Below are 57671 nucleotides of genomic sequence, written 5' to 3'. Positions count from 1 at the left end.
TTGCGGGCCACCCGCGGCGGTCACCATCTCTTCGTTGACAATACAGTCGCCGGAGAAGAATTTCGCCTGCACGCCCTGTTCACGCATCTGGCGAACCAGCGGACCGGCTTCCGGGTGACAGCCACCGAAGAACACGACGTCCGGTTTTTGCGCGCCGATCTTCGTCACCAGCGCGTTAAAGTCTTTTTCACCGCGGGATAACCCCTCATACATCACATCCTGAACCCCGCGTTTCGCCAGCGCCGCTTTGGTGGCGTCAGCCAGACCCTGACCATAGGTGTCTTTATCGTGAATAATCACCACGCGTTTGGCTTTCAGCTTGTCGATGATGAAGTCGCTGGCAACCTGACCCTGTTGATCGTCGCGACCGCACATGCGGAACATATCGCTCATGCCACGTTCGGTGATAAGCGGGTTAGTCGAGCCGGGGGTAATCGCAATGATGCCTGCGTCGCTATACACCTCGGAGGCGGGCATTGTGGAAGAGGAGCAGAAATGGCCGACCACGGCGTTGACTTTATCCTGGTCAACTAAACGGTTGGCGACGGCCACGGCCTGCTTAGGTTCGCAGGCATCATCCCCCTGAACCAGTTTGATCTTCTCGCCGTTAATGCCGCCTGCGGCATTGATGTCTTCAGCGGCCTGCGTTGCGCCGTGCCAGTACTGATCGCCATAGGTGGCATTCGGACCCGTAAACGGCCCGGCCACGCCAATCACAATATCCGCCCGGGCGGAAAACGCCGTCACCAGGCAACCGGCCAACACAAGAGAAAGAGGAGTTCTGATAAATTTCAGCGACATTATTATGTTCCTTAGCAAAGAGGTTTTTGCACCACGGCGTAAACCCGAACGCCCGACGGCGCAGCCAATCCGAAACACGAGCAAGAACAAAATGCACTAAACGAACAAGATACAGACGGCATCCTGCATATTACGGCGAGATTTCCCTGCGCAGGGGCGCACGAAGAACATTAAGCAAAAACGTTGCCAGAATGGTTAACCCATTGACCAGCATGCGACATGTTTGAGTATAGAGCGCCGCGTTATGCCGCCTTGCGGGAGGAGAAGAAATTACAGCGGAGATCACATATCGTTAACAATAAAGCCCATAAGTTGTGCAAAGGTCACGATTTGCACGTTTTTGCAGCAATAAAGACCTAAACTTCAGCCCGGAGAGGGGTGAGATATGTGTTAGGATCGTTTCCTTTTTTGCAGGAGTATCAGCGATGACTGAAGGCCCATTGAATGAAAGCGAAATGGCGTGGCTTGAAGAGACATTAATGTCTTACGGTCATGATGACGCGTCCGTGATTGACGTGTCCGAACTGGACGGCATGCTTACCGCAGTGCTTTCCGGTCCTGTTGTCGTTGAGCCAGATGCCTGGCTGGTTGCGGTGTGGGGTGGCGAGAAGTACATTCCGCGCTGGAAAAACGATCGTGAGATGAACCGTTTTATCGATCTCTGCTTTAAGCATATGAACGATATTGCCGAGCGCCTGAGCGAGTACCCGGATCAGTTTGAACCGATGTTCGGTTATAACGACGTTGACGGTGAGAGCTATACCGTGGTGGAAGAGTGGTGCTATGGCTATATGCGCGGTGTGGCGCTGACGGACTGGTCAGCATTGCCGGAAGCCCTGAAGGCCGATCTTGAGGTGATTGCCCTGCACGGGACGGAAGAGAACAGCGAAAAGCTGGATGAACTGTCTGAAGATGAGTACATCGCCAGCATCGAGAGCATCCAGGCAGCGGCACTGCGTTTATATCAATACTGGGTAAACAACCCGCAGCAGCCGGAAGCGAAGAAGCCGATTGTGAACGGCACGAAGGTCGGGCGTAACGATCCGTGTCCTTGCGGCAGCGGGAAGAAGTTTAAGAGCTGCTGTTTGCACTGATCAATTTTTTATTAACTTGGGTGGATTTGTTTCGTTCACCTCCAGTCAGTAGAAAATAATACGATCTTTACCTGTGAACGAGATAAGGGGGCCACCGCGGCCCCCTTATCGATCCCCGCGGCCCCGCGGAAAATCGGTGCTTCGCACTGCGCTCACCTCCTGACCGTCTGCCTACGGTCGGCTCAACTCGACATCCTGTCTCGCTTCGCCTCTGGCGAGATGTACATTTCAACCCACTTCCGGCAGCATCCCGGCTGCAATCAACACCTGCACCAGAATAATCACCACCCCACAGCCAAACACAACGCACAGCAGCGGTTTTCCGCCCGCTACGCGATACCCTTGCTGCGGATGCTGCTGGCGGCTCTTCCACGCCAGCAGGGAAGGGAGCAACAGCGCCAGGATAGAGAGCGCCACTCCCGCGTAGCCCAGCGCCATCACAAATCCGCGCGGATAAAACAGCGCAAAGGCCAGCGGCGGCAGGAAGGTAATCGCCCCCGTCTGTAACCGTCCTGCGGCGGTATTGCGACGCTGGAACAGGTCGGCCAGATAATCAAACAGGCCGAGCGCCACGCCCAGGAACGAGGTTGCCAGCGCCAGGTCAGCAAACAGGTGCACCGCCAGCTCCACGTGCGGGGAGGTGACGACCTCGCGCAGTGCCAGCAGAAAACCGTTCAGGCCAGCGTGTTGCGCCATTAGCCCAATAAAGGTTGAAGAGTCAATGCTGCCCAGCGTCACCAGCTGCCAGAAAATATAGGCGATCAGCGGGATCGCGCTGCCGATAACAAAGACGCGGCGCAGCTTGCGGATATCGCCGTTCATATAGCTGACGATGCTCGGCACGCTGCCGTGGAAGCCAAACGAGGTGAAAATGACCGGGATCGCGGAGAGCGCCAGCCCTTTTTCCAGCGGCAGCGTCAGCAGGTTAACCTTATGCACGTGCGGCGCCAGCAGAACCAGCATGACAATCAGGAAGAGAATTTTGGCGCTGAACAGAAAACGGTTAAACAGATCGACCAGCGATGTGCCCACGCAGACCACGCCGCCGCCAATAAGCGCAAAGAAGATAGCCCCCGTCCCAGGGGTAATGTCAGAGCCAAACCAGTCGTTGACGCTAGAGGCGATAAGCTCCCCGGCGCCGCTGATATAGGCGGCGGTCAGGGCGTACATCAGGAACATCATGCTGAAGCCGGTTATCCACTGGCCGTAGCGCCCCAGATAGCGCGCCGCAAGTGAACCCAGACCGGTATCGGCGGGCACGTGCTGGTAAACCTCAAGCAGCAACAGTGCGGTGTAACACATCAGCGCCCAGAGCGTGCCCAGCAGCAGCAGGGTCATGCCAAATCCCACGCCCGCGGCTGCCAGGGGCATTGCCAGCATTCCTGCGCCAATTGTCGTTCCGGCGACGATAAAAATACTTCCCAGGGTTCTGTTTCTCACGCTTTCCTCTACACCGATGCTTAACCGCGACAAAATCTGCGGCGCAGAGTAAGGGAAAAGCCGTAATTCGTCAAATCACCGTTACAAGTAGTGTAATGAATACTTTACGAATTACTGACCCTCTGATCCTTTATAGGCTTATGCCTACTTCATAAGGGCAATATTGCTGCGCGACATTCCGGCGTAACGTAAACAATAAATATAAATTATCAAATTAAGTGAGGGTTTTATGGCGGGGGAGAATCCCTTTACCGCGGCATGGAGCCGGGGAGGTAACCTGTTGTGCCATGGTCACTGGATAATCAGCTGGCAGAACCAGCCCCTGATACTTCCCGAGTCCCGCCGCGAAAAGGATATGGGCACCTGGGCAATCTATTCGGTTATTGATCCTGAAGACGAAACCTTTGCACAAGGCTTACAGGAAGATGAGTGGATCATCGAGAATGTCGAGTGGTTAACGGATATGTTCTTCGAGGTGGGTATTCCGCTGGAGACGTCCAGCTACCGCTATTTTTACCAGGCCGTGAATCCCCATGACTGGCGCTGCACCAGCTGTGCGGGGTGTATGTAAATTAACGCGGTGCCGCACACCGGCACCGCGCTGCAATTAATTCTGCGTATCAAGAGTGGAAAGTTCTTTATCAATAAAGTAAAGACCTTCGCCGGATTTCCCGACCAGAGATAATTTATCCAGCACGGATTTAAACAGCTTCTCTTCTTCGTGTTGCTCAGCGACGTACCACTGCAGGAAATTAAAGGTTGGATAATCCTGGCTGGTCATTGCCGCATGAACCAGTTCGTTAATTTTCTGCGTGATCAGCTGCTCGTGCTCGTAGGTAGCGCGGAACAGTTCGTCGAGAGAATTATACTCAGCAAAGGGTGATGTTACGGTTTCAATGCATGGCAGGCTGCCCGTATCTGTCAGATAATCAAACAGACGCTGCATGTGGGTCATCTCTTCCTGAGCGTGACGACGCAGAAACGCGGCCGCACCTTCGAAACTGTGGTAGCTGCACCAGGCGCTCATCTGCTGGTAGAGCAGGGATGAAAAAAGCTCAAGGTTCATTTGCGCGTTGAGCTTGTCGATCATTTCAGTTTTCAGCATGGTGACGCTCCGGATTATTATTTCTGGTTCACAATGAGCGACACTATAATTTGTTATTTAATTATTTGCAAAACGTAAAATTTTTATTTTATTTATTTAAAATACGAATGGGAATAAAACGCATTGGCGATTTTTATAACTTATTAATGAGAATTGTTTTTGTTCGTAATGAAATAAACCGCCAGCACACGCTGGCAGCTTCGATTAATACCACGGATTATTTGACTTAGGATTAACGGCGTAACCCATACATTTATACTGGATAGTCACGCTCTCGTTCAGGCACAAAGAGCCGCTCGTCAGGGTGCAGGTTTTAATGGGCTGACCATAGGCTGAGGCAGTGGCATACCCCATGCTCTGACACGCTTTTGCCGCCGTGCCGTTATTTACATACTCATCGGAATACGCATTTTGCAGCGCTGCCTGGCCGTAGTCGAGGCGGACGATGCCGTTCGGCGCGTCGAGGCTGCTGACTTCAGCCTGGCGATTAATGCTACATCCCGCGAGCAGCAGGATTGTGCCGGCTACAATGACTCTTTTCATGGTTCGCTCTGAGTGGATGGAAATACGTTATCGTACCCGCAGATGCCCGCTGCAATGCCTGGAATAGCCGGACAATCTGCCCTCACTCTTCGCAACGGGTCAGAGGCGAGCGCTTTCAGGCAATACCCTGACGAAAATGTGATATGTGTCACAAAAGTGTTGATTTTTGTGATGGTGGTCATATTATAGGCACGTTGACGATAAAGTTGTATAACAAGTTAATGGAGCATCATCGTGAAACTGCGCAAAATCCTGAAAAGTATGTGGGCCAATTACTGCCGCACGTTCAAAGACGTGCCGCCGGGCGCCATGTTCTGATAAAAAAAACCTGCTTCGGCGGGTTTTTTTGTACCTGCTGACGATGAAGGGAAGATGTCAGGGGGCGTGTTTTGATACTATGGCGGCCTTTAAATAAGGAGAAAGCCCCCATGTCACAAAACCTGAGCGCCGATCAGGAACTGGTCTCTGACGTTGTCGCCTGTCAGCTGGTTATCAAACAAATCCTTGATGTTCTGGACGTGATTGCGCCGGTTGAAGTGCGCGAGAAGATGTCTACGCAGCTGAAAAACATCGATTTCGCCAGCCATCCAGCTGCCGCTGACCCGGTTACGCTTCGTGCGATCCAGAAAGCCATCGCGCTGATTGAGCTGCGATTCACGCCGCAGGGTGAGTCCCACTAAAGCAGGGAAATGGGCGACGGCAGGCGTCGCCCTTTGATGCGGTCAGAAGAACGTCTGGACCAGCAGATAGCTCGCCGCACACGCGCAGCTTACCCCAATCAGCCCTGGCAGAATAAAGCTGTGGTTGATGATAAATTTGCCGATGCGGGTCGTGCCTGAACGGTCAAAGCCGATGCAGGCCAAATCACTTGGATAGGTCGGCAGGACAAAATAGCCGTATGACGCCGGGAAAAATGCGATCAGCATTTTCGGGTCGATGCCGAGCATGAGGCCCATTGGCGCAACGGCCGTCAGCGCAGCCGCCTGGCTGTTCACCAGTTTTGACACCAGAAACAGCACAATGGCATACGTCCAGGGGTGGCTTTTCACCACGCCTTCCAGCGCCAGCTTTAACTCGTCGAGATGCGCCTGGAAAAAGGTATCGCTCATCCACGCCACGCCGAACACCGAGAAGATCGCCACCATACCAGCCTTGAACACTGCGCCGTTGGAAATCGCCGACGCATTGACTTTACAGGCCATCAGCATCACGGCGCCCGCAATTAACATCATCATCTGAATGACAAGGTTCATCGACAGCGCCGTCATTTTGCCTTTCAGCTCAAAGGCGGGGCGCAGGTCAGGGAACGCCCCCAGCAAAACGACCACGGCAATACCGGCAAAGAAAATCCACGTGGACCAGTAGGCCTGTTTTGGGAAACGCTGATTCATTAACGTATCCGTTCCACCGTAGATAAACTCGCGCTGCTTAGGATCTTTCAGCTTTTCCTGAAACTCCATGTCGTCAGCCAAATCTTTTCCACGGCGTAAACTCCACAGGGCCGCAATGGCCACGCCGAAAAGCGAAGCGGGAACCGACACGGCGAGAATTTCCAGGATCCCCCACGCGTGGCCGATCCCATGCTGGGCTGCCAGGATGGACACCAGCGACACCACGGCAACGGAAACGGGGGAGGCAGTAATCGCCATCTGTGACGCGACCGATGCCACGGCCATGGGGCGCTCCGGGCGGATCCCTTTTTTCAGGGCGATATCCGCAATGATGGGGAACATGGTGTAGACCACATGCCCGGTGCCGCACAGAAAGGTCAGCATCCAGGTGGTGAAAGGGGCGAGCAGGGTGATGTGCTGTGGGTGTTTGCGCAGCAGACGTTCGGCAAACTGCATCATGACATTGAGGCCGCCCGCAGTCTGTAGCGTAGCTGCACAACCAATCACCGCGAGGATGGTCAGCATAACGTCTACCGGCGGCTTACCCGGTTGCAGACCAAAGACAAAACATAAAATAAAAAGACCAATACCGCTGATTAACCCAAGCCCCATACCGCCGAAACGCGTACCCGTCAGCAGGCAGAGGAGAATGACAACAAACTCAATGGTGATCATGATGCTCCCTCGTCAATGATTATGTAACTAAATAAATCATCACACGTTGTGTGGTTAATCATTGGGAGCCAGATCTGATTTGTTAAATTTCAGCAAAAGCAGAAGGTTGGAGATGGGAAGGGGACCTGCTCCCCGGGACAGAAGCAGGCCAAAAACTCAGTGGTGCTGCACCGCTACAATGTCGAGCAGATGACGGTCGGTCTGCTCAGGACATAAACCCGCCTGCTGCGCATTATGGATCTCATCCGCCAGCGTCTTCAGCAGCATGCCATCCTGCTGCTGCTCTTTGTCCATATCACGTAAGAATTTAAGCGTCGTAATGTCCTGCTGCGCTTTGGCTTCATCGGCCAGTTTGCTGAGCGTGCTGCAGCGTTGTTCATACTCTTCAAGCGTTTTCTGAAACAGTTCTTCCAGGCAAGAGTAGTTTTCGTTGATTCCATCAAGGGCTTTAACGACAGGATTTGCCCCTGCAGCTTTCAGGAAGTTAAAGACACGCATCATATGGGTGACGTTACTTTGCGCCTGAGAGCGAAAGAATGTGGCAGATCCCGTGAGGCTATTCTCGGCACACCACGCGCTTAAGTGAAGGTGCAGATTCGAGGCGTAGAACTCAAGGTTCATCTGCGCGTTAAGTTTTTGCATCATCGTTTGGGTAGCCATACTCATATCCTTATTGACTGTGGGACGTGATGTCCGTTGCTTAACCTGAGCGTCAGGCAAATACGAAGAAAAGAGCAGAAATACACATACTGCCGTGACCGAAGTCGACCGAAATTCACTTCCTGTGTTCGATATAAATAAGCATACCCTTGTCTTTGGTCTAAGAAAACTCTTAATTGGGCTGTATTTACCATACATTACAAAGTTTAATATAGTACAGAAATGCAATTAGCTCGCCATGAATTGCGCATTGCTTAATGGACTAATAATTAACGATTTTTATTGTAGTGATACACTGTTACTCTTTCGAAAATATTAAGTTGGAATAATGCTCCGCGAAAAGTAGAAATACGGATTAATCGTTTCGAATATATGATGTGTCAATAAAATTGCGCTAAATCAAATTGTACGGAATAACGGTTTTTCGGTGTGTAGTCCATTTGTGATGAAAAACATGTTGAACCCCTTTAACGGCAGGTGCCGTTTTGCCCGCTAAGGGGGATCAGGGATATCTTAGCTAATCTTATGGATAATTCTGCTTAACCTACTTTCATTTGTCTGACAAATCCTGCCTTTTTTATGTCATTTTTCGCTGAATTTATGTACGCAATTACTGTAATTCTGCGGTGTGATGGGGCTCTCTTATGGATGATTAATTTCCCGCTAAAACTATCACCAGCAATAACGCTTATGACGAGGTAAGCGCTAATGCCTTGTTTTAAGTCCGATTAAATAAGAAGCACTCCCATATTCCCTACAGAAAAGAATGCTAAAGCTGGAGTTTACCATGCACAAATTTACTAAAGCGCTGGCGGCCATCGGTCTGGCTGCCGTTATGTCACAATCCGCTATCGCTGAGAATTTAAAACTCGGTTTTTTGGTAAAACAGCCCGAAGAGCCCTGGTTCCAGACTGAGTGGAAATTCGCCGATAAAGCCGGGAAAGATTTCGGTTTTGAAGTGATTAAAATCGCCGTGCCTGACGGTGAGAAAACCCTGAACGCCATCGACAGCCTGGCGGCCAGCGGCGCAAAAGGTTTCGTTATCTGTACCCCGGATCCAAAGCTGGGATCGGCAATAGCGGCGAAAGCGCGCGGTTACGACATGAAGGTCATCGCGGTTGACGATCAGTTCGTGAATGCGAAAGGCAAGCCGATGGACAGCGTTCCGCTGGTCATGATGGCGGCGACCAAAATCGGCGAACGTCAGGGGCAGGAACTCTATAAAGAGATGCAAAAGCGCGGCTGGGATGTCAAAGAGACCGCGGTGATGGCCATCACGGCTGACGAGCTGGACACCGCGCGTCGCCGTACTTCGGGTTCAATGGACGCGCTGAAAGCGGCCGGCTTCCCGGAAAAACAGATTTACAAAGTCCCAACCAAATCCAACGATATCCCGGGTGCTTTCGACGCCGCGAACTCTATGCTGGTTCAGCATCCGGAGGTGAAACACTGGCTGGTGGTCGGCATGAACGACAACACCGTGCTGGGTGGGGTACGCGCGACGGAAGGCCAGGGCTTCAAAGCGCCTGACGTGATCGGGATTGGCATCAACGGCGTTGACGCCGTCAGCGAGCTGTCCAAAGCGCAGGCTACCGGCTTCTACGGTTCTCTGCTGCCAAGCCCGGACGTTCACGGCTACAAATCCAGTGAGATGCTCTACAACTGGGTAACCAAAGGGGCTGAACCGCCGAAATTTACCGAAGTGACTGACGTGGTGCTGATTACCCGCGACAACTTCAAAGAGGAGCTGGCGAAAAAAGGACTGGGCGGTAAGTAATACGCTGTGATTGTGCCCCTCGCGCATCGTGAGGGGCCAGACGTACACACTACAGGAATCACGGAGACGTTATGCGACAGTCTGATCCGTATCTCTCTTTTCGCGGCATCGGGAAAACCTTCCCCGGTGTTAACGCGCTGACCGATATCAGCTTCGACTGCTATGCCGGCCAGGTTCACGCCCTGATGGGGGAAAACGGTGCGGGAAAATCCACACTGTTGAAGATCCTCAGCGGCAACTACGCGCCTACTACCGGCACGCTGGCCATTCGCGGCGAAGAGGTGGCGTTTGCCGATACCACGGCGGCCCTCAATGCCGGGGTGGCCATCATCTACCAGGAGCTGCACCTCATTCCTGAGATGACCGTGGCGGAAAACATCTATTTAGGACAGCTCCCGCACAAAGGCGGCGTAGTAAATCGTTCGCTACTTAATTATGAAGCAGGGCTGCAGCTTAAACACCTGGGTCTGGACGTCGATCCCCAGACGCCGCTGAAATATCTCTCCATCGGCCAGTGGCAGATGGTGGAAATTGCCAAAGCGCTGGCGCGTAACGCCAGAATTATTGCCTTCGATGAGCCCACCAGTTCGCTCTCCGCGCGTGAAATTGACAATCTGTTCCGCGTGATCCGCGAACTGCGTCAGGAAGGCCGTACGATTTTGTATGTCTCGCACCGCATGGAGGAGATATTTGCCCTGAGCGACGCCATCACTGTCTTTAAAGATGGGCGCTATGTGCGCACCTTTACCGACATGACGCAGGTTAACCATGACCAGCTTGTTCAGGCGATGGTTGGACGCGAGCTGGGTGATATTTATCACTGGCAGCCGCGCCAGTACGGCCCTGAACGCCTGCGCCTGGACAACGTCAAAGCGCCGGGCGTGCGCACGCCCGTTTCGTTATCCGTACGCAGCGGCGAAATAGTTGGCCTGTTTGGCCTGGTGGGGGCGGGGCGCAGTGAACTGATGAAAGGCCTGTTCGGCGGTACCCGCATTACCGATGGGCAGGTCTCCATTGACGGCGAACGGGTAGATATCCAGAAACCGGCCCACGCTATCAGGGCGGGAATGATGCTCTGTCCGGAAGACCGTAAAGCCGAGGGGATTATTCCGGTGCATTCGGTACGCGACAACATCAATATTTCCGCCCGCCGCAAGTTTATTCGCGCTGGCTGCCTGATAAACGACAGCTGGGAGTCGAGCAACGCCGATCACCATATTCGTTCGCTTAACATCAAAACGCCGGGTCCGGAACAGCTGATCATGAATCTGTCAGGCGGAAACCAGCAGAAGGCGATTTTAGGCCGCTGGCTGTCAGAAGATATGAAGGTCATTTTGCTGGATGAACCGACGCGCGGTATCGATGTGGGGGCAAAACACGAGATTTATAACGTGATCTATGAGCTGGCAAAACGCGGCGTGGCGGTGCTCTTCGCCTCCAGCGATCTGCCGGAGGTGCTTGGCGTGGCCGACCGCATTGTGGTGATGCGAGAAGGCGAAATTGCCGGCGAATTACTTCATGAACAGGCGAATGAACAACAGGCGTTGAACCTCGCCATGCCTAAAGTCAGCCAGGCTGTCGCCTGAGTAAGGAGTTAATGATGTCCTCTGTTACTACATCCGGAGTGCCGAAGTCGAAGTCGGCGCTGAGTTTTGGGCGTATCTGGGATCAGTACGGCATGCTGGTGGTCTTTGCCGCACTGTTCCTCGCCTGCGCGATCTTTGTTCCTAATTTTGCCACCTTCATTAATATGAAGGGGCTGGGGCTGGCCATTTCCATGTCCGGGATGGTGGCCTGCGGGATGTTGTTCTGTCTGGCCTCCGGCGATTTTGACCTGTCGGTAGCATCGGTGATTGCCTGTGCGGGCGTCACGACGGCAGTGGTGATCAACATGACCGAGAGCCTGTGGATTGGCGTCCTGGCCGGTCTGCTACTCGGCGTCATCAGCGGCCTGGTAAACGGTTTTGTTATCGCCCGCCTGAAGATTAACGCCCTGATCACCACGCTCGCCACGATGCAAATTGTCCGCGGGCTGGCCTATATTATCTCCGACGGTAAAGCGGTGGGGATTGAAGACGAGCGCTTCTTTACGCTGGGTTACGCCAACTGGCTGGGTCTGCCTGCGCCTATCTGGCTGACCGTGGCTTGCCTGATCCTGTTCGGCTTCCTGCTTAACAGGACCACCTTTGGGCGTAACACACTGGCGATTGGCGGTAATGAAGAGGCTGCCCGTCTGGCCGGGGTACCGGTGGTGCGAACCAAGATTATTATCTTTGTGCTCTCAGGGCTGGTTTCTGCCGCTGCAGGGATTATTCTGGCTTCACGTATGACCAGCGGCCAGCCAATGACCTCTATTGGTTATGAGCTGATCGTCATTTCGGCCTGCGTTTTAGGGGGCGTTTCCCTCAAAGGCGGCATCGGAAAAATCTCATATGTGGTGGCCGGTATCCTGATTTTGGGCACCGTAGAGAACGCCATGAACCTGCTGAATATTTCGCCGTTCTCGCAGTACGTCGTGCGTGGTCTGATCCTTCTCGCAGCCGTGATTTTCGACCGTTACAAGCAAAAAGCGAAGCGTACCCTGTAACCCCAGCGCTGCGTTTTTATTGCACAACTAATAACCTTAGTTGACCCCTGAACCGCCTCGCCAGTTTTGCTGGCGGGGCGGTTGTCAAATGGCGAGCCCCGTCACACTGTCTATACTTACATGGCTATGAAAGAGGTAAAGGCGTTTACCTCTCGTAAACCGTAAGGAGGATTAGGGTGGCTGACTCGTTAACCGCACCGCCTGTATTGCCCGGAAAATATGCTTTCTTTTTTGACCTCGACGGGACTCTCGCCGGGATCCAGCCGCATCCTGACGACGTGGTCGTACCGGATACGGTGCTAGAGAATTTGCAGCAGCTCTCAAGACTGAACGAGGGGGCATTGGCATTGATTTCAGGGCGCTCAATGGCCGAGCTGGACGTGCTCGCCAGTCCTTACCACTTTCCGCTAGCCGGTGTACACGGAGCGGAGCGCCGCGATATCCATGATCAACTGCACGTTGTATCACTTCCTGAGACCTTAATTCAGGCGTTACACACTCAACTCTCCTCGGCGCTGGCGTCGCTTCCAGGCACTGAACTGGAAGCGAAGGGCATGGCTTTCGCCTTGCACTATCGACAGGCACCTCATCACGAGGCGGCGGTCTTTGCGATTGCCCGCAGCGTGGCCGATGCACACCCGCAGCTCGCGCTGCAGCCGGGGAAGTGCGTCGTTGAGATAAAACCGGAAGGGATTAATAAAGGTGCTGCTATTGCGGCGTTTATGGCGGAACCGCCATTTAAGGGACGTACACCCGTATTTTTGGGCGATGACCTGACCGACGAGGCCGGGTTTCGCGTGGTGAATCAGGCCGGAGGGATCGCCGTCAAGGTGGGGCCTGGTGACACCGTTGCCGAATGGCGACTGGCGGATGTCGCCAGCGTCTGGCAGTGGATATCTGACATCGCTAACCAGCAACAACAACAAATAGCGCAAAGCAAAGGGGGAAACCATTATGGGTCGCTTAGTCGTCGTCTCTAACCGAATCGCACCGCCTGATGATAAAAAAGCCAGTGCAGGTGGCCTCGCGGTAGGGGTGTTAGGTGCCTTAAAAGCCGCTGGCGGGCTGTGGTTTGGCTGGAGTGGAGAAATCAGTGAAGAAGAGAAACCGCTCAAAAAAGTGACGCGTGGAAACATTACGTGGGCTTCATTTGCATTGAAAGAGAAAGACTACGACGAGTATTACTCGCAGTTCTCGAATGCCGTCCTGTGGCCCGCGTTTCACTATCGTCTTGACCTGGTAAAATTCCAGCGTGAATCCTTCGAAGGCTACTCGCGCGTGAATGCGCTGCTGGCAGATAAACTGCTGCCATTAATCGAGGAAGACGATATTTTATGGATCCACGATTATCACCTGTTGCCCTTCGCGCGCGAGTTGCGAAAAAGAGGGGTAAATAACCGGATTGGATTCTTCCTGCACATCCCGTTCCCGACGCCGGAGATTTTTACCGCGCTGCCGCCGCATGAAGCGCTGCTGGAGGCGCTGTGTGATTATGATTTACTGGGCTTCCAGACCGAAAATGACCGCCTCGCGTTCCTTGACTCCGTGTCAGGTAAAGCGCGGCTGGTGACCAAAGGCGGGAAAACCCATACGGCGTGGGGGAAAACCTTCCACACCGAAGTGTATCCAATAGGGATTGAACCTGACGAAATCGCGGAGCAGGCTTCCGGCCCGCTGCCGCCGAAGCTGGCGCAGCTTAAGAATGAACTCAAGCACGTGAAAAATATCTTCTCAGTCGAGCGTCTTGATTATTCCAAAGGGCTGCCGGAACGCTTCCTGGCGTATGAAACGCTGCTGGATAAATATCCGCAGCATCACGGTAAAATCCGCTATACCCAGATCGCGCCGACGTCGCGCGGTGAGGTTCAGGCCTATCAGGATATTCGTCATCAGCTCGAGACAGAAGCAGGGCGGATTAATGGCCGCTACGGGCAGCTGGGCTGGACGCCGCTCTTTTACCTGAATCAGCACTTTGACCGCAAAATCCTGATGAAGGTCTTCCGCTATGCGGACGTAGGCCTGGTCACGCCGCTGCGCGACGGGATGAACCTCGTTGCGAAAGAGTATGTGGCGGCCCAGGATCCTGCCGACCCGGGTGTTCTGGTGCTCTCCCAGTTTGCCGGTGCCGCAAATGAGCTCACGTCGGCGCTTATCGTTAACCCTTATGACAGGGACGACGTGGCAAATGCGCTGAATCGTGCCCTGACAATGCCGCTCACGGAACGTCTTTCCCGCCATGCCGACATGATGGAGACGATCCGTAAGAACGACATTAACCACTGGCAGGCACGTTTTATTCAGGATCTCCGGGATATCGCCCCGCAAAGTCATGAAGGCGATCTGCAAAAAAAGATCGCGACCTTCCCTAAACTCGCCTGATTTTCCGCTGGGGGGTTAATTCCCCCCAAGCGGCACTAACAGCACATCGACCTGGCTCGACGCGACAATGGATTTCGCCGCGCAGGCTGCGCGCGATATAAAGCTGTGGTTATGATTCCCGCAAATCACTAAATCAATATCTTGTTTACGACACATGTCGAGAATATGGGCGTTAAGTTCCCCGGTCGCAATAATTGTCTCATAAACCGGATATTGCGCCTTTTCCACTAATTCACGCAGAAATTGCTGTGTTTCTTCCTGAAGGACCTCTCGAATATCCTCCAGCATGGGGGCGGCCAGCTGATTATACATCTCTGGCTCTGCGGCGAGCGTGATGAGGCTGATACGGGCATTGTGGGGTCTGGCAATGGAAACCGCCCGGGCGACAAGCTGATGACTTTCTGGAGAAACTGCAACGGAAACAAGAAGATGGGAGTAACTCATGGCGCACTCCTTAGGTGTCTGAAAGACAGCGTTTGATCACCTTTACCGCGAATTCCCTGGATCTGCAAGAGCTGATTACGACATTAGTGTGAAGCTTATCATAATTATTCATTAATTATTCTTATAAGAAGAATAACTGAAAAATGCGCCTAAATGAAAAAAATTAACAACTTAACGTAAATCACACAAATTCACGGTTTCACAGTTAAATCGTTTTGGTGCGTTACAAAATCATTTCGAATGATCACGTTCTGAAACATCTTTTTTGTGCTACATGCATAACTATATGTTTTTTCACGGTAAGAAAAATGTTTCCCGGAGAGGGGTTTGTTGTAAATGTTTCAGCGTAGCGCTTACGACGGGAAAAGCACGTTGCATGCCAGTTCGGATCACCCGTCTGCATGAGTATTCGTCAATTAAGAATACAAAACAGTACTGATTGGTTAAAAGGTAAACAAATTACAAGTCATACTGATGGATTTATGGGTCATATTCACTTAAATTGTGTGACGTGGATCACATTTTTTTTAAATTTGAGGGTGGCTGGATTGTATGTGGCAAAACTGACGAGTAGAGTTTGCGTCGAATTAGGAAAAATCTTAGTTATTTGTAAGAAATGATAAAACATGTAAGAGACGCATTCGCGGTTTCTCTCTTACGGGTTTCAATGAATACAAACCTAAATTCAACTATGCATTTAGCCTTTTCTTTTTTATACCGGGTGATTTCCCGGCGACATCACGGGGTGCGGTCTTTCCGCATAAAAATAATAGTTGGTTATTCGGGATGGGAACAATGCATACATCCGAGTTGCTAAAACATATCTATGACATCAATTTGTCGTATTTACTGCTCGCGCAGCGTTTGATTAGTCAGGACAAGGCGTCCGCGATGTTTCGTCTGGGTATTAACGAAGAAATGGCAACCATGCTGGGTGGCTTAACCCTCCCGCAGATGGTTAAACTGGCTGAAACGAATCAACTGGTTTGCCAGTTCCGTTTCGATGATTCGCAGACAATCACGCGTCTGACGCAGGAGTCCCGTGTGGACGATCTTCAACAGATTCATACCGGTATTCTTCTCTCCACTCGCTTGCTTAACGAAATCAGCCAGCCTGATGACGCAGCCCGTAAGAAAAGGGCCTAGCAATGAGCGAGAAAAGCATTGTTCAGGAAGCGCGTGACATACAGTTGGCCATGGAGCTGATTACACTGGGTGCTCGTTTACAAATGCTGGAAAGCGAGACTCAGTTGAGCCGTGGCCGTCTCATCAAACTGTACAAAGAGTTACGTGGTAGTCCCCCGCCGAAAGGCATGCTGCCGTTTTCTACCGACTGGTTTATGACGTGGGAGCAGAACATTCACGCTTCCATGTTCTGTAATGCCTGGCAGTATCTTCTCAAAACCGGTTTGTGTAGCGGCGTTGACGCTGTGATCAAAGCGTACAAACTTTACCTTGAACAATGCCCACAGCAGGACGAAGGTCCTCTGCTGGCGCTGACCCGCGCATGGACGCTGGTGCGTTTTGTTGAGAGCGGAATGCTTGAACTGTCGCGCTGCAACTGCTGCGACGGCAATTTTATCACCCATGCTCATCAGCCTGCAGGCAGTTTCGCCTGTAGTTTATGTCAGCCTCCATCCCGCGCAGTAAAAAGACGTAAACTTTCCCGGGATGCTGCCGATATTATTCCACAACTGCTGGATGAACAGATCGAACAAGCTGTTTAACCCGAACGTGTGGGAAAGATTCCAGCAGCGGTAAGCAATTACCGCTGCTTTTTTTTACCCCGCAAACGGTAAACGCTGCGAGCTGGACGTCCTTGCCATAGTCACTAGCGGAAGGATGATGTCGTGCTTATCTTATTAGGTTACCTGGTAGTTCTCGGTACAGTTTTCGGCGGTTACATGATGACCGGCGGGCACCTTGGAGCACTCTATCAACCGGCTGAACTTATTATCATCGGCGGTGCAGGGGTAGGGGCTTTTATCGTTGGCAACAACGGTAAATCGATCAAGGGCACGCTGAAAGCGATTCCGTTGCTGTTCCGTCGCTCGAAATACACCAAAAGTATGTATATGGATCTGCTGGCACTGCTCTATCGCCTGATGGCGAAGTCGCGTCAGCAGGGCATGTTCTCGCTTGAACGGGATATTGAAAACCCGAAAGAGAGCGAAATTTTTGCCAGCTATCCGCGAATTCTTGCTGACGCCATGATGCTGGACTTCATCGTCGACTATCTGCGACTCATCATCAGCGGCAACATGAATACCTTCGAAATCGAAGCGCTGATGGACGAAGAGATCGAAACCCACGAAAGCGAATCTGAAGTGCCGGCCAACAGCCTGGCGCTGGTCGGCGACTCGCTTCCGGCATTCGGTATCGTTGCTGCGGTAATGGGGGTGGTTCACGCCCTGGCCTCGGCAGACCGTCCGGCAGCCGAGCTCGGTGCGCTGATTGCCCATGCGATGGTGGGAACTTTCCTCGGTATTTTGCTGGCGTACGGCTTCATCTCTCCGCTGGCAACCGTTCTGCGCCAGAAGAGCGCGGAAACCACCAAAATGATGCAGTGTGTGAAGATCACGCTGCTCTCTAACCTCAACGGTTACGCGCCACCGATCGCGGTTGAGTTTGGCCGTAAAACGCTTTACTCCAGCGAGCGTCCGTCGTTTATCGAGCTTGAAGAACACGTGCGTGCGGTGAAAAACCCAAACCAACAGACGACAACTGAGGACGCATGAAAAACCAGTCCCATCCGATCGTCATCGTAAAAAAACGCAAGCACAAGGGCGGTGGGCATGGTTCACACGGCTCGTGGAAAATTGCGTACGCCGACTTTATGACTGCAATGATGGCGTTCTTTCTGGTGATGTGGCTGATCTCCATCTCCAGCCCAAAAGAACTGATCCAGCTTGCCGAATATTTCCGCACGCCGCTGGCAACGGCGGTGGCCGGTGGGCCGCGTATTTCTAACAGCGAAAGCCCGATCCCGGGCGGCGGCGATGATTACACCCAGCAGAAGGGTGAGGTGAAAAAAGAGCCGAACATCGACGAGCTGAAAAGAAAGATGGAGCAGGCGCGTCTGAAGAAACTGCGTGGCGATCTCGATCAGCTGATTGAAGCGGATCCGAAGCTTCGTGCGCTGCGCCCGCATCTGAAGATCGACCTGGTGCAGGAAGGGCTGCGTATTCAGATTATCGACAGCCAGAACCGCCCAATGTTTAAAACCGGGAGTGCGGAAGTCGAACCGTACATGCGCGACATTCTGCGCGGTATTGCACCGGTGCTGAACGGCATACCTAACCGAATCAGCCTGTCAGGACACACGGATGATTTCCCGTACGCCAGTGGGGAGAAGGGATACAGCAACTGGGAGCTTTCTGCCGATCGTGCCAACGCCTCGCGTCGCGAGCTGGTGGTAGGTGGGCTTGATGATGGCAAGGTACTGCGCGTAGTCGGCATGGCCGCAACCATGCGCGTTTCCGACCGCGGGCCGGATGATGCCATCAACCGTCGTATCAGTCTTTTAGTGCTGAACCAGCAGGCGGAGCAGGCCATCCTGCATGAAAACGCCGAAAGTCAGAATGAGTCACTGGACGATTTAAAACAGCCTGGGGCCGTTCCTTCGGCTGCCGTTCCAACATCGCCACCAGCCAATCCGAGGTGATAGCGTGAGCATGGATATTAGCGATTTTTACCAGACATTCTTTGATGAAGCCGACGAATTGTTGGCCGATATGGAGCAACACTTGCTCAATTTGGTGCCCGAAGCACCGGACTCCGAGCAGCTCAATGCCATCTTCCGTGCGGCGCACTCTATTAAAGGCGGAGCCGGAACGTTTGGATTTACCATCCTGCAGGAAACGACCCATTTAATGGAAAACCTGCTTGATGAAGCGCGACGCGGTGAGATGCAGCTCAATACCGACATTATCAACCTGTTTTTGGAAACCAAAGATATTATGCAGGAACAGCTCGACGCCTATAAAAGTTCGGCAGAGCCTGATGCCGCCAGCTTTGAATACATCTGCAATGCGCTGCGCCAGCTCGCGCTGGAAGCAAAAGGTGAGGTTGCCGCAGCGGTTGTTCCGGCCGCAAAACTGAGCGTTGTTGATGCGGTTGCCGGGCAGGAGTCTGCCTCAGCCGACGCACAGGCGGGCAAACTGCGCGTTGTGCTGTCACGCCTGAAAGAGAGTGAAGTTAACCTGCTGGAAGAAGAGCTGGGTAATCTGGCGAAATTAAGCAACGTGGTAAAAGGCAAAGACAGCCTTGCTGCGACGCTTGATGACGGTATTGGCCAGGACGATATCGTCGCCGTGCTGTGCTTTGTGATTGAAGCTGACCAGATCGCCTTCGAAACCGAAACGACTGCGGTTGACGCCCCTGCGGCAGTGGAAGAGGTGGCTGTTGTCGCTCAGGCCGCTGCTCCGGCTGTGACGCCTGCGGCTCCGGCGCTGAAGGCGGTGCCAAAAGAGGCCGCGGCACCTGGCCGTGGTGAAAAACCTGCCGCGCGCTCCAGCGAGTCAACCAGTATACGCGTTGCGGTTGAGAAGGTTGACCAACTGATAAACCTGGTGGGCGAACTGGTGATCACCCAGTCGATGCTGGCCCAGCGTTCTAACGAACTGGACCCGGTCACGCACGGCGATCTGATTACCAGCATGGGTCAGTTGCAGCGTAACGCCCGCGACCTGCAGGAATCGGTGATGTCCATCCGTATGATGCCGATGGAATATGTCTTCAGCCGCTTCCCGCGTCTGGTCCGCGACCTTGCCAGCAAGCTAAATAAACAAATTGAACTGACCCTGATGGGCAGCTCAACCGAACTGGATAAGAGCCTGATCGAGCGTATCATCGACCCGTTAACGCACCTGGTGCGTAACAGCCTCGACCACGGTATCGAACTGCCGGAAAACCGCATTGCCGCCGGAAAATCCCCGGTCGGGAACCTGATCCTGTCTGCGGAACATCAGGGCGGGAACATCTGCATCGAAGTGACCGACGACGGTGCCGGCCTTAACCGCGAGCGCATCCTGGCAAAAGCGATTTCGCAGGGGATGGCGGTCAATGAAAACATGACCGACGAAGAAGTGGGCATGCTGATCTTCGCGCCTGGCTTCTCTACCGCAGAGCAGGTGACCGACGTGTCCGGGCGCGGCGTAGGCATGGACGTGGTGAAACGTAACATCCAGGAGATGGGCGGCCACGTTGAGATCCAGTCTAAACAGGGTTCCGGCACCACCATTCGCATTCTGCTGCCGCTGACGCTGGCGATCCTCGATGGCATGTCAGTCAAAGTGGCGGGCGAAGTCTTTATCCTGCCGCTAAACGCCGTGATGGAATCCCTGCAGCCGCGTGAAGAAGATCTGCATCCGCTGGCGGGCGGCGAGCGCGTCCTCGAAGTGCGCGGTGAGTACCTGCCGCTGGTGGAACTGTGGAAAGTGTTCGAAGTGGACGGGGCGAAGACAGAGGCCACGCAGGGTATCGTTGTGATCCTGCAAAGCGCGGGCCGCCGCTACGCGCTGCTGGTCGATCAGCTGATTGGCCAGCACCAGGTGGTGGTGAAGAACCTCGAAAGCAACTACCGCAAAGTGCCGGGTATTTCTGCCGCCACCATTCTGGGTGATGGTAGCGTGGCGCTGATCGTCGATGTCTCGGCGCTTCAGGGATTAAATCGTGAACAACGTGTGGCGTACACAGCCGCCTGATTAAGTAGAAGGTAATAACATGACCGGTATGAGTAATGTAACGAAACTGGCGGGCGAGCCATCAGGGCAGGAATTTCTGGTATTCACTTTAGGCGATGAGGAGTACGGCATCGATATCCTGAAAGTGCAGGAAATCCGTGGTTACGACCAGGTTACCCGCATCGCTAACACGCCTGCTTTTATTAAAGGTGTCACCAACCTGCGTGGCGTTATTGTGCCAATCGTGGACCTGCGCGTGAAGTTCAGCCAGGGCGACGTTGACTACAACGACAACACCGTGGTGATCGTCCTCAACCTGGGGCAGCGTGTGGTCGGTATCGTGGTGGACGGCGTATCTGATGTGCTTTCCCTGACCTCTGATCAAATTCGTCCTGCGCCGGAGTTTGCGGTCACGCTGTCGACCGAATACCTGACCGGTCTGGGCGCACTCGGCGAGCGTATGCTGATTCTGGTGAACATTGAGAAGCTGCTGAACAGCGATGAGATGGCGCTGCTGGATATCGCCGCGAGTCACGTAGCATAAAACAAAGCCGGGTGGCGCTGACGCTTACCCGGCCTACGTGTTCGAGCCATTTGTAGGCCGGGTAAGGCGAAGCCGCCACCCGGCTTTTTCATGCCTTTACGCTTCCTGCTTTACCAGCTCAGCTTCCGCTTCCGCTACCCGCGCACCTTCATTCTGCGACAGCATCGCGGTCGCAATACCATTCCCCAGAACGTTAATTGCGGAACGACCCATATCCAGGAAGTGGTCGATCCCCATCAGCAGCAAAATACCCGCCACCGGAATGTTAAAGCTTGGGATCGTCGCTGCCAGCACCACCAGAGATGAACGCGGTACGCCCGCAATCCCTTTGGAGGCCAGCATCAGAGTCAGCATCAGAACCGTCACTTCTGAGAAGCTCAGGTGAATGTTGTACGCCTGAGCGATAAACATCGAGGCGAAAGAGCAGTATACCATCGAACCCACCAGGTTGAAGGAGTAGCCAATCGGCAGAACGAAAGAGGCGATGCTGCGCGAGCAGCCAAAACGCTCCAGCTGCTCCAGCGTTTTAGGATAGGCGGCTTCAGAGCTGCTGGTGGTAAACGCCACCAGGACAGGATCTTTCAGCATGCTGACCAGGCGAAATACCTCTTTTTTCAGCACCATATAACCCACGGCCAGCAGCACCATGCAGGTGAGAAGAATGGCAACATAGTAGCCGCCAATAAAGGAGGCGTAGTTCAGCAGAATACCCAGACCCTGTGTGGCAATGACGGAGGAGATCGCCGCGAAAATGGCCAGCGGGGCAACGTACATCACGTAACCCGTTACCTTCAGCATGATATGGGAAACCACATCCAGCGCGGCCACCAGCGGCGCGTTGAATTTCTGCCCCAGCGACGCGCCGCCGATGCCGAAGAACATCGAGAACACTACAATCTGAAGGATCTCATTGTTCGACATCGCCCCCGCGATACTGGTCGGAATGGTGTGCGACAGGAACGCTTTCAGCGTCATGCCGCCAACCGCCAGGCCGGTATCCACCGCTTCGGTTGGGATCGTCAGGTTCAGACCGCTTCCCGGATGCTCCAGCGTGACGATAAACAGGCCAACCAGAATAGAGAGCACGGATGAGCTGATAAACCACACCATCGCTTTACCGCCAACGCGGCCAATGGTGGAGGTTTCACCCAGCTTCATAATGCCGACGGTGAGCGTGCTGAAGACCAGTGGTGCAATGACCATTTTGATCAGACGGAGGAAAATATCGGTCAGAAGGGTAATATTATCCGACCAGGCTGTGATGGCATCCGCAGATGCATATTCATGAATTGCTGCCCCTGAAAGAATACCCGCCAGCATGAATATCACGATGAAGAGTGTGAGTTTGTTTGCACTTGCCACGAAAAAAGACCCTCTATGCGCTTCAGATGTAGCCCGCATCGATACATATAAATTTTTTATTACGATGCGGGAAATTATTCGGCACATAAATTGACGCAAAGTGTAGGGGGATACAACTCCTTTTTAAGTTTTATTAATTTTGTTGTTAATACGCAGACGATATATTGTGATCTTCATCACACTTTAATGGATATATTCTCTTCGGAAAAAATAAAATCGCGGATTAAATGGATTTAACTAGCTGTTATTAATAGAAAATTTAAGTCAATAAGACATATGGCTTATGTGTTGAGTGGCAGGTGGTCGAAGCGATATCCGTAAACTAAATTCACAATAACCCCCTCAGAGGAACCTTAAGCGGGGCTAACATCTTGAACGACAAAAATAAAATGTGGCAAGGGAACGGAGACGTCTTCTGGAGGGTGGAAAATGAAAAGAAAACTCCTTTTGATCTGCGCAGGCACCTTACTGTCTGCAACAACGGCCCATCAGGCGCTGGCCGTCACCAGTAGCGGCACCATCGGCGCGACGCTGACGCTGACAAACGGCTGTCTGATAAACGGATCGCCCGCGCAAAGTGGCATTAACTTCGGTACGCTCGATTTCGGTACCCATCCGGCAACCTTTTCCACGCTTACGACGCAGCTGAGCGGTGCCAGCGGCGGAAACACCTTCACCATTCAATGTACGACCGCCAGCTATACGGTGGCGATCACAGGTAATACCCACTCCACCGCGCCCGGCTCCGTTGTCGGTTCGCCGGGTACGCCTGAACGCTATCTGGTAAATACGGCCAACGCGGCACAGGGCGTGGCTTACAGCCTGTACAGCGACAGCGGGTTTAACACCGTGATTGCCAATAACGCCGCGTTGCCGATCGCCTCTACGACCGGAGGAGTGGACAGTTACACCCTCTACGGGCGTATTACCGGCGGTGGTAATAGCGTGACGGTCGTCCCGGGAACCTACACCGACACGATTAACGTCAGCGTCACCTATTAGTCCCGAACCGCATGAAGGCAACTCTTACAGGTCTGCGCAAACGCGCAGAGGGACACGTGCAGCCTTTTTTCGCGCTGATCGTCGGATTGCTCATGATGCCTACGGCGGACGCGGTGACATCACAGTCCTTTAAGGTCAGCGCGACGATTGTACCGGGATGCGCGGTGGCTACCGGTAGCGGAGGGCTTCTCGGCACCCTGGATTTTGGCACCCATAACGGCGTCGAAAGCGCGCCGGTCAGCACCAGCTTTGTGCCAAACGGGGCGTTGTCCATCGCCTGCACGCCGGGCGTAGCGCTGAGCATGAGCATTAATGGCGGTCAAAATTATTCATCCGTTCGTCGGATGAAGCGGTCTGGTGGAACAGAACTGGTGCCGTACCGGCTCTACAGCAGCAGCTCGCTGGCCGCGAACAGCGAAATTGGCGTCAACCAGGCGATAGCGGTGACCTATACCAACAGCAATAACATCGCGCTGCCGCTTTTTGGCGTGGCGCTACTGACCGGTTTTAGTCCGGCGGGAACCTATTCCGATCAGCTCACCGTGACCTTGTCATGGTAATAAAGGGAGAGTGTTGATGAAGCCATTATTCAGACCCGTTTGTCTGGCGGGCGCGTTGGGAATGGCGGTTGCTGGCCAGGCACAGGCGGCGGCCACTATCCTGCTCTGGCCGATCGATCCGTGGCTTGCTGCGGACGCCAATGCCACGGAACTGTGGATCCAGAACCAGGGAAACAGCGCCACGACGATGCAGGTCCGCATCGTGCGCTGGAAGCAGGAGGATGGGCACGAGCGTTATACCGCGCAGCAGGACGTGGTCGCCAGCCCGCCCATCGTCACGATTGGCACGGGCAGCAAGCAGCTTATTCGCCTTATCAAACAGGCTTCAGTTCCAGCAGGCGTCGAACAGGCCTACCGCATTATCGTCGATGAAATCCCCCAGCCTGATGCCAAAGCCGAACCCACCATCGGCCTCAAATTGCAGATGCGTTACTCCATCCCTCTGTTCGTGTATGGACAGGGGATCCCGACCATAAAAGAGGGCGCGCACCACGCGCTGGCGGAGACCCGAAATCTGAGCTGGCGGGTGACGCAGGCGGGGGGACAGCCTGCGCTGGAGGTCCGAAATCGGGGGGATGTCCATGTCAGGCTTAGCCAGGTCGCGCTGGAGCAGGGGGGGCAGAAACGCACGGTCGCGGAGGGATTACTGGGTTACGTCCTTCCGGGCAGCACCCGCAGCTGGCCGGTACCCGCTGGCGCTCGTCAGCCAGAACGGATGAGCGCGCAGATTAATGCCAGGGACGAACAATGGCAGTCGACGCCCGTCAACTGAAGCCAGCGATGATGATACTGCTATGCGTCAGCTCAGCGACCCTGGCCGCGCCCGGTGACGACAGTTTACCGCCGCCTCCCCAGGCGCAGGCGATAAATGATGAAGCGGTTTTCCAGCTTTCTCTCGTGGTCAACCACTACGATACCGGCCTGGTCGTACCCGTGACGCAGCGTAAAGGCGCTTTCTTTGTCTCAAGCGCCGATTTGCTGCGCGCGGGGCTACCTCCGGCGCATGTTCCTACCGGAGAGGTGAATCTCTCCTCGCTTACTCAGGTTCGGGTGGAGTACGACAGCGCCGCGCAGCGCCTGCTGCTGACCGTTCCTCGTGACTGGGTGACGGCCCGGGTGACCCCTTTCAGCGCGCAAACGGCGCAGGCCAAACCGCACTACGGACGCGGGGCGCTGCTGAATTACGATCTCTACACCAACCACACGGAACATATCGGCGGTCAGGCGTCGCTCTGGCATGAGTTCCGCTACTTCAACGAGAACGGCTCCTTTTCCTCCACCGGCTACGCGCGCGAGAATTTCAGCGGTAACGACGGCCAGCAGGAAGGGTATGTTCGCTATGACACGACCCTGCTGGTCACTAACGAAGATGACGCGATGAGCTGGAGCGTCGGGGACGTGATCAGCGATGCCCTGAGCTGGAGCTCCAGCGTGCGAATGGGGGGGATAAGCGTCGGGCGGGATTTCTCCTTGCGCCCTGACCTGGTGACATGGCCGCTGCCCGAGTTCGCAGGGGAAGCCGCGGTACCCACCTCGGTCGATCTCTTTATCAACGGCTATCGTTCCGGCTCAACCCAGCTTCAGCCTGGCCCCTTCACCCTGACTAATCTGCCCTATATCAACGGCGCCGGGGACGCGGTGCTGGTCACGACGGATGCGCTGGGGCGTCAGGTAAGCACTACGCTACCGTTTTACGTCACCAGCGACTTGCTTAAACAAGGGCTGAGCGACGGCGCCGTGACGCTGGGCGGCCTGCGGCGAAATTACGGTATCAAGAATTTTGACTACGGTTCCGCGGCAGGCAGCGGTTCGTATCGCTACGGTCTAACAGACTGGCTAACGCTGGAGGGCCACGCGGAAGGGGCGCAGGAGCTGGCGCTGGGCGGGGCGGGTACCGTGATAAAACTCGGCCAGTTTGGCGTGGTGAATACCTCTTACTCACAAAGCCGCATGCGCGGTGATACGGGTGGGCAGATCAACTGGGGTTACCAGTACAGTACCAGCGCGTTTAGCGTCGCTACCCAGCACACGCGTCGCGACCGCGGCTTTGGCAACCTCGCCCTCTACGACCAGCCGATGGTGTATGACGAAAACGATAAACCTATCGCCAGTTTCAGCCGTAATACGGACCAGTATTCGCTGACCTTTAATCTGGGACAGTACGGCAACGTTGGTGCGGCCTGGATCGGCGTGGAGAGTTTTGACAGCCAAAAAACCGAGCTGCTTAATCTCTCATGGAGCCGCAATCTGTGGGGGGCGAGCAGTATTTACCTGGCCGGCAGCCGGGACCAGCAGCGAGGGGACTGGACGGTCGCGCTATCGCTGCAGGTGCCGCTGGGGGCACGCGACAGCGCTGCTGTCACCGTTGAGAATACCCCGGATGCAGGCAGTACCCAGCGCATCAACTATAACCACTCCATGCCTTCTGACGGCGGGTTCAGCTGGAACATGGCCTGGGCCAACCAGTCAAGATCCAGTGATTACCAGCAGGGGACGCTGGGCTGGCGCAATAACAACATAGAGCTGCAGGGCGGCGGCTATGGCGAAAGGGATACCATGACCTGGTGGGGCGAGGCGATGGGCGCAATTGTCCTGATGGACGGCGAGCTGTTTGCGGCGAATAAAATCAACGATGCATTTGTGGTCATCAGTACCGACGGTCATCCGGACGTGCCCGTCAGCTACGAGAACCAGCCCGTCGGTAAAACCAATAACAACGGCTACCTGCTGGTGAGCGGGGTGTCGGCGTATTATCCGGCAAGCTACCGGATTGATACCCTGAATCTGCCAGCGGATACCCGTCTGAAAGAGACCGAGAGGCGGATCGCGATCCGCCGTCACAGCGGCTATCTGGTCGATTTCCCGATGGAGCAGGAGCGGGTGGCAAGCGTTATTCTGCATGATGCGCACGGGCAGGCGCTGCCGGTGGGAAGCCAGGTCCGACGCGTCTCGCGCAGCAATGCGGTGGTGGGGTATGACGGCATCGCCTGGCTGGAAAATCTTAGTGATGTGAACCCGCTGGAGGTGATAGCGCCTGACGGAAAACGCTGCAGAGCTACCCTGACCGTGGGGGCCAATCCGGAACACAAGCTGAAAACCTACGGGCCGCTGATTTGTCGGGAGGCACCATGACGCGCCTGCTGCTGTTGATGCTGCTGCTTTTCTCCGGCGGCGGCTGGGCGGCGTGTACCGTCAGTACGGTCAATGCCTCATTTGGCAGCGTCACCTCCTTCGCGCTCAGCGGAACAGGTGAGGTGGAAACCACCGGCACGCTGGTGGTGTCCTGTGATGCCATACTGAATCTGCTGACCAACGACTCGGTGACGCTGACCTACACTGCGGCATCGGTTTCGGGCAGCAGTCGGGCCACCATGAAACGGACAGATGATGCGACCATCACGGACGTGATCCCCACCCGGCTGTGCGGACTCTCGGGCTGCGCGAGCAGCAGCGAGGTACAGATAAGTAAATCGTATACCTGGAGTGGGAATACCTTGCTGGGGCTGCTGGGGTCAAAGCAGTACAACATTCCGCTCTATTTTCGCACCGTCGCCGGACAAAACGTCACTGCCGGGCCATATCAGGTGCAGTTAACCTTCAGCGTTAACTACAGCGTGTGCTCCGTGGGCGCGCTCGGCATTTGCACAATCAATCAGGTGGGCACCGCGACGACCACCATTCTACTGAACATGACTGTTACCAACGATTGCAGTGCCATGACCACGCCGGATGTGAACTTCAACAGCGCACCGCTGGTACAAAGTTTCCCTACCGTTTCGCAGGCGATTGCCGTCACCTGTACCAAAGGCAGTACGTATACCATCGGCATTAACAACGGGGCTAACGCGCTGAACAACGTGCGGCGCATGGTGAGCGGCAGCAACGCCATGAGCTACGACATCTATAAAGAAGCCACGAATAACCGCTGGGGCGGCAGCGGCAGCGAGCGCTGGTCCAGCGCGGTATCGTCGCAGGTCAGTACCGACGGTTTACTGCGCACCTACAACTACACCGCGAAAGTCCTGACCAATCAAACCACGCCACCCGCCGGAACCTACACCGATACGCTGATTGTCGACGTGGCGTTTTAGCCCCGCGCTTTTCCCTTTCTCAAATGTAAAGTTCCTGTGGGCGGTGCCGATAACACCGTTAATAAATCTATGAGAAGGTGTTGTATGTTGAACCGTATCCGCGTTGTCACAATGCTTATGATGGTGCTGGTCATTTTCGCACTTCTTCAGCTTATCTCCGGCGGGCTTTTTTTCTCGTCATTAAAACAGAACCAGGACAGCTTCGCGGCCTCGAACGATCTCCGTCTGCAGCAAAGTGAACTCACGTCAACGTGGGATCTGATGCTGCAAACGCGTATCAACCTGAGCCGCTCGTCCGCGCGCATGATGATGGATCCCAACAATCAGCAGAGCAGCGCGAAAACCGATCTGTTGAAAAATGCCCGTGCAACCCTCGCTGACGCCGCAAAACACTACGACGCCTTCAAAAAGATCGCCCCGCAGCCAGCTATGGAGCAGGTGAGCCAGAATATCGATGAAAAATACAACGCCTACCATGCCGGTCTGACAGAGCTGATTCAGTTCCTGGAGAGCGGCAACATGGACGCCTATTTCGCGCAGCCTACGCAGGGGATGCAAAACGCACTCGGCACGGCGCTGGGGGAATACGCGAAGACCAGCGGCGATCTCTATCACTCGGCCTTTACCGCAAGCCAGAATGACTACCTTTTTGCTAAATGGCAGATGGCCGTGATGGCGCTGGCGCTGGTCATTGTGCTGATCGCGGTCTGGTACGGCATTCGCCATATCCTGCTGAATCCTCTTGGGCGCGTCATTGCCCACATTCGTGAAATTGCCGGCGGTGATCTGACCAAAACGCTGACCGTTTCCGGGCGCAATGAGATCACCGAGCTGGCAAACAGCGTTGACCATATGCAGCGTTCGTTAATCGAGACCGTCGCCAACGTGCGTAACGGGTCGGAGGCTATCTATACCGGTACCAGCGAAATTGCGATGGGGAATAACGATCTCTCATCCCGTACCGAGCAGCAGGCTTCCGCCCTGGAAGAGACGGCCGCCAGCATGGAGCAGCTCACCGCGACCGTGAAGCAGAACGCCGATAACGCCCGCCAGGCGTCTCAGCTGGCAGAAAGCGCCTCCGAGACCGCGCAGCGTGGCGGTCGTGTGGTGGATGGCGTGGTGAAAACCATGCACGAAATTGCCGACAGCTCGAAGAAAATCGCTGACATCATTAGCGTTATCGACGGCATTGCCTTCCAGACCAACATTCTGGCGCTGAACGCCGCCGTGGAAGCGGCGCGTGCGGGCGAACAGGGACGCGGATTTGCCGTGGTGGCCGGGGAAGTGCGCAACCTGGCCAGCCGCAGCGCCAACGCGGCAAAAGAGATCAAGTCGCTGATTGAAGATTCCGTCTCCCGCGTGGATACCGGCTCCGTGCTGGTGGAAAGCGCCGGGGAAACCATGAATGACATCGTGAATGCCGTCACCCGCGTGACGGACATCATGGGTGAAATCGCCTCTGCGTCTGATGAGCAGAGTCGTGGTATCGACCAGGTTGCCCTGGCGGTATCGGAAATGGATCGCGTGACACAGCAAAACGCCGCGCTGGTGCAGGAGTCCGCTGCTGCGGCCGCTGCCCTGGAAGACCAGGCGAGCCGTCTGAAGATGGCCGTCTCGGCGTTTCGTCTCGCTTCACTCGCTGGAAACACGGTCACCCCGCAGGCGACGTATCGCGCGCCAGCCGCTGAATCGGCTGCAAACCGTACGCGCACCGCGACGACCGGACAAGATGAAAACTGGGAAACATTTTGACTGACAATTAAACCGCGGCTGCTTGCCGCTTGATGGGAGCGTGGATGTTAAATCGTATTCGTATCTCGACCACACTGTTTTTGATTCTGATCCTTTGCGGTGTGTTGCAGGTTGGCAGTAACGGGTTGTCTTTTTGGGCGTTTCGCGATGGCTATCAGAATTTGCAGGAAGTTGAGGCGAGTAATCAGCAGCGCTCCGCACTGGCGCAAACGCGTGCCGTGCTGTTGCAGGCAAGCACTGCGCTGAACAAGGCGGGAACCTTAACCGCGCTGAGTTATCCGCCGGATGACATTAAAGCGCTGATGGCGACCGCGCGCGACAGCCTGAAACAGGCTGACGCACAGTTTAAAGCCTTTACAGCACAGGCCGCCGACAGCGAGAAAGAGAAAGCGCTGAAGGCCGCCATGAAGACGAACTTTGAACAGTGGTACAGCGATCTGGACCACCAGGCGACGTGGCTTGAGAACAACCAGCTTTCGGACTTTATGACCGCACCGGTTCAGGCGTCTCAGGCGGCGTTTGACGGCAGCTTTAACGCGTGGCAGCAGGATATTAACCAGTCTGTTCAGCGTGCCGGTGAACAGAGCCGTAGCAGCTATCACATGTCGGGCGTCATCTTTGCCGTGGTGGTGATCCTGGCAGGGCTGCTGACCGGCGGGGCACTGCTCTGGTCGCGCAGAATGATTGTGCAGCCGCTGGCAATCATCAGCAGCCACTTCGACAGCATTGCGAAAGGGGACCTGGCGCGTCCGGTAGCGGTGTTCGGCAAAAACGAAATTTCGGCGATCTTTGCCAGCCTGAAGGCGATGCAGAGTTCGCTGCGGGAAACGGTGAGCGACGTGCGGCAGGGCAGCTATGCCATGCACACCGGGATCTCCGAGATTGCGGCGGGTAACAACGATCTCTCGTCCCGCACCGAGCAGCAGGCGGCCTCGCTGGCGCAGACGGCGGCCAGCATGGAGCAGCTGACCGCGACGGTAGGCCAGAACGCCGATAACGCGCGCCAGGCGTCCGACCTGTCAAAACAGGCGGCGATGACGGCGAAGAAAGGCGGCGACCAGGCCTCCCATGTCGCCAGCACCATGCAGGAGATTGCCACCAGTTCGCAGAAAATTGGTGACATCATCAGCGTGATTGACGGTATCGCGTTCCAGACCAACATTCTGGCGCTGAATGCCGCCGTTGAAGCGGCGCGTGCCGGTGAGCAAGGGCGCGGATTTGCGGTGGTGGCGGGGGAAGTGCGTAACCTGGCGAGCCGCAGCGCCAACGCGGCGAAAGAGATTAAGGTGCTGATCGAAGAGTCGGTCTCGCGCGTTCAGCAGGGCTCAACCCTTGTGGATACGGCGGCGAAAACCATGCACGAGATCGTCACCTCAGTCACGCGGGTGAACGACATCATGGGCGAGATTGCCTCGGCGTCGGACGAACAGCGTCGCGGCATTGAGCAGGTTGCGCAGGCCGTCAGCCAGATGGATCAGGTGACGCAACAGAACGCTTCGTTAGTTGAGGAAGCGGCAGCGGCAACCGATCAGTTGGCCAGTCAGGCAGATCGTCTGACCGGACTGGTCGCGGTGTTTAATGTGAAAGAGCACGTTGAAGCAGTAACAGAAGTCGGGCGGTCGCAGGCCGTGCCAGTTGTATCATGAATGTAATTAAGAAGGCGCTATGACATCACCAATGCCCCCTGGGCAAACGTCATTACTGTTGCAGATGACACAGCGCCTCGCGCTGTCCGACGCGCATTTTCGTCGGATATGTCAGTTAATCTACCAGCGTGCGGGGATCGTGCTTGCGGATCATAAGCGGGACATGGTCTACAACCGTCTGGTGCGGCGCTTGCGCACGCTGGGGCTGGATGATTTTGGCCGCTATCTGAGCATGCTCGAGGCGAACCAGAACAGCGCAGAGTGGCAGGCTTTTATTAACTCGTTAACCACCAACCTGACGGCGTTTTTCCGCGAAGCTCACCACTTCCCGGTCCTGGCCGAGCACGCCCGCCGTCGCACCGGGGAGTATCGCGTATGGAGTGCGGCCGCCTCGACGGGTGAAGAGCCGTACTCGCTGGCGATCACCCTTGCTGACACCCTGGGCATGACGCCCGGACGCTGGAAAGTTTACGCCAGCGATATCGATACCGAAGTGCTGGAGAAGGCGCGTAACGGTGTTTATCGCCAGGATGAACTGAAAACGCTGTCACCGCAGCAGCTGCAGCGTTATTTCATGCGCGGCACAGGCCCGCATGAAGGCCTGGTACGCGTACGCCAGGAGCTGGCGAACTGCGTCGAATTCGCGCCCGTAAACCTGCTGGATAAGCAGTACAACGTGCCGGGGCCGTTCGACGCCATTTTTTGCCGTAACGTCATGATCTATTTTGATAAAACGACGCAACAGGACATTCTGCGTCGGTTTGTTCCGTTGCTCAAGCCTGACGGTTTACTGTTTGCCGGGCACTCGGAAAACTTCAGCAACCTCGCGCGTGAGTTTAGCCTGCGTGGGCAAACGGTATATGCGCTGAGTAAGGAAAAAGCATGAGTAAAATCAGGGTGTTGTCTGTCGATGATTCAGCGCTGATGCGTCAGATCATGACTGAAATTATCAATAGCCACAGCGACATGGAGATGGTGGCCACTGCGCCCGATCCTCTGGTAGCGCGGGATTTAATTAAAAAATATAACCCCGACGTGCTAACGCTGGATGTCGAGATGCCGCGCATGGATGGCATCGATTTCCTCGAAAAATTAATGCGGCTTCGGCCCATGCCGGTGGTGATGGTCTCCTCCCTGACCGGCAAAGGGTCGGAAATTACCCTGCGCGCGCTGGAGCTGGGTGCGGTGGATTTTGTCACCAAACCGCAGCTCGGCATTCGCGAAGGGATGCTGGCCTACAGCGAAATGATCGCGGAGAAAATCCGCACTGCGTCGCGTGCGAAGCTTGCCGCCCATACGCCGATGGCCGCGCCTGCGACCCTGAAGGCCGGCCCGTTACTCAGCTCGGAAAAACTGCTGGTGATTGGGGCGTCAACCGGAGGAACAGAGGCAATTCGTCATGTACTCCAGCCATTGCCGCTTTCAAGTCCGGGTATTCTGATCACTCAGCATATGCCGCCAGGCTTTACCCGTTCGTTCGCCGAACGCCTGAACAAGCTGTGCCAGATCAGCGTGAAAGAGGCGGAAGACGGCGAGCGCGTGCTCCCGGGACATGCCTATATCGCCCCGGGCGACAAGCATATGGAGCTGTCGCGCAGCGGCGCTAACTATCAAATCAAAATTCATGACGGACCGCCGGTCAACCGGCACCGTCCGTCGGTGGATGTGCTGTTTCATTCGGTGGCGAAACATGCGGGGCGCAACGCCGTTGGGGTGATCCTGACGGGGATGGGCAACGACGGTGCCGCCGGAATGCTTGCAATGCACCAGGCTGGCGCCTGGACGATTGCGCAGAATGAAGCAAGTTGTGTGGTGTTCGGCATGCCGCGCGAGGCCATCAATATGGGTGGCGTGAGCGAAGTGGTCGATCTTAGCCAGGTAAGCCAGCAGATGCTGGCGAAAATCAGTGCCGGACAGGCAATACGTATTTGACTCAGGAGTATTATTTTATGGCGGATAAAGAGCTTAAGTTTTTGGTTGTGGATGACTTTTCCACCATGCGTCGCATCGTGCGCAACCTGCTGAAAGAGCTGGGCTTCAACAACGTTGAAGAAGCAGAAGACGGCGTTGATGCGCTGAACAAACTGCAGGCTGGCGGGTTTGGTTTTGTTATCTCCGACTGGAACATGCCTAACATGGACGGTCTGGAACTGCTGAAAACCATTCGTGCCGATGCGGGAATGGCGTCTATGCCGGTTCTGATGGTCACTGCAGAAGCGAAAAAAGAGAACATCATTGCCGCTGCACAGGCGGGCGCAAGCGGCTATGTGGTGAAGCCATTCACCGCGGCAACCCTGGAAGAGAAGCTCGGTAAGATCTTCGAGAAACTCGGCATGTGAGGTGATGGAAATGTTGCAACCTGCTATGAAACCCGTTGAAGAACACTCGCCGAGCGATATCATCGTCCGCATCGGCAGCCTGACGCGCATGCTGCGTGACAGCCTGCGTGAGCTGGGTCTGGATCAGGCGATTGCCGAAGCGGCGGAAGCGATTCCTGATGCCCGCGATCGTCTGGACTACGTTGTGCAGATGACCGCCCAGGCCGCGGAACGTGCGCTGAACAGCGTTGAAGCGTCACAGCCGCACCAGGATGCGATGGAAAAGGGGGCGAAAGCGCTGAGCAAACGCTGGGACGAGTGGTTTGAAAACCCTATCGAGCTGGCGGATGCCCGCGAACTGGTGACGGATACCCGTCAGTACCTGGGTGATGTGCCGGGCCACACCAGCTTCACCAACGCCCAGCTGCTGGACATCATGATGGCGCAGGATTTCCAGGACCTGACCGGTCAGGTGATCAAGCGCATGATGGATGTTATCCAGGAGATTGAGCGTCAGCTGCTGATGGTTCTGCTGGAGAACATTCCGGAACCGGCAGCCCGTCCAAAACGCGAGAACGAAAGCCTGCTCAATGGTCCTCAGCTCGACGCCAGCAAAGCGGGCGTGGTGGCAAGCCAGGATCAGGTCGACGACCTGCTGGACAGCCTCGGCTTCTGATTGTTCTGATTACCCTCAGGCTGCGGCGTCAACCTGAGGGTTTTCGGTTAGCGCAGATCCATTTTCACCGTCACGTTACCTTCAAAACGGCCCGGATCCGGAGTGGCGTCTGTGGTGCTGACCGGAACGGCCTGAATTTTGATGACGCCATTTCCCTGCTCGTCCATTGTCACTGGAAAAACATAGGTTCCATCCAGGGCAATATTCTGGTTGTTTTCATCGTACACACGTATACCAAGATCGTCTCTTTCCAGAAGCTTCGCAATATACGGCGTACTGCTATCTGCAATACCCTGATCGGCTGTGAGCGTGAGCTTTATCCGATCCGTGTTTCCGACGGCGTTATCGTCGCAGTGATAGGCGATATCAATGTTTTTAAGAGCATAACCTTTTGGGGGTTGCCCCTTGCTGACAAATTGCTTACTGACAAGGCTGCCGAACTCCACTTCAATTGTGCTGCCCGCGTTGATGGTGCAGCTTAGCGGCGCTGATAGCGTACCGCTAAACCAGATATCAGAGACCTGTTCTGATTGTGTGGGATCGCAGCCTGCTCCGCTGCCTATGTAGAGGCAGGCATAGTTTTGGGCAATGATCATCGGCGGAATCACCTCTTCGCCCAGGATAGGTTTTTTAACATGCAGTAATACGGCAACGACGTTCCAGCGGAATTTCCGTTTTACTGTCGCGGAGCCAGCAGGGCGGGTCTCGCTGCTGCAGACGCTAGCTTCCCCCTCAGTCTTCGCGTTCGTATTGCCCATAATGCTGTTCATATTCCCCCTGGACGTCGGGTATTCATCGATAGTCACTGGCGTCAATAAATTGCCGTCAGGGGAGTTAATGGCATCGGTGTAGCCGGTGATATCAGCATCAATCTTATCGGTTAAATAACCATAGCCATGTGTTCCTGGGTTAAGCGGACTACCGGCGAATGTTGTTTCATAAATGGTACTCGACGAAAACAGATTTCCCGGGCAGGTACAATTGGCCTCCAGGTCAGCGCCAGCACCGACCAGATGATCGGGAATATCATAGTCATGATTGGCAACATTATCGCTGGACGTAAACTCGTGAACGAACGAGCTGCTGTAGGTTTGTGGCGCGTCAAAGCAGCTATGAAGCAGCGTTACAGACCCGCTGCACGGGCTGGTAAAGACCAGACAAAGCATCGTGATAAGTGAGGCCAGAGGGGCCTCTTTATTGAGTGTATTAATCATGTCTTTATTCCTGCTGACAAAGCGCGCTAACCGAGCGAATACCGTTAGGGCTTTCATTTTTTCGGGTTGACGGTTGCGTAATGCTGGCGCTGCAGCGTTGCTCCGTGCCGTTGCCCCATTTCACGGTGAGCTTTGCGGACTCTCCAATCCCCGCCAGATAGACGGTGCCGGTATCATCAACAATGCCGCTCAGGGCCGGGGTGTCGCTGGTCGCAATGGCACCGAACGGGACCAACAGACCATTCAGACGCTTCAAAGTGATCAACATCCGATAGCCTGTATGCGCATCAAACCTGGCCAACACTGCTGCGTTGCGGGAAGGGATTACCGTGACTGACGTATCGCTGCTGTCCACGTTTTCCGGCAGGCTCGCCGTATCAATACGAATACTGTTTTCCTGGTACGGGCTTAGAGACGGAATGATGGCGTTACCCTGCCAGTCGGTCTGAATACCTCGCTGGTTCTGGAAACGAACGCCGGAAGTGTCGTTGGCGCTCACGATAGCAAACTGGCTGCCTAAAGGTTGCGACAGCGTGACACCCTGAGGATGGGCAACAATACCGCCGCTAATGCCGTAGGTAAGCTGTTGAGAGTTATCAGTGGATGCGTAATACCCGGCAGTCAGGTTGGCGTATTGCGAACGGTAGCTGCCATAGACGCTGCTGGTATCTTCCCCATCATGGTTGGAATGGCTCTGCTGCAGCGAGTAGCTCAGACGCTCGTCGTCAAGCAGCGTGCCGCTGAGACCCACGTTTTGCCGCGTAGAGCCATTTTTAGTATTGCTGATGTTATAGCTACTCCAGGCACGAGGCAGCCATCTGGCGAGAGGAATGCTGAATCCGAAAGAGATCATCCTGTCGGACGCTTCGCCGTTGGTTTTGCTGTAGGTATAGGCCATGTGGTAACTCGTACCGGCAACAACGGTATTGAATCCGACCGACAGGCTGCGCTCCTTTTTAGAGGTGCCCCAGTAATCCTGCTGATAACCGTTAAGATACAGGCTCACCCCGGCAAGGGTTTGGCTGATGCTGGCCTGAATCCGGTTGCGTTTATTGTAACGAAACAGCAGATCGTCTTCGTGGCCGTCAAGCTTTTGGTTGGCGTCGGCAAAGCTGTAGTATCCGCGGCTGGAGTATCGATAGCTGCCGAGGCTGAAGTTGGTATTGGTCGAATCCAATTTACCGGTATAAAGCAAACGCCATGACTGGCCAGTATGCTGGCTGTCATCGTCCAGGCGGGTGTCGGCTACGGTCACGTCAGCCGACAGTGCACCCAATGGACCCAGGGCCAGGCCGACGCCGGTATTGGCGGCATTATAGTCTTTCGAGAGCGTCAGCCCGCTAAACCACGTGAGAAGGTTGTTTAAACCATAAATCATGCTTCCCTGGAGAAAATCGGGCTCCTTTTGCTCGCTCCCGCTGTCAGCACGATAACGGCCTGCCGTGAGTTCGTACTTCATGCGTCCAGGCCGCAGCATGACCGCGATGCTGGAGTAGGGCTGCGTAAAGTGATGCTCAGAGCCGTCGGCCTCTTTCACCGTGACGTCCAGATCCCCACTGTTAGTCGTGGAGTAGAGGTCATTGATCTCAAATGCACCGGGAGCGACATTTTGCTGGTAGATGAGATAGCCATTCTGGCGCACTGAGACTTCTGCATTTGAGCTGGCGATGCCGCGTATGACAGGGGCATAGCCGCGCTGACTATAGGGCAGCATTTCTTCATCCGACGCAAGATTAACACCACGGTACTGTAAGCTATCGAACACATCGCCCCGCGTGCTGCTTTCTCCGGCAGTGAACTGAGCCTTGAGGGTGTCAATGTCATGCTGCAGGAAGGTATTAATGGCTTCCCACTGATTTTCATTGTCAGAATTGCTCCACGTCGAATAGTTGCGCACTTGCCAGCCACCCAGGTTGGCGCCGGTGCGCAAATTCAGATACTGGCTGGTGGTACTGTTGTCGCCGCTATCCTTATTTTTTGATCCTGAAAACGCGTAGTCACTGAACAACACAGGGACCCCGTCGTCCCAACGCGAAGGATCGATGTAATCGCGGCCGATACCACTTAACGCGGCCTGAGGAATGCTTAACCTTAAGGTCATGGTAGAGAACTCAAGCTGCGCAGAGGCCTGTGGTATATAGCTGTCGAGCTCTTTTGGCAAAGTCTCTTGGGCAGTTAATGCAAGCAGCGCGGGATAGCGATTGATAGCGATCCCCCATGCACGCAACATATTCGGCGTGAGCTGGGGCTGCAATGCGCCGTCCGGGGCGCTGACATAGGTGATATTGGTGTCTTTCAGGCGTTGATTGTTCACCTGAACACGTGAGGAATAAGTTCCGGGTAGCTGGGCATTCGGCTTTGAAAAGAGTGAAAGGTCAATATCCTGCTGGCTCAGCATAGTTCCTTCAAGCGATGAAGGGGAGAACCGATATTCGCGGGCCTGCACCGAGCTGCTCGTCATGAGTAAGACGCCCCCGAGACAGTGGAGAAACGAATCCGGTCTAAAGAGCCGCCTGTGTGACAAATAATTACGTCCTGTAATCATTGCAATCTTTAATCCTGCGCCAGGGTGGAAGTGTATTTTTCGGAAGCGTTGCCGTAATCGGTGATGCATCGCCAGGTGACGCCTGTGCCCTGAGCGGTGTCAGGAAGGGGAATAGTAACGCTGGATTTAGGGCCAACCATGTCGGCCTTCTCCACTTTATGCGCTCCCAGCGCAAGTGAATCAAAGATGCTGTAGAACGCCCCTGTGTTGATGACGGTGAGCTGCTGGCCATGGCGAGCGAAGCGCAGATTTTTGCAGGAGTCTGATGGGGTACCGCTAAGTCCGACAGGGCGCCAGAACAGTTTCAGACGTGTTTTATAAATTAATCGCAGGACGTTTTTGTCATTCTCATCCTCAGCCATGGCGGGAACGGTTCGCACGTTCAAATAGAATAGAGACTCTTTATCGCTCGCTAAAGTTGTCCCGTTCCAGGTAATGCGCAGGCTTTGCTCTTTTTGTGGATCGAGCCGAAAGAGGGGCGGTGTCACGATAAATGGCCCGCGCGTTTTGCTATCACCGGTATCTGTCCATGACTGTATTAACCAGGGAAGTTCGTTATCCTTATTCTGTAAGGGCAGAGCAACTTCCTTTTTCGCGGCATCGTAGATTATGCGTGTGCGGCCTATCTGTACGCCTGTTGCGTGACAAAGGGGGCTAGCAATAACAGGAATACACAATAAGACTTTGAGTGAAATGCGCATGGTGAAACCTTTAATAAAGGAGGTTGAGGGGAGTGATAATAGTCCGAGTCCGGACGCGGACTATCACCAGAGCATGACTCCTTAAACGTCATGACGCCTAAATATATATATTCTGAATGTCAGAGAGGTGTTTATTAGCGGTAAAGAATATTTACCGTCATATCCGCATCTGCTGAACCAGCTGTAACATCAGTTGCAAACGATTTATAGCGGGCGTTAAAATTAGCCAGAATAGTATCTGAGGATTTTGTTGCCAGCTCGATATAGACCTGGCCTTCAGCACCGTCCATGGTAATCAGTTGATTATCTTTACCTGCCGGGCTAACGGCAACGCCGATACCGGTGGCTGCGGTGTCGCCCGTTGTGGTGATTTTACTGACATCCAGCAGGGTGTTCGTTTGGGTCAGGGTTGTCGGACCGTTAAAGGTCAGCTGTACAGCCGGAAGTCCATCGCTTTTTAAAGGGCAGTTAGCCAGCGTAATGGTGAAGGGCATGAGGGGTGTTTCTGTCCCAACGTCAGTGAACAATGATTTGGGATAGGTGCCCAGTGGGATAGTGCTGTCTGTGCCATTGTCGCCCTGAATTGTGCAGCTAGGTTCAATAATTTCACCCGTGAAGTGAATCGTCCCGGCATTCATTTCAGTAGCGAAACCATTCATTGACAGGGTGGCGAGCGCTAAGCCCGCAAAAATATTTTTTCTGAATTCCATCTAAAAATTTCCTTAATGGGGTAATCAAATTTGGCATGCTGAATTTTCCTCCCGGAAAAAGAATTATGCCGCGAGGAAGTATAGCGCTTAATTTTTCTCAGGTAAGGTGTTCCAGGGCTAATGTGATATTAGTGTATTTCGCGTGAAGTTATTTTTGGATCGATAAATATAGAGTTTTAATTGCTGTGGTTTATTGAATTTACATATTTATATCATTCTTGTATAACAAGCCAGTAAAAAATACGCTTGTTGTTAACTTTTTGCAGCCATTATTTTGTTAATAGCCTTTCAATAAAGCTGTGCTTAACTCAATTTGTATTATAAAAAATATCAAAAAGAGCTGGACATGCTTATTTAGATCATGATTTATACCATCAGGCGCTCCTGAGCGCGTAGATGGCTCACTTAAACTGGCTAAAAAGACCCTGTTATAGGGCTTTTTCCATCCATTGACAGGAGTGGGGGCTGGCATGATACCCGTGACGTAATGGGCTGAGCATGCACTGTGGCAGAAGAGAACGACGACAAAACGGAAGCCCCCACACCCCACCGACTAGAAAAGGCGCGTGAGGAAGGGCAAATCCCCCGATCCCGAGAATTGACCTCCCTACTGATCCTTATCGTAGGCGTGTGCATTATCTGGTGGGGCGGGGAGTCGCTCGCCCGCAAGCTGGCGGGAATGTTGTCCGCCGGCTTACGTTTTGACCACAGCATGGTCAACGATCCGAATCTGATCCTCAGCCAGATTATTCAGCTTATTAAAGGGGCCATGGTCGCGCTGTTGCCCCTGATTACCGGGGTCGTGCTAGTCGCGCTGGTCTCGCCGGTGATGCTCGGCGGTCTGGTTTTTAGTGCCAAATCGCTGCAACCGAAATTTTCCAAACTGAACCCGCTGCCGGGTATTGCGAAAATGTTCTCTGCGCAGACCGGGGCTGAGCTGCTCAAAGCCGTTCTCAAATCGGTGCTGATGGGCAGTTCTGCGGGGTTTTACCTCTGGTACCACTGGCCGGAAATGATGCGTCTTATCAGCGAATCGCCGCTCACCGCGATGAGCAACGCGCTGAATCTGGTCGGACTCTGCGCGCTGCTGGTGGTGCTCAGCATTATCCCGATGGTGGGTTTTGACGTGATCTTCCAGCTTTATACCCACTTCAAGAAGCTGCGGATGTCGCGTCAGGATATCCGCGACGAATATAAGCAGATGGAAGGTGACCCGCACGTCAAAGGGCGTATCCGCCAGATGCAGCGTGCCGCCGCCCGTCGCCGCATGATGGACGATGTGCCGAAGGCCGACGTTATCGTCACCAACCCGACACACTATTCCGTTGCGCTGCGCTATGACGAAAACAAAATGAGCGCGCCGAAAGTCGTCGCGAAAGGGGCGGGGCTGATCGCTCTGCGTATCCGGGAAATTGGCACCGAACACCGCGTGCCGATCCTCGAAGCCCCTCCGCTGGCGCGTGCCCTGTACCGCCATGCGGATATTGGACAACAGATCCCGGGACAACTCTACGCCGCCGTGGCGGAAGTGCTGGCCTGGGTATGGCAGTTGAAGCGCTGGCGTCTGGCCGGCGGTCAACGGCCTGTGAAACCTGAGAACCTTCCGGTGCCTGCCGCGCTGGATTTTATGAACGAGAAGGACACTGATGGCTAATCTGGTGGCAATGTTGCGCCTGCCCGGCAACCTGAAATCGACCCAATGGCAGATCCTTGCCGGGCCGATTCTGATCCTGCTAATTCTGTCGATGATGGTACTGCCGCTCCCGGCGTTCATCCTCGATCTGCTTTTCACTTTCAATATTGCGCTGTCCATTATGGTGCTGCTGGTGGCGATGTTCACCCAGCGTACCCTGGAGTTCGCCGCGTTCCCGACCATTCTGCTGTTTACCACCTTGCTCCGACTGGCGCTGAACGTGGCGTCCACGCGTATCATTCTGATGGAAGGTCACACCGGTGCGGCAGCGGCAGGTAAAGTGGTGGAGGCGTTCGGCCACTTCCTGGTGGGCGGCAATTTCGCTATCGGTATCGTGGTGTTCGTTATCCTCGTTATCATCAACTTTATGGTTATCACCAAAGGTGCAGGGCGTATTGCGGAAGTGGGCGCGCGTTTTGTGCTGGACGGGATGCCGGGCAAGCAGATGGCGATCGACGCCGACCTGAACGCCGGTCTTATCGCCGAAGATGAAGCCAAAAAACGCCGTTCGGAAGTGACACAGGAAGCGGACTTCTACGGCTCCATGGACGGTGCGAGTAAGTTTGTGCGCGGTGACGCCATCGCGGGCATTCTGATCATGGTGATCAACGTGGTCGGCGGCCTGCTGGTGGGGGTATTGCAGCACGGGATGGACATGGGGCACGCGGCGGAGAGCTATACGCTGCTGACCATCGGTGACGGTCTGGTCGCGCAGATCCCGGCGCTGGTTATCTCCACGGCGGCGGGTGTGATTGTGACCCGCGTGAGTACCGATCAGGACGTTGGCGAGCAGATGGTGGGTCAGCTCTTCAGTAACCCGCGCGTGATGCTGCTGGCCGCTGCCGTTCTGGGTTTGCTCGGTCTGGTGCCGGGTATGCCAAACCTCGTCTTCCTGCTGTTTACGGCGGGCCTGCTGGGGCTAGCCTGGTGGATGCGTGGCCGTGAAACCAAACCTGCAGCGGAACCTGTTCCGGTCAAAATGCCGGAGAATACCCAGGCTGTAGAAGCGACATGGAACGACGTTCAGCTGGAAGATTCCCTGGGCATGGAAGTGGGCTATCGCCTGATTCCGATGGTCGATTTCCAGCAGGATGGCGAGCTGCTTGGCCGTATCCGCAGCATTCGTAAAAAATTCGCGCAGGATATGGGCTTCCTGCCACCGGTTGTTCACATCCGCGACAATATGGATCTGCCGCCCGCGCGCTATCGCATCCTGATGAAAGGTGTCGAAATTGGCAGCGGTGATGCCTATCCGGGCCGCTGGCTGGCGATTAACCCCGGCACCGCCGCAGGCACGCTGCCGGGCGAGCAAACCATCGATCCTGCCTTTGGCCTGGCCGCTATCTGGATTGAAAGTGCCCTGAAAGAGCAGGCGCAGATCCAGGGGTATACGGTAGTTGAGGCCAGTACCGTGGTGGCGACCCATCTTAATCACCTGATAGGGCAATTCTCGGCGGAGCTGTTTGGCCGTCAGGAAGCGCAGCAGCTGCTGGACCGCGTCACGCAGGAGATGCCGAAGCTGACGGAAGATCTGGTTCCGGGCGTGGTGACGTTGACGACGCTGCACAAGGTGCTGCAAAACCTGCTTGACGAGAAAGTGCCGATCCGCGATATGCGCACCATTCTGGAAACGCTGGCAGAGCATGCGCCAATCCAGAGCGATCCGCATGAGCTGACTGCGGTGGTGCGCGTGGCGCTGGGGCGTGCGATCACCCAGCAGTGGTTCCCGGGAACCGGAGAAGTGCAGGTTATTGGCCTCGATACGCCGCTTGAGCGTCTGCTGCTTCAGGCCCTGCAGGGCGGTGGCGGGCTGGAGCCGGGCCTGGCGGACCGTCTGCTGGCGCAAACGCAGGAGGCGCTGGCGCGTCAGGAGATGCTGGGCGCGCCGCCGGTGCTGCTGGTGAACCATGCGCTGCGTCCGCTGCTGTCGCGCTTCTTGCGTCGTAGCCTGAATCAGCTGGTCGTGCTGTCGAATCTGGAACTGTCGGATAACCGTCATATCCGCATGACCGCGACGATTGGAGGAAAATAATGCGTAAATGGCTTTGGATTTTACTCTTCCCGCTGGCTGCACAGGCTGGCGGGGAGGGGACCTGGCAGGCGAGCAGCATGGGTGTGACCCTCAGCAACCGGGGCGTCGCCATGTCTTCTAACCCACTGTCGCCTTCTGAAGGCGTTTCCGGCCAGATGGGCCTTGTGGTCTGGAACTACCGGCTGATTGGCCCAACGCCTGCCGGACTGCGGGTGCGCCTCTGTTCTCAGACACGCTGCACGGAAATCGACGGCGAAAATGGCACGACACAGGCGTTCAACGGCGTACCGGCCATTGAACCTTTGCGTTTCATCTGGGAAGTGCCGGGCGGTGGACGCTTAATTCCGGCTCTGAAAGTACAGAGTAATTCTGTCATTGTGAACTACCGCTGACGGTTGCACCGCCAGGGCTAAAAAAACAAAACCCGGCGCCTGCCGGGTTTTTTGTATTACATGCGTTCTACGGTTTCGATACCCAGGGTATCCAGACCCAGCTTCAGGGTCTTCGCCGTGAGCTGCGCCAGCTTCAGGCGGCTGTTGCGGACCGATTCGTTTTCCGCAGACAGAATTGGGCAGTGCTCGTAGAAGCCGGAGAACAGACCCGCCAGATCGTACAGGTAAGCACACATCACGTGCGGCGTTCCGTCACGTGCGACAACCGTCAGCGTCTCTTCGAACTGCAGCAGACGCGCCGCCAGCTGTGCTTCACGATCTTCAGTGATGGTCACGGCAGCATTTGCCAGTAGGCTTTCGTCGATACTGGCTTTACGGAATACCGAGAGCACGCGGGTATAGGCGTACTGCATGTACGGCGCGGTGTTGCCTTCAAACGCCAGCATGTTATCCCAGTCGAAGATATAGTCGGTGGTACGGTTCTTGGAGAGATCCGCGTATTTCACCGCACCGATACCCACGGCGTTGGCCAGTTTTTCCAGCTCATCGGCAGGCATATCCGGGTTCTTCTCTGCCACCAGGCGACGGGCGCGTTCCAGCGCTTCGTCCAGCAGGTCGGACAGCTTCACGGTTCCGCCCGCACGGGTTTTGAACGGCTTGCCGTCTTTACCCAGCATCATGCCGAACATGTGGTGTTCCAGCGGAACGCAATCCGGCACGTAACCGGCTTTACGCACGATGGTCCACGCCTGCATCAGGTGCTGGTGCTGACGGGAGTCGATGTAGTACAGCACGCGGTCGGCATGCAGCGTTTCGTAGCGGTATTTCGCGCAGGCGATATCGGTGGTGGTGTAGAGGTAGCCGCCATCCTTTTTCTGGATGATCACGCCCATCGGTTCGCCTTCCTTGTTTTTGTACTCATCAAGGAACACAACCGTTGCGCCTTCACTCTCAACCGCCAGGTGTTTGGCTTTCAGGTCGGCCACAATACCGGGCAGCATTGGGTTATACAGGCTTTCACCCATTACGTCATCACGGGTCAGGGTGACGTTCAGACGGTTATAGGTAAGCTGGTTCTGAGACATGGTGATGTCAACCAGCTTGCGCCACATCTCGAGGAAATATTGATCGCCGCCCTGCAGTTTTACCACGTAGCTGCGTGCGCGCTCGGCAAAGGCTTCGTCTTCATCGTAGTGTTTTTTGGCTTCGCGGTAGAACCCTTCCAGGTCCGCCAGCGCCATTTCACCCGCGTTTTCCTGCTGCTGTTTTTCCAGGTAAGCAATCAGCATGCCGAACTGGGTACCCCAGTCGCCTACGTGGTTCGCGCGGATCACCTTGTGACCGAGGAACTCGAGCGTGCGCACTGCGGCATCACCGATGATGGTGGAGCGCAGGTGGCCAACGTGCATCTCTTTCGCCACGTTCGGGGCAGAGTAGTCGATTACGACGGTCTGCGCCTCCGGCTGGGACACACCCAGACGGTCAGATTTCAGCGCCGCGTCAACGTGGCTTGCCAGGAATGCAGGCTCAAGGAAGATGTTGATAAAGCCCGGGCCGGCAATTTCGGTTTTGCTGGCAATGCCGGAAAGATCCAGATGCGTCAGTACCTGCTCAGCGAGCTGTCGCGGCGGCATGCCCAGTTTTTTAGCCACTGCCATCACGCCATTAGCCTGATAGTCGCCAAACTGTACTTTTGCTGACTGACGAACCTGCGGTTCGCAATCCGCAGGCGCACCTGCGGCAATCAGTGCCTGACTGACTTTTTCGGAGAGAAGAGCCTGAATATTCACCTGGATACCTTACGTTTTTGATGCGGGCTTACAGCCGCCCGCGCCAGTTAAAGAATTTAGGGCGGGAGTATACTGCAAATGCCTTCTGGCGTCAGCATCGCGGGCCCCGAAGATTGCTCAGAATCCAGGGGGTGAAGGTGTGCATAATCATGCAGTCGCAAAAAGCCGGATTCTGCGGTTGGTCAAAACAGGTCAACAGAGTAAATTAGCGGCTTTGCGACATGAAAAGAGAGTGACTTATGGCGAACTGGCAATCCATTGACGAACTGCATGATATTTCCGTAGATTTACCGCGCTTCACCCAGGCGTTCACAGAACTTGCCACCCGTCTGGGTCTGGATATCGCCCCGCTTGAGGCCGATCACATCTCTTTGCGCTGTCATCAGAATGCCACTGCCGAGCGCTGGCGTCGCGGGTTTGAGCAGTGCGGTGAGTTACTGTCCGAGAACATTATTAACGGTCGCCCCATTTGCCTGTTCAAACTGCATGAACCTGTGAACGTGGCGCACTGGCAATTCACCGTGGTTGAACTGCCGTGGCCGGGGGAGAAGCGCTATCCGCACGAAGGCTGGGAACATATCGAAATCGTCCTGCCGGGTGAGCCGGAGACGTTGAACGCGCGCGCGCTGGCCCTGCTTTCTGACGAAGGCTTAAGCGAGCCGGGAATTTTTGTGAAGACGAGTTCACCCAAAGGCGAGCGCGAGCGGTTGCCTAACCCGACGCTGGCCGTCACGGACGGACAGGTCACGGTGAAGTTTCATCCGTGGACCATTGAGCAGATCGTTGCCAGTGAAGCGTAAGGGATGTGAGTTTACGCCAGGACTGGAAACGGACGGCATGTCATGATGGTTCGTTTAGTGGGATTTCAGGAGGATTAAATGGCGCTGCTGGAGATTTGTTGTTACAGCGTGGAGTGTGCCGTGACCGCGCAAAAGCACGGGGCTGACCGCATTGAATTGTGCGCGGCACCCAAAGAGGGCGGGCTGACGCCGTCCTTCGGCGTATTGAAGTCTGCCCGTCAGGCCGTCACCATTCCCGTGCACCCGATTATTCGTCCGCGCGGCGGTGATTTTTGTTACACGGCGGGCGAGTTCAGTGCCCTGCTTGATGATATCGCGCTCGTTCGGGACCTGGGTTTTCCGGGGCTGGTGACCGGCCTGCTGGATGAAGACGGCAATATCGATCTACCGCGCATGCGTCAGATTATGAGCGCCGCACAGGGGCTGGCCGTCACTTTTCATCGCGCATTTGATATGTGTAAAGATCCGCTTCAGGCCTTTGAAACGCTTGGAGAACTTGGCGTGGCGCGTATTCTGACGTCGGGTCAGCAGGCATCTGCTGAAAAAGGACTGCAATTAATTACGGAACTAAAAGCACATTCCGGTGTTCCAATAATAATGGCGGGTGCGGGAGTCCGCGCCAGCAATCTGGAACGGTTTTTAAACGCCGGGGTAGAAGAGCTGCACAGCTCCGCAGGTAAATGGATACCTTCGCCCATGCGTTATCGCAATACAGGATTGTCAATGTCGACGGATGCTGAAGCGGATGAGTATTCACGCTACGGCGTAGAGGGAGAGTCGGTTGCGGAAATGAAGTCGCTGATTGAGCGCCATCACGTGTAGCAACGTACCGATTTTTACCGCGCATCATGTCGCCCAATATGATGCTTGCTTGTACCAGGCCCCTGCAATTTCAACAGGGGCCTTTTTTTCTCCTTCATATTTCAAGCCGCAGCTGCGTTGGCCGCCTCGCTCACCCCGGTCACTTACTGATGTAAGCTCCCGGGGATTCGCTGCGTTGCCGCCTTGCTGCAACTTGAACTATTTCGGAGAAAACGTGCTACGAGTAGGCCGGGTAAGGCGTAGCCGCCACCCGGCTAAAGGACTACGGCTTGGTCGCAATCAACACCGCACGCATCGGGGCCGGATAACCTTCGATGGTTTTGCTGTGGTCGGCCGGGTCGAGGAACTGCTCCAGCGATTCGGTGATCATCCAGTCGGTGCGGCGCTGCTCTTCGATAGAGGTCACGCTGACATCGGCAATCCGCACATCTACAAACCCGCACTTCTCCAGCCAGTTCTTCAGCGCCAGCGCGGAAGGAATGAAGTAAACGTTGCGCATCTGCGCGTAGCGATCGCCTGGCACCAGAACGGCATGCTCATCGCCTTCAATCACCAGCGTTTCCAGCACCAGCTCGCCGCCGCTGACCAGCTGATCCTTCAATTGCCACAGGTGTTCAAGCGGAGAACGACGGTGATACAGCACGCCCATGGAGAAGACGGTATCAAACGCTTTCAGGGCAGGGAGTTGTTCGATGCCCAGCGGCAGCAGGTGCGCGCGCTGGTCGTTACCCAGCAGCTTGCGCACCGCTTCAAACTGGCACAGGAACAGCTGCATCGGGTCAATACCGACCGCCAGATGTGCGCCCGCGCCGATCATGCGCCACATGTGGTAACCGCTGCCGCAGCCCACGTCCAGAATGGTACGCCCGGTCAGGTCGGAAAGGTGGGGCAGAACGCGATCCCATTTCCAGTCAGAGCGCCATTCGGTATTGATGTTCACGCCATAAAGTGAAAACGGCCCTTTGCGCCACGGCATCAGGTTACGCATCAGCGTTTCGATGCGATTGATCTGCCCGGCCGGAAGCGGCTCTTCGCTCTCGGCGGTTACGCTGTGCAGAAGATCCAGACGATGCGGGATCAGTTCGGGCAGAAACTCCACCGCGTTTGACCACTGCTTTAACAGGCCGTGCTGCTGATCGCGCTGCCAGGCGGCGATCTGCGCGGGCAAGGTTTCCAGCCAGTGGGAGAGCTGGTTTTTGGCAATCAGCTGATAGAAGTTACTGAATTCGATCATGCGGATTCTCCCGCTTTCAGCGCCACCAGAGAGCCAAAGTTAAAGCACTGGAACCACAGTTCGCTGTGCTCAAACCCGGCTTTGCTCAGACGCGCTTTGTGGGTTTCTACGGAATCCGTCAGCATCACGTTTTCGAGCATGCTGCGCTTCTGGCTGATCTCCAGCTCGCTGTAGCCGTTCGCCCGTTTGAAATCGTGGTGCATATTGAACAGAAGCTCGCCAACCTCGGCATCTTCGAAGCTGAATTTCTCCGAGAGCACCAGCGCACCGCCGGGATTCAGCCCCTGGTAAATTTTATCCAGCAGGAGCTGGCGGTCTTCAGGCACCAGGAACTGAAGGGTGAAATTCAGCACCACCATCGAGGCGTTATTGATCTCAATCTCGCGGATATCACCTTCCACCACGTCCACCGGAACAGGGGCTTTGTACGCGTCAATATGGCGACGGCAGCGCTCAACCATGGCCGGGGAGTTATCGACGGCAATGATTCGGCAGCCTTCCTGGTGAATATTACGACGAACCGACAGCGTTGCCGCGCCGAGCGAGCAGCCCAGGTCATAGACCTGCGTGCCGGGTTGAACGAAGCGCTCAGCCAGCATGCCGATCATAGAGATAATATTGGAATAACCGGGAACAGAGCGCTGGATCATATCCGGGAAGACTTCGGCTACCCGTTCATCGAAGGTCCAGTCGCCCAGGCTGGCGATAGGCGCGGAAAAAAGCGTGTCGCGATCTGACATAACGTAAAAATCCGGGAAAAATAAAGTGGCGTATTGTGCGCTAATGGAGGGAGAAAACCAACTCCCACGGCATATACCACAGGTTAGCCAGCACCATCAGCAAAAGCGAACACCAGGTCGCACTCATGCCGGTACGACGCCAGCGGATTAAGCGGTGGTGAAAACCGTAATAGTGCATCAGACGGCCAGCAATAAGAAGCAGACCACAGATGTGCACCATCCAGGTTTCTGCGCCATTCATCTCCATAAAAAGCAGCAGGATTAAGGCTGCGGGGATGTATTCGACCGCGTTGCCATGAATGCGGATAGCGCTTTGTAGCTCTGAAAATCCGCCGTCACCGTACGAGACTCGGTACAGCGTCCTGAGGCGCACAACATCAAATGAAAACTTAATCAGCAGTAATGCACCTAACACCGCATACAGCGCGCTGACCATACAAACTCCCTGTTTTTGGCAGATGGCACTTCACTATGATAGGGGGTGATATCAGAAAAGAGAAGATTGTTGTGGGATGCCAGGGGCGCTGCCCACGGACGGCACCGCAGCCTGTAAGGCCTGCCACAGAGCATCGACCAGTTCGGGGGCCTGGGCGATATCCGGCGTGTGCAAAAAGAGATACGGCGTGGTGGTGTGTTCCCACTTCGCTAACGTTTGCAGCCAGACGGCGAACATCGCCTGATTTTGCTGCATGTTATCGCTGCCGATAAACCTGACCATTGGGTTTTGCGCGGTCACGATGGCGTGGACCGGCACTTTCGGTTTTTTACGCTGCGCTTCAACGATGGCTTCGCTATGGGGGACAGCGCTGTGCACCGGGCGGCTGTCGAGGATCACCCGGTTAACGGAACGCTCAAGCAGGCCGCGATTGAGCGCTTTTTCTGCTTCTCCCTTCGCAAAAAATTCAGGGTGCCTGACTTCAACGCCGTAGGTAAATTCGCGGGGCAGGGCATCGAGGAACTGCCAGAGCGCAGGCATATCGCGCGGGCCAAACGTGGCGGGTAGCTGGATCCAGTACTGGCCGATGCGGTTCGCCAGCGGCGACATGCGCGCGAAAAATTCTTCGGTTAAATCGCCGCAGTTACGCAGCGCGGCGTTGTGGGAAATGGTAGCCGGAAACTTGAAGCAGAAGCGGAAGTCGTCGGTCGTTTGTTCCCGCCAGCGCGCAACAATCTCGGCTTTGGGGAGCGCATACAGGGTGGTGTTGCCCTCGACACAGTTGAAGTGTCGGGCATACTCCTCAAGGCTGGTGATGCCAAGGCGCACCCATTTCGGGTGCGACCACTGGGGCAGGCCTACATACATCATAGCGCGCTGACAATCTCATCCGTGCTGCGCACGCGGCCGATGCGCGGGAAGATATGGGTCATGCTGCCCTGATGCTGTTCCGCGGAGGCCGCGCTGCAGGCATCTTCGGCGATCACCAGGTTAAAGCCCAGCTCCCACGCGTTGCGGGCGGTAGACTCCACGCCGATATTGGTGGAAATGCCGCACAGGATGAGGGTGTCGATGCCGCGACGGCGGAGCTGCAGCTCAAGATCGGTACCGTAGAATGCGCCCCACTGGCGTTTGGTCACTTCAATATCGCTGTCGCGTTTGCCGAGTGAGACCGGGTATGTCCACCAGTTTTCCGGCAGGGCGCGTGCAGGAGCCTGGGCATCAACGGGCTGTTTTAACGCTTCGGCGTAATCCGCAGACCAGCCGACGCGCACCATGACAACAGGCGCACCGCTGGCACGACATGTTTCCGCCAGGCGAGCGGCGCGGCTGACCACGTCATCCGCGGTATGCGGGCCACCGGCGAAGGGCAGAATGCCTTCCTGTAAATCAATCACAACAAGTGCGGTTTTACTGGCATCAAGTGTTAACATCGTTACTCCCGTTAAATTAGTCACTTCCAGACACCATACGACGTGATGGCCTGTTATTGGTCGGATAATTTTGTTAATTTTTGTGAGAATGCGCAATAAGAGTGCAGCAAACGACCGCCTGACCGTGGTTCGCTCTTATCGTCCGGCGGAATTTCCAGTATAATAGCCGCCTTTTTTCATCCAGTTGTGACATACAGAAAGCTGCGACATAGTAGCCTGCATACCAGGCGACATTTAGCCTGCGGCTAATTAAGGGATATCTCATGCGTACAGAATATTGCGGGCAGCTGCGTCAGTCCCACGTCGGACAGCAGGTCACCCTGTGTGGTTGGGTCAATCGTCGTCGTGATCTTGGTAGCCTTATCTTCATCGATATGCGCGACCGCGAAGGTATCGTTCAGGTGTTCTTCGACCCGGATCGCGCAGATGCGTTGAAGCTGGCCTCTGAGCTGCGTAATGAGTTCTGCATTCAGGTTACCGGCACCGTGCGTGCGCGTGACGAGAAAAACGTCAACGCCGACATGGCGACGGGCGCCATCGAAGTGCTGGCGTCCGATCTGGTGATTATCAACCGTGCAGAAGCGCTGCCGCTGGACTCCAACCACGTCAACACTGAAGAAGCGCGTCTGAAATACCGCTACCTGGATCTGCGTCGCCCGGAAATGGCTCAGCGCCTGAAAACCCGTGCGAAAATCACCAGCCTGGTGCGTCGCTTTATGGATGACCACGGTTTCCTCGACATCGAAACCCCGATGCTGACCAAAGCCACGCCGGAAGGCGCGCGCGATTACCTGGTCCCATCCCGCGTTCATAAAGGAAAATTCTACGCGCTGCCGCAGTCTCCACAGCTGTTCAAACAGCTGCTGATGATGTCCGGCTTCGATCGCTACTATCAAATCGTTAAATGCTTCCGCGACGAAGACCTGCGCGCTGACCGCCAGCCTGAATTTACCCAGATCGATGTGGAAACCTCCTTCATGACCGCCGAGCAGGTGCGCGAAGTGATGGAAGCCCTGGTGCGTAGCCTGTGGAACGACGTGAAAGGCGTTGAGCTGGGCGATTTCCCTATCATGACCTTCGCTGAAGCCGAGCGTCGTTACGGCTCCGACAAACCAGACCTGCGTAACCCGATGGAGCTGGTGGACGTTGCAGACCTGGTGAAAGCCGTTGAGTTTGCCGTATTCTCTGGCCCGGCTAACGATCCTAAAGGCCGTGTGGCGGCCCTGCGTGTACCGGGTGGTGCAGCACTGAGCCGCAAGCAGATCGACGACTACGGCAACTTCATCAAGATCTACGGCGCGAAAGGTCTGGCCTATATTAAAGTGACCGAGCGTGCGAAAGGTCTGGAAGGTATCACCAGCCCGGTAGCGAAGTTCCTGAACGCGGACATCGTGGAAGCGATCCTTGAGCGCACCGGCGCGCAGGACGGCGACATGATCTTCTTCGGCGCAGATAACAAGAAAGTCGTGGCGGATGCGATGGGCGCGCTGCGTCTGAAGCTCGGCAAAGACCTGAGCCTGACCGACGAAAACAAATGGGCGCCGCTGTGGGTTATCGACTTCCCAATGTTTGAAGAGGACGGTGAAGGCGGCCTGACGGCGATGCACCACCCGTTCACCTCGCCAAAAGACATGACGGCGGCAGAGCTGAAAGCGGCACCGGAAGACGCGGTCGCGAACGCCTACGATATGGTTATCAACGGCTACGAAGTGGGCGGCGGTTCCGTGCGTATTCACAGCGGTGAAATGCAGCAAACCGTGTTCGGCATCCTGGGCATCAACGAGCAGGAGCAGCGCGAGAAGTTCGGCTTCCTGCTGGACGCGCTGAAATACGGTACGCCTCCGCACGCGGGTCTGGCATTTGGTCTTGACCGCCTGACCATGCTGCTGACCGGCACTGACAACATTCGTGATGTCATCGCCTTCCCGAAAACCACTGCCGCAGCGTGTCTGATGACCGAAGCGCCAAGCTTTGCCAACCCGGCCTCTCTGGCTGAGCTGGGCATTGAAGTGGTGAAGAAGGAAGAGAAAAACTGATATGGCATATAAGCTTCCCGTTTCGGTCCTGGTGGTCATTTATGCAGAAGACACGAAGCGGGTGCTGATGTTGCAGCGGCGCGATGACCCTGATTTCTGGCAGTCGGTTACCGGCAGTCTGGAAGAGGGGGAAACCGCGTCGCAGGCTGCTGCGCGCGAAGTAAAGGAAGAGGTCACCATTGACGTTGCTCGCGAGCAACTGACCCTGAAGGACTGCCAGCGCACGGTGGAGTTTGAAATTTTTAGCCATTTACGTCATCGCTACGCGCCGGGTACCAAGCGCAATACGGAGTCGTGGTTCTGTCTCGCGCTCCCCCATGAACGGGAGATCGTGTTTACCGAACACCTGACCTACCGCTGGGTGAATGCGGCGGACGCCGCCGCACTGACTAAGTCGTGGAGCAACCGGCAGGCGATTGAAGAATTTGTAATTAACGCTGCCTGAAAAGGCGCGCTCTTTGAGGATATTTTTATGGCAGGTCATAGTAAGTGGGCCAACACCAAACACCGCAAAGCGGCACAGGATGCCAAGCGCGGTAAGATCTTTACCAAAATCATTCGCGAGCTGGTGACAGCAGCGCGTCTGGGCGGCGGCGATGCGGGTTCTAACCCGCGTCTGCGTGCAGCGATCGATAAAGCGCTGTCTAACAACATGACGCGCGACACCCTGAACCGTGCTATCGCACGTGGCGTGGGCGGTGATGAAGACGCGAACATGGAAACCATCATTTATGAAGGTTACGGCCCTGGCGGTACTGCGGTGATGGTTGAGTGTCTGTCTGACAACCGTAACCGTACCGTTGCGGAAGTGCGCCACGCGTTCACCAAAACCGGTGGCAACCTGGGCACTGACGGTTCCGTTGCTTACCTGTTCAGCAAAAAAGGCGTCATCTCCTTCGAGAAAGGCGACGAAGATGCGATCATGGAAGCTGCGCTGGAAGCCGGTGCGGAAGACGTTGTGACCTTCGATGACGGTGCTATCGACGTTTACACCGCGTGGGAAGAAATGGGGGCCGTGCGCGATGCGCTGGAAGCGGCTGGCCTGAAAGCGGACAACGCTGAAGTTTCCATGATCCCGTCCACTAAAGCGGACATGGATGCGGAAACGGCACCAAAACTGCTGCGTCTGATCGACATGCTCGAAGACTGCGACGACGTGCAGGAAGTGTACCACAACGGTGAAATCTCTGATGAGGTTGCAGCGACTCTCTAATGAGAGCGTATAAATCCGTTACAGGAGACGCGTGATGTCGATTATTCTCGGGATTGACCCTGGCTCACGCGTCACCGGTTATGGCGTTATCCGTCAGGTGGGACGCCAGCTAACCTACCTGGGCAGCGGCTGTATTCGTACTAAAGTTGACGATCTGCCATCGCGCCTGAAGCTCATTTATGCGGGCGTATCGGAAATCATCACCCAGTTTCAGCCGGACTTTTTCGCCATCGAGCAGGTTTTTATGGCGAAAAACGCCGATTCAGCGCTAAAGCTCGGTCAGGCGCGCGGCGTTGCCATCGTCGCGGCCGTGAACCAGGATTTGCCGGTATTCGAATACGCGGCGCGTCAGGTCAAGCAGACGGTGGTGGGCATTGGTAGCGCGGAGAAAAGCCAGGTGCAGCACATGGTGCGTACCTTGCTGAAGCTTCCCGCAAACCCGCAGGCCGACGCCGCCGATGCGCTGGCGATTGCGATTACCCACTGTCACGTCAGCCAGAACGCGATGCAAATGAGCGAGTCGCGGCTTAATCTGGCGCGAGGCAGGTTACGATAATGAGAAATCAGGCTGGATAAACATCCAGCCTTTTTTTATTATGTCGGCAGTTAATTTCTCCCAGAACGCAGGAGCGTCACGTGATAGGCAGACTCAGAGGCATCATCATTGAAAAACAACCCCCGTTAGTGCTGCTGGAAGTGGGTGGCGTGGGCTATGAAGTCCATATGCCGATGACCTGCTTCTATGAGCTGCCGGACGCGGGCAAAGAGGCGATTGTCTTTACTCAGTTTGTGGTGCGTGAAGATGCCCAACTGCTGTACGGCTTCAATAACAAACAGGAACGCACCCTGTTCCGCGAGCTGATTAAAACCAACGGGGTGGGGCCGAAGCTGGCGCTGGCGATTTTATCCGGCATGTCAGCACCACAGTTTGTGAATGCCGTTGAGCGCGAAGATCCTGCGGCGCTGATTAAGCTTCCGGGTATCGGCAAGAAAACTGCCGAGCGTCTGATTGTGGAGATGAAAGACCGCTTTAAAGGTCTGCATGGCGATCTGTTCACGCCGGCTGCCGATTTGGTACTGACCTCTCCAGGCGGCCCTGCCACGGATGATGACGCCGAGCAGGAAGCGGTTGCCGCGCTGGTGGCGCTGGGCTATAAACCTCAGGAGGCCAGCCGTATGGTGAGCAAAATTGCCAAACCGGACGCCAGCAGTGAAACCCTGATTCGCGAAGCGCTGCGCGCTGCATTGTGAGGTAAAGGATGATTGAAGCAGACCGCCTGGTATCGGCAGGCACCCTTCAGGCAGAAGACGTGGTGGATCGTGCGATTCGCCCAAAGCTGCTTGATGAGTATATCGGCCAGCCGCAGGTTCGTTCCCAGATGGAGATTTTCATCCAGGCGGCAAAACTGCGCGGCGATGCACTCGATCACCTGCTGATTTTTGGCCCTCCGGGTTTGGGGAAAACTACGCTGGCGAATATCGTCGCCAATGAAATGGGCGTCAACCTGCGCACCACCTCCGGCCCGGTGCTGGAGAAGGCGGGCGATCTCGCTGCGATGCTGACCAACCTCGAACCGCATGACGTGCTGTTTATCGATGAGATCCACCGCCTGTCACCGGTGGTGGAGGAAGTGCTCTATCCGGCGATGGAAGATTACCAGCTGGATATCATGATCGGTGAAGGCCCGGCCGCGCGCTCCATCAAAATCGATCTGCCGCCGTTTACCCTGATTGGCGCTACCACCCGCGCCGGGTCGTTGACCTCTCCGCTGCGTGACCGTTTCGGCATCGTGCAGCGTCTTGAGTTTTACCAGGTGGCGGACCTCCAGCACATCGTTGGCCGTAGCGCCCGCTATATGGGGCTGGAAATGAGCGAAGAGGGCGCGTTTGAAGTGGCGAAACGTTCCCGCGGTACGCCGCGTATCGCCAACCGCCTGCTGCGCCGCGTGCGTGACTTTGCCGAAGTGAAGCATGATGGCACGATTTCCGCTGAGATCGCCGCTCAGGCGCTGGATATGCTGAACGTCGATGCCGAAGGCTTTGACTATATGGACCGTAAACTGCTGCTGGCGGTGCTGGATAAGTTCTTTGGCGGCCCGGTCGGGCTGGATAACCTGGCGGCGGCTATTGGGGAAGAGCGTGAGACGATTGAAGATGTGCTGGAGCCGTATCTGATCCAGCAGGGCTTCCTGCAGCGCACCCCGCGTGGACGTATGGCAACGGTGCGGGCGTGGAATCATTTCGGCATTACGCCACCGGCAATGCCGTAAATAATGCCAGTTACCCGGCCTTGTATTATCCTTCCGTGCAGAAAGAACCGGCCAGTACTTTCTGCCATGCAGTCCACATGCCGTACCCGGCCTTAGGCCACGCGCCTGTGTTGTAGATCCCTGCAGTGGACTGCACCTTCTCCACAAGTGACAAACCGGACAGTATCATGGACCGGTTTTCCCGGTAATCCGCATTCACAAGGTTGGTTTCACTATGGAACAGGAACTTCACTTTATTGGTATCGACATCTCCAAAGCTAAGCTGGATGTCGATGTGTTGCGACCTGATGGCCGTCACCGCAGCAAAAAATTTACTAACACACCTAAAGGTCACGAGGAGCTGCTCAGCTGGCTCCGCAGCCATAATGTGGCTCAGGCACATGTCTGCATGGAAGCGACCAGCACCTATATGGAAGACGCAGCAGCATCCCTCAGCGATGCCGGTTTCACCGTATCCATCATCAACCCGGCTCTTGGTAAAGCCTTTGCGCAGAGCGAAGGCCTGCGCAGTAAAACCGATGCCGTTGATGCCCGTATGCTGGCAGAGTTCTGCCGGCAGAAGCGTCCGGTAGCCTGGGAGGCACCTCATCCGCTGGAGCGCGCGTTGCGGGCGCTGGTGCTGCGTCACCAGTCCCTGACAGACATGCACACGCAGGAGCTGAACCGTCGTGAGACGGCGCGGGAGGTGCAGATGCCGAGTATTGATGCGCACCTTCTGTGGCTGGAAGCGGAGCTGAAGCGGCTGGAGAAACAGATAAAGGACCTGACGGATGATGACCCGGACCTGAAGCACCGGCGAAAACTGCTGGACAGCATACCGGGTATCGGTGAAAAGACATCCGCGGTGCTGCTGGCGTATGTGGGGCTGAAGGACAGGTTCGGTCAGGCGCGGCAGTTCGCGGCTTTCGCAGGACTGACACCGCGGCAGCATGAATCCGGAAGCAGCGTACACAGGGCAAGCAGGATGAGTAAGGCAGGCCATGTCTCGCTTCGCAGGGCGCTGTATATGCCCGCGATGGTGGCGCTGTACAAAACGGAGTGGGGAAAAGCGTTCAGGGCGCGTCTGGAAAAGAACGGCA

Annotated in this window: 56 protein-coding genes (2 of these 56 only partly in view); 38 read left to right on the top strand and 18 right to left on the bottom strand. The window is 55.3% G+C overall.

What is annotated here, in order from left to right:
* Positions 1-801: the 5' portion of a branched-chain amino acid ABC transporter substrate-binding protein gene (locus V1566_RS17120; protein ID WP_395304083.1), read on the bottom strand. The gene continues 321 nt to the left of window position 1, outside the view; only the first 801 of its 1122 coding nucleotides appear in the window; its start codon is at positions 799-801; its stop codon lies off the left edge, out of view.
* 425 nt (positions 802-1226) lie between these two features.
* On the opposite strand from V1566_RS17120, the gene V1566_RS17115 reads away from it, so the two are divergent.
* Positions 1227-1895, top strand: coding sequence for a YecA family protein (locus V1566_RS17115; protein WP_395304082.1), 669 nt, complete (start codon positions 1227-1229; stop codon positions 1893-1895).
* 228 nt (positions 1896-2123) lie between these two features.
* Here the strand turns inward: V1566_RS17115 and tyrP are convergent, their stop codons facing one another.
* Positions 2124-3335, bottom strand: coding sequence for a tyrosine transporter TyrP (tyrP, locus tag V1566_RS17110; RefSeq protein ID WP_395304081.1), 1212 nt, complete (start codon positions 3333-3335; stop codon positions 2124-2126).
* A 229-nt stretch (positions 3336-3564) separates the two neighbouring features.
* On the opposite strand from tyrP, the gene V1566_RS17105 reads away from it, so the two are divergent.
* On the top strand, positions 3565-3906 hold the full coding sequence (locus V1566_RS17105; protein ID WP_159514449.1) for a hypothetical protein: 342 nt from the start codon (positions 3565-3567) through the stop codon (positions 3904-3906).
* Positions 3907-3942: 36 nt separating this feature from the next.
* Here the strand turns inward: V1566_RS17105 and ftnA are convergent, their stop codons facing one another.
* Together ftnA and yecR are read right to left on the bottom strand one after the other, a co-directional pair.
* Entirely contained in the window at positions 3943-4440 is a 498-nt protein-coding gene (gene ftnA / locus V1566_RS17100; protein WP_395304080.1) for a non-heme ferritin, read from the bottom strand.
* Between the two features lie 204 nt (positions 4441-4644).
* A complete protein-coding gene (gene yecR, locus V1566_RS17095; RefSeq protein WP_023336145.1) occupies positions 4645-4983 on the bottom strand; it encodes a YecR family lipoprotein in 339 nt (112 codons plus the stop codon).
* A 234-nt stretch (positions 4984-5217) separates the two neighbouring features.
* Between yecR and azuC the strand changes: the two genes are divergently transcribed.
* Positions 5218-5301, top strand: a complete 84-nt coding sequence (gene azuC / locus V1566_RS17090) for a stress response protein AzuC (RefSeq protein WP_014884364.1) — start codon at positions 5218-5220, stop codon at positions 5299-5301.
* A gap of 110 nt (positions 5302-5411) precedes the next feature.
* Positions 5412-5663, top strand: a complete 252-nt coding sequence (locus tag V1566_RS17085; RefSeq protein WP_008500405.1) for a DUF2766 family protein — start codon at positions 5412-5414, stop codon at positions 5661-5663.
* Positions 5664-5705: 42 nt separating this feature from the next.
* Here the strand turns inward: V1566_RS17085 and V1566_RS17080 are convergent, their stop codons facing one another.
* Together V1566_RS17080 and V1566_RS17075 are read right to left on the bottom strand one after the other, a co-directional pair.
* Positions 5706-7049, bottom strand: a complete 1344-nt coding sequence (locus tag V1566_RS17080) for an anaerobic C4-dicarboxylate transporter (RefSeq protein ID WP_395304079.1) — start codon at positions 7047-7049, stop codon at positions 5706-5708.
* A gap of 156 nt (positions 7050-7205) precedes the next feature.
* Entirely contained in the window at positions 7206-7709 is a 504-nt protein-coding gene (locus V1566_RS17075; protein ID WP_023312270.1) for a non-heme ferritin-like protein, read from the bottom strand.
* A gap of 787 nt (positions 7710-8496) precedes the next feature.
* Here V1566_RS17075 and araF point away from each other — a divergent pair.
* The 5 genes from araF to otsA all read left to right on the top strand — a co-directional run bounded on the left by araF (position 8497) and on the right by otsA (position 14452).
* Positions 8497-9486, top strand: coding sequence for an arabinose ABC transporter substrate-binding protein AraF (gene araF / locus V1566_RS17070; protein ID WP_395304078.1), 990 nt, complete (start codon positions 8497-8499; stop codon positions 9484-9486).
* 71 nt (positions 9487-9557) lie between these two features.
* Positions 9558-11072, top strand: a complete 1515-nt coding sequence (gene araG / locus V1566_RS17065; RefSeq protein ID WP_395304077.1) for an L-arabinose ABC transporter ATP-binding protein AraG — start codon at positions 9558-9560, stop codon at positions 11070-11072.
* 14 nt (positions 11073-11086) lie between these two features.
* Positions 11087-12073 carry an L-arabinose ABC transporter permease AraH gene (araH, locus tag V1566_RS17060; protein ID WP_121424242.1) on the top strand — a complete coding sequence of 329 codons (987 nt, stop codon included), beginning with the start codon at positions 11087-11089 and terminating at the stop codon, positions 12071-12073.
* Positions 12074-12249: 176 nt separating this feature from the next.
* On the top strand, positions 12250-13053 hold the full coding sequence (gene otsB, locus V1566_RS17055) for a trehalose-phosphatase (protein ID WP_395304076.1): 804 nt from the start codon (positions 12250-12252) through the stop codon (positions 13051-13053).
* Positions 13028-14452 (top strand): alpha,alpha-trehalose-phosphate synthase, encoded by a 1425-nt coding sequence (gene otsA, locus V1566_RS17050; protein WP_331412016.1) that lies wholly within the window; start codon positions 13028-13030, stop codon positions 14450-14452. The genes otsB and otsA overlap by 26 nt, the downstream gene beginning before the upstream one ends.
* Positions 14453-14467: 15 nt before the next feature.
* On the opposite strand, the gene uspC is transcribed toward otsA, so the two are convergent.
* Positions 14468-14896 carry a universal stress protein UspC gene (uspC, locus tag V1566_RS17045; RefSeq protein WP_159514446.1) on the bottom strand — a complete coding sequence of 143 codons (429 nt, stop codon included), beginning with the start codon at positions 14894-14896 and terminating at the stop codon, positions 14468-14470.
* Between the two features lie 795 nt (positions 14897-15691).
* On the opposite strand from uspC, the gene flhD reads away from it, so the two are divergent.
* From flhD to cheW, 6 genes are all read left to right on the top strand, one after another.
* A complete protein-coding gene (gene flhD, locus V1566_RS17040) occupies positions 15692-16042 on the top strand; it encodes a flagellar transcriptional regulator FlhD (protein WP_023312264.1) in 351 nt (116 codons plus the stop codon).
* 2 nt (positions 16043-16044) lie between these two features.
* Entirely contained in the window at positions 16045-16623 is a 579-nt protein-coding gene (flhC, locus tag V1566_RS17035) for a flagellar transcriptional regulator FlhC (RefSeq protein WP_134350705.1), read from the top strand.
* A 123-nt stretch (positions 16624-16746) separates the two neighbouring features.
* Positions 16747-17634 carry a flagellar motor stator protein MotA gene (motA, locus tag V1566_RS17030; protein WP_395304075.1) on the top strand — a complete coding sequence of 296 codons (888 nt, stop codon included), beginning with the start codon at positions 16747-16749 and terminating at the stop codon, positions 17632-17634.
* A complete protein-coding gene (gene motB, locus V1566_RS17025; protein ID WP_395304074.1) occupies positions 17631-18560 on the top strand; it encodes a flagellar motor protein MotB in 930 nt (309 codons plus the stop codon). The genes motA and motB overlap by 4 nt, the downstream gene beginning before the upstream one ends.
* 4 nt (positions 18561-18564) lie before the next feature.
* On the top strand, positions 18565-20601 hold the full coding sequence (gene cheA, locus V1566_RS17020) for a chemotaxis protein CheA (RefSeq protein ID WP_395304073.1): 2037 nt from the start codon (positions 18565-18567) through the stop codon (positions 20599-20601).
* Between the two features lie 19 nt (positions 20602-20620).
* On the top strand, positions 20621-21124 hold the full coding sequence (gene cheW, locus V1566_RS17015; protein WP_008500420.1) for a chemotaxis protein CheW: 504 nt from the start codon (positions 20621-20623) through the stop codon (positions 21122-21124).
* A gap of 96 nt (positions 21125-21220) precedes the next feature.
* Here the strand turns inward: cheW and V1566_RS17010 are convergent, their stop codons facing one another.
* Positions 21221-22486, bottom strand: coding sequence for a dicarboxylate/amino acid:cation symporter (locus tag V1566_RS17010; protein WP_395304072.1), 1266 nt, complete (start codon positions 22484-22486; stop codon positions 21221-21223).
* Positions 22487-22915: 429 nt separating this feature from the next.
* Here V1566_RS17010 and V1566_RS17005 point away from each other — a divergent pair, with 429 nt between their 5' ends.
* The 11 genes from V1566_RS17005 to cheZ all read left to right on the top strand — a co-directional run bounded on the left by V1566_RS17005 (position 22916) and on the right by cheZ (position 34531).
* Positions 22916-23488, top strand: coding sequence for a spore coat protein U domain-containing protein (locus V1566_RS17005; RefSeq protein ID WP_311392194.1), 573 nt, complete (start codon positions 22916-22918; stop codon positions 23486-23488).
* 11 nt (positions 23489-23499) lie between these two features.
* Positions 23500-24048, top strand: a complete 549-nt coding sequence (locus V1566_RS17000; RefSeq protein ID WP_395304071.1) for a spore coat U domain-containing protein — start codon at positions 23500-23502, stop codon at positions 24046-24048.
* Between the two features lie 16 nt (positions 24049-24064).
* On the top strand, positions 24065-24820 hold the full coding sequence (locus tag V1566_RS16995) for a molecular chaperone (RefSeq protein ID WP_395304070.1): 756 nt from the start codon (positions 24065-24067) through the stop codon (positions 24818-24820).
* A complete protein-coding gene (locus V1566_RS16990; protein WP_395304069.1) occupies positions 24796-27180 on the top strand; it encodes a fimbria/pilus outer membrane usher protein in 2385 nt (794 codons plus the stop codon). Before V1566_RS16995 ends, V1566_RS16990 begins: the two co-directional genes overlap by 25 nt.
* Positions 27177-28139: a spore coat protein U domain-containing protein gene (locus V1566_RS16985; protein ID WP_395304068.1), complete on the top strand. Its 963-nt coding sequence runs from the start codon at positions 27177-27179 to the stop codon at positions 28137-28139. Before V1566_RS16990 ends, V1566_RS16985 begins: the two co-directional genes overlap by 4 nt.
* A gap of 84 nt (positions 28140-28223) precedes the next feature.
* Positions 28224-29891, top strand: coding sequence for a methyl-accepting chemotaxis protein II (gene tar, locus V1566_RS16980; RefSeq protein ID WP_395304067.1), 1668 nt, complete (start codon positions 28224-28226; stop codon positions 29889-29891).
* 44 nt (positions 29892-29935) lie between these two features.
* Positions 29936-31537 carry a methyl-accepting chemotaxis protein IV gene (tap, locus tag V1566_RS16975; RefSeq protein WP_193941480.1) on the top strand — a complete coding sequence of 534 codons (1602 nt, stop codon included), beginning with the start codon at positions 29936-29938 and terminating at the stop codon, positions 31535-31537.
* A gap of 19 nt (positions 31538-31556) precedes the next feature.
* On the top strand, positions 31557-32423 hold the full coding sequence (cheR, locus tag V1566_RS16970; protein WP_023312253.1) for a protein-glutamate O-methyltransferase CheR: 867 nt from the start codon (positions 31557-31559) through the stop codon (positions 32421-32423).
* Positions 32420-33469, top strand: a complete 1050-nt coding sequence (locus V1566_RS16965; protein WP_048992250.1) for a chemotaxis response regulator protein-glutamate methylesterase — start codon at positions 32420-32422, stop codon at positions 33467-33469. The genes cheR and V1566_RS16965 overlap by 4 nt, the downstream gene beginning before the upstream one ends.
* Positions 33470-33486: 17 nt before the next feature.
* The gene (gene cheY, locus V1566_RS16960; RefSeq protein ID WP_008500431.1) at positions 33487-33876 is read left to right on the top strand and encodes a chemotaxis response regulator CheY; all 390 of its coding nucleotides are present in this window, start codon (positions 33487-33489) and stop codon (positions 33874-33876) included.
* A 10-nt stretch (positions 33877-33886) separates the two neighbouring features.
* Positions 33887-34531 (top strand): protein phosphatase CheZ, encoded by a 645-nt coding sequence (gene cheZ, locus V1566_RS16955; RefSeq protein WP_023312251.1) that lies wholly within the window; start codon positions 33887-33889, stop codon positions 34529-34531.
* 47 nt (positions 34532-34578) lie between these two features.
* Here the strand turns inward: cheZ and V1566_RS16950 are convergent, their stop codons facing one another.
* The 4 genes from V1566_RS16950 to V1566_RS16935 form a co-directional block, all read right to left on the bottom strand.
* Positions 34579-35745, bottom strand: a complete 1167-nt coding sequence (locus V1566_RS16950; RefSeq protein WP_395304066.1) for a fimbrial protein — start codon at positions 35743-35745, stop codon at positions 34579-34581.
* Between the two features lie 4 nt (positions 35746-35749).
* Positions 35750-38206, bottom strand: coding sequence for a fimbria/pilus outer membrane usher protein (locus tag V1566_RS16945; protein WP_395304065.1), 2457 nt, complete (start codon positions 38204-38206; stop codon positions 35750-35752).
* A gap of 92 nt (positions 38207-38298) precedes the next feature.
* Positions 38299-38991, bottom strand: coding sequence for a molecular chaperone (locus V1566_RS16940; protein ID WP_395304064.1), 693 nt, complete (start codon positions 38989-38991; stop codon positions 38299-38301).
* Positions 38992-39125: 134 nt separating this feature from the next.
* Complete coding sequence (locus V1566_RS16935) at positions 39126-39701, bottom strand: fimbrial protein (protein WP_395304063.1); 576 nt, start codon at positions 39699-39701, stop codon at positions 39126-39128.
* A gap of 505 nt (positions 39702-40206) precedes the next feature.
* On the opposite strand from V1566_RS16935, the gene flhB reads away from it, so the two are divergent.
* From flhB to V1566_RS16920, 3 genes are read left to right on the top strand one after another with little or no spacing between them, the layout of a single operon-like run.
* Positions 40207-41355, top strand: a complete 1149-nt coding sequence (gene flhB, locus V1566_RS16930; protein ID WP_395304062.1) for a flagellar biosynthesis protein FlhB — start codon at positions 40207-40209, stop codon at positions 41353-41355.
* The gene (gene flhA / locus V1566_RS16925) at positions 41348-43426 is read left to right on the top strand and encodes a flagellar biosynthesis protein FlhA (protein ID WP_395304061.1); all 2079 of its coding nucleotides are present in this window, start codon (positions 41348-41350) and stop codon (positions 43424-43426) included. The genes flhB and flhA overlap by 8 nt, the downstream gene beginning before the upstream one ends.
* Positions 43426-43818 carry a flagellar protein FlhE gene (locus V1566_RS16920; protein WP_121424215.1) on the top strand — a complete coding sequence of 131 codons (393 nt, stop codon included), beginning with the start codon at positions 43426-43428 and terminating at the stop codon, positions 43816-43818. The genes flhA and V1566_RS16920 overlap by 1 nt, the downstream gene beginning before the upstream one ends.
* A gap of 56 nt (positions 43819-43874) precedes the next feature.
* Here V1566_RS16920 and argS read toward each other — a convergent pair whose 3' ends face one another.
* Complete coding sequence (gene argS, locus V1566_RS16915) at positions 43875-45608, bottom strand: arginine--tRNA ligase (RefSeq protein ID WP_395304060.1); 1734 nt, start codon at positions 45606-45608, stop codon at positions 43875-43877.
* 239 nt (positions 45609-45847) lie between these two features.
* Here argS and V1566_RS16910 point away from each other — a divergent pair, with 239 nt between their 5' ends.
* Together V1566_RS16910 and cutC are read left to right on the top strand one after the other, a co-directional pair.
* Entirely contained in the window at positions 45848-46408 is a 561-nt protein-coding gene (locus V1566_RS16910) for a VOC family protein (protein ID WP_395304059.1), read from the top strand.
* Between the two features lie 78 nt (positions 46409-46486).
* Positions 46487-47230: a copper homeostasis protein CutC gene (gene cutC, locus V1566_RS16905; RefSeq protein WP_395304058.1), complete on the top strand. Its 744-nt coding sequence runs from the start codon at positions 46487-46489 to the stop codon at positions 47228-47230.
* Between the two features lie 262 nt (positions 47231-47492).
* Here cutC and cmoB read toward each other — a convergent pair whose 3' ends face one another.
* From cmoB to V1566_RS16880, 5 genes are read right to left on the bottom strand one after another with little or no spacing between them, the layout of a single operon-like run.
* The gene (cmoB, locus tag V1566_RS16900; RefSeq protein ID WP_395304057.1) at positions 47493-48464 is read right to left on the bottom strand and encodes a tRNA 5-methoxyuridine(34)/uridine 5-oxyacetic acid(34) synthase CmoB; all 972 of its coding nucleotides are present in this window, start codon (positions 48462-48464) and stop codon (positions 47493-47495) included.
* Positions 48461-49204, bottom strand: a complete 744-nt coding sequence (cmoA, locus tag V1566_RS16895; RefSeq protein ID WP_032647795.1) for a carboxy-S-adenosyl-L-methionine synthase CmoA — start codon at positions 49202-49204, stop codon at positions 48461-48463. The genes cmoB and cmoA overlap by 4 nt, the downstream gene beginning before the upstream one ends.
* A gap of 40 nt (positions 49205-49244) precedes the next feature.
* Positions 49245-49640 (bottom strand): MAPEG family protein, encoded by a 396-nt coding sequence (locus tag V1566_RS16890; protein ID WP_395304056.1) that lies wholly within the window; start codon positions 49638-49640, stop codon positions 49245-49247.
* Positions 49641-49691: 51 nt separating this feature from the next.
* On the bottom strand, positions 49692-50510 hold the full coding sequence (locus tag V1566_RS16885) for a DUF72 domain-containing protein (protein ID WP_395304055.1): 819 nt from the start codon (positions 50508-50510) through the stop codon (positions 49692-49694).
* The gene (locus V1566_RS16880) at positions 50507-51073 is read right to left on the bottom strand and encodes a hydrolase (protein WP_395304054.1); all 567 of its coding nucleotides are present in this window, start codon (positions 51071-51073) and stop codon (positions 50507-50509) included. The genes V1566_RS16885 and V1566_RS16880 overlap by 4 nt, the downstream gene beginning before the upstream one ends.
* A gap of 263 nt (positions 51074-51336) precedes the next feature.
* On the opposite strand from V1566_RS16880, the gene aspS reads away from it, so the two are divergent.
* The 7 genes from aspS to V1566_RS16845 form a co-directional block, all read left to right on the top strand.
* A complete protein-coding gene (gene aspS, locus V1566_RS16875; protein WP_395304053.1) occupies positions 51337-53109 on the top strand; it encodes an aspartate--tRNA ligase in 1773 nt (590 codons plus the stop codon).
* A 1-nt stretch (position 53110) separates the two neighbouring features.
* Positions 53111-53554, top strand: coding sequence for a dihydroneopterin triphosphate diphosphatase (gene nudB / locus V1566_RS16870; protein WP_395304052.1), 444 nt, complete (start codon positions 53111-53113; stop codon positions 53552-53554).
* 27 nt (positions 53555-53581) lie between these two features.
* Positions 53582-54322, top strand: coding sequence for a YebC/PmpR family DNA-binding transcriptional regulator (locus V1566_RS16865; protein ID WP_010432574.1), 741 nt, complete (start codon positions 53582-53584; stop codon positions 54320-54322).
* Between the two features lie 34 nt (positions 54323-54356).
* Positions 54357-54878, top strand: a complete 522-nt coding sequence (gene ruvC, locus V1566_RS16860) for a crossover junction endodeoxyribonuclease RuvC (protein ID WP_014884319.1) — start codon at positions 54357-54359, stop codon at positions 54876-54878.
* A gap of 80 nt (positions 54879-54958) precedes the next feature.
* Positions 54959-55573 carry a Holliday junction branch migration protein RuvA gene (ruvA, locus tag V1566_RS16855; RefSeq protein WP_023312236.1) on the top strand — a complete coding sequence of 205 codons (615 nt, stop codon included), beginning with the start codon at positions 54959-54961 and terminating at the stop codon, positions 55571-55573.
* A gap of 8 nt (positions 55574-55581) precedes the next feature.
* Positions 55582-56592, top strand: coding sequence for a Holliday junction branch migration DNA helicase RuvB (gene ruvB, locus V1566_RS16850; protein ID WP_395304051.1), 1011 nt, complete (start codon positions 55582-55584; stop codon positions 56590-56592).
* Positions 56593-56806: 214 nt separating this feature from the next.
* A protein-coding gene (locus V1566_RS16845; protein WP_395304050.1) for an IS110 family transposase crosses the window boundary here: on the top strand, positions 56807-57671 show its 5' portion. The gene runs 122 nt beyond the window's last position; the window shows 865 of its 987 coding nt (coding positions 1-865); the start codon lies at positions 56807-56809; the stop codon falls past the right edge of the window.

Source organism: Enterobacter sp. ECC-019 (assembly GCF_043974075.1).
Taxonomy (GTDB): domain Bacteria; phylum Pseudomonadota; class Gammaproteobacteria; order Enterobacterales; family Enterobacteriaceae; genus Enterobacter; species Enterobacter asburiae_D.
This window is presented reverse-complemented; position numbering and strand designations above follow the sequence as displayed.

Excerpts from the sequence above, each read along its gene's own strand:
- tap (WP_193941480.1), top strand. The coding sequence starts at position 29,936 with ATGTTAAATCGTATTCGTATCTCGACCACACTGTTTTTGATTCTGATC.
- ftnA (WP_395304080.1), bottom strand. The coding sequence starts at position 4,440 with ATGCTGAAAACTGAAATGATCGACAAGCTCAACGCGCAAATGAACCTT.
- uspC (WP_159514446.1), bottom strand. The coding sequence starts at position 14,896 with ATGAGTTACTCCCATCTTCTTGTTTCCGTTGCAGTTTCTCCAGAAAGT.
- cheW (WP_008500420.1), top strand. The coding sequence starts at position 20,621 with ATGACCGGTATGAGTAATGTAACGAAACTGGCGGGCGAGCCATCAGGG.
- araG (WP_395304077.1), top strand. The coding sequence starts at position 9,558 with ATGCGACAGTCTGATCCGTATCTCTCTTTTCGCGGCATCGGGAAAACC.
- V1566_RS16950 (WP_395304066.1), bottom strand. The coding sequence starts at position 35,745 with ATGATTAATACACTCAATAAAGAGGCCCCTCTGGCCTCACTTATCACG.
- flhC (WP_134350705.1), top strand. The coding sequence starts at position 16,045 with ATGAGCGAGAAAAGCATTGTTCAGGAAGCGCGTGACATACAGTTGGCC.
- V1566_RS16920 (WP_121424215.1), top strand. The coding sequence starts at position 43,426 with ATGCGTAAATGGCTTTGGATTTTACTCTTCCCGCTGGCTGCACAGGCT.
- V1566_RS17115 (WP_395304082.1), top strand. The coding sequence starts at position 1,227 with ATGACTGAAGGCCCATTGAATGAAAGCGAAATGGCGTGGCTTGAAGAG.
- V1566_RS16890 (WP_395304056.1), bottom strand. The coding sequence starts at position 49,640 with ATGGTCAGCGCGCTGTATGCGGTGTTAGGTGCATTACTGCTGATTAAG.
- V1566_RS16940 (WP_395304064.1), bottom strand. The coding sequence starts at position 38,991 with ATGCGCATTTCACTCAAAGTCTTATTGTGTATTCCTGTTATTGCTAGC.
- V1566_RS16885 (WP_395304055.1), bottom strand. The coding sequence starts at position 50,510 with ATGATGTATGTAGGCCTGCCCCAGTGGTCGCACCCGAAATGGGTGCGC.
- cheZ (WP_023312251.1), top strand. The coding sequence starts at position 33,887 with ATGTTGCAACCTGCTATGAAACCCGTTGAAGAACACTCGCCGAGCGAT.
- motB (WP_395304074.1), top strand. The coding sequence starts at position 17,631 with ATGAAAAACCAGTCCCATCCGATCGTCATCGTAAAAAAACGCAAGCAC.
- aspS (WP_395304053.1), top strand. The coding sequence starts at position 51,337 with ATGCGTACAGAATATTGCGGGCAGCTGCGTCAGTCCCACGTCGGACAG.
- V1566_RS16945 (WP_395304065.1), bottom strand. The coding sequence starts at position 38,206 with ATGACGAGCAGCTCGGTGCAGGCCCGCGAATATCGGTTCTCCCCTTCA.
- V1566_RS16865 (WP_010432574.1), top strand. The coding sequence starts at position 53,582 with ATGGCAGGTCATAGTAAGTGGGCCAACACCAAACACCGCAAAGCGGCA.
- araH (WP_121424242.1), top strand. The coding sequence starts at position 11,087 with ATGTCCTCTGTTACTACATCCGGAGTGCCGAAGTCGAAGTCGGCGCTG.
- flhD (WP_023312264.1), top strand. The coding sequence starts at position 15,692 with ATGCATACATCCGAGTTGCTAAAACATATCTATGACATCAATTTGTCG.
- V1566_RS16910 (WP_395304059.1), top strand. The coding sequence starts at position 45,848 with ATGGCGAACTGGCAATCCATTGACGAACTGCATGATATTTCCGTAGAT.
- ruvB (WP_395304051.1), top strand. The coding sequence starts at position 55,582 with ATGATTGAAGCAGACCGCCTGGTATCGGCAGGCACCCTTCAGGCAGAA.
- V1566_RS17000 (WP_395304071.1), top strand. The coding sequence starts at position 23,500 with ATGAAGGCAACTCTTACAGGTCTGCGCAAACGCGCAGAGGGACACGTG.
- cmoB (WP_395304057.1), bottom strand. The coding sequence starts at position 48,464 with ATGATCGAATTCAGTAACTTCTATCAGCTGATTGCCAAAAACCAGCTC.
- yecR (WP_023336145.1), bottom strand. The coding sequence starts at position 4,983 with ATGAAAAGAGTCATTGTAGCCGGCACAATCCTGCTGCTCGCGGGATGT.
- V1566_RS16880 (WP_395304054.1), bottom strand. The coding sequence starts at position 51,073 with ATGTTAACACTTGATGCCAGTAAAACCGCACTTGTTGTGATTGATTTA.
- V1566_RS17075 (WP_023312270.1), bottom strand. The coding sequence starts at position 7,709 with ATGGCTACCCAAACGATGATGCAAAAACTTAACGCGCAGATGAACCTT.
- ruvC (WP_014884319.1), top strand. The coding sequence starts at position 54,357 with ATGTCGATTATTCTCGGGATTGACCCTGGCTCACGCGTCACCGGTTAT.
- cheY (WP_008500431.1), top strand. The coding sequence starts at position 33,487 with ATGGCGGATAAAGAGCTTAAGTTTTTGGTTGTGGATGACTTTTCCACC.
- V1566_RS16985 (WP_395304068.1), top strand. The coding sequence starts at position 27,177 with ATGACGCGCCTGCTGCTGTTGATGCTGCTGCTTTTCTCCGGCGGCGGC.
- V1566_RS16990 (WP_395304069.1), top strand. The coding sequence starts at position 24,796 with ATGGCAGTCGACGCCCGTCAACTGAAGCCAGCGATGATGATACTGCTA.
- V1566_RS16935 (WP_395304063.1), bottom strand. The coding sequence starts at position 39,701 with ATGGAATTCAGAAAAAATATTTTTGCGGGCTTAGCGCTCGCCACCCTG.
- nudB (WP_395304052.1), top strand. The coding sequence starts at position 53,111 with ATGGCATATAAGCTTCCCGTTTCGGTCCTGGTGGTCATTTATGCAGAA.
- cmoA (WP_032647795.1), bottom strand. The coding sequence starts at position 49,204 with ATGTCAGATCGCGACACGCTTTTTTCCGCGCCTATCGCCAGCCTGGGC.
- V1566_RS17105 (WP_159514449.1), top strand. The coding sequence starts at position 3,565 with ATGGCGGGGGAGAATCCCTTTACCGCGGCATGGAGCCGGGGAGGTAAC.
- flhA (WP_395304061.1), top strand. The coding sequence starts at position 41,348 with ATGGCTAATCTGGTGGCAATGTTGCGCCTGCCCGGCAACCTGAAATCG.
- V1566_RS17085 (WP_008500405.1), top strand. The coding sequence starts at position 5,412 with ATGTCACAAAACCTGAGCGCCGATCAGGAACTGGTCTCTGACGTTGTC.
- V1566_RS16995 (WP_395304070.1), top strand. The coding sequence starts at position 24,065 with ATGAAGCCATTATTCAGACCCGTTTGTCTGGCGGGCGCGTTGGGAATG.
- V1566_RS17005 (WP_311392194.1), top strand. The coding sequence starts at position 22,916 with ATGAAAAGAAAACTCCTTTTGATCTGCGCAGGCACCTTACTGTCTGCA.
- otsA (WP_331412016.1), top strand. The coding sequence starts at position 13,028 with ATGGGTCGCTTAGTCGTCGTCTCTAACCGAATCGCACCGCCTGATGAT.
- cheR (WP_023312253.1), top strand. The coding sequence starts at position 31,557 with ATGACATCACCAATGCCCCCTGGGCAAACGTCATTACTGTTGCAGATG.
- araF (WP_395304078.1), top strand. The coding sequence starts at position 8,497 with ATGCACAAATTTACTAAAGCGCTGGCGGCCATCGGTCTGGCTGCCGTT.
- V1566_RS17080 (WP_395304079.1), bottom strand. The coding sequence starts at position 7,049 with ATGATCACCATTGAGTTTGTTGTCATTCTCCTCTGCCTGCTGACGGGT.
- V1566_RS16965 (WP_048992250.1), top strand. The coding sequence starts at position 32,420 with ATGAGTAAAATCAGGGTGTTGTCTGTCGATGATTCAGCGCTGATGCGT.
- tar (WP_395304067.1), top strand. The coding sequence starts at position 28,224 with ATGTTGAACCGTATCCGCGTTGTCACAATGCTTATGATGGTGCTGGTC.
- cutC (WP_395304058.1), top strand. The coding sequence starts at position 46,487 with ATGGCGCTGCTGGAGATTTGTTGTTACAGCGTGGAGTGTGCCGTGACC.